The sequence below is a fragment of the Pseudarthrobacter sp. RHLT3-21 genome (assembly GCF_059383495.1).
The window spans coordinates 1-56,369 of the sequence record NZ_JBWZCI010000003.1 but is presented as its reverse complement, the minus strand read 5'-3'; the positions used below and the strand labels follow the sequence as shown (position 1 = coordinate 56,369).

Annotated in this window: 54 protein-coding genes (1 of these 54 running past the window's edge); 21 read left to right on the top strand and 33 right to left on the bottom strand. The window is 65.9% G+C overall.

The window, feature by feature from the left end:
• The 3 genes from tilS to dacB form a co-directional block, all read right to left on the bottom strand.
• Positions 1-1,066, bottom strand: the 5' portion of a protein-coding gene (gene tilS, locus AC50YA_RS04405) for a tRNA lysidine(34) synthetase TilS (protein WP_494981143.1). The gene continues 5 nt to the left of window position 1, outside the view; the window shows 1,066 of its 1,071 coding nt (coding positions 1-1,066); the start codon lies at positions 1,064-1,066; the stop codon falls past the left edge of the window.
• A gap of 114 nt (positions 1,067-1,180) precedes the next feature.
• Complete coding sequence (locus AC50YA_RS04400) at positions 1,181-2,314, bottom strand: zinc-dependent metalloprotease (protein ID WP_494981142.1); 1,134 nt, start codon at positions 2,312-2,314, stop codon at positions 1,181-1,183.
• A gap of 244 nt (positions 2,315-2,558) precedes the next feature.
• The gene (gene dacB, locus AC50YA_RS04395; protein ID WP_494981141.1) at positions 2,559-4,046 is read right to left on the bottom strand and encodes a D-alanyl-D-alanine carboxypeptidase/D-alanyl-D-alanine endopeptidase; all 1,488 of its coding nucleotides are present in this window, start codon (positions 4,044-4,046) and stop codon (positions 2,559-2,561) included.
• A 154-nt stretch (positions 4,047-4,200) separates the two neighbouring features.
• Between dacB and AC50YA_RS04390 the strand changes: the two genes are divergently transcribed.
• Together AC50YA_RS04390 and AC50YA_RS04385 are read left to right on the top strand one after the other, a co-directional pair.
• Positions 4,201-4,689, top strand: a complete 489-nt coding sequence (locus AC50YA_RS04390) for an inorganic diphosphatase (protein WP_056347687.1) — start codon at positions 4,201-4,203, stop codon at positions 4,687-4,689.
• Positions 4,690-4,901: 212 nt separating this feature from the next.
• The gene (locus AC50YA_RS04385) at positions 4,902-6,227 is read left to right on the top strand and encodes a carboxylesterase family protein (RefSeq protein ID WP_494981140.1); all 1,326 of its coding nucleotides are present in this window, start codon (positions 4,902-4,904) and stop codon (positions 6,225-6,227) included.
• Between the two features lie 76 nt (positions 6,228-6,303).
• On the opposite strand, the gene AC50YA_RS04380 is transcribed toward AC50YA_RS04385, so the two are convergent.
• Positions 6,304-8,748: a phosphoketolase family protein gene (locus AC50YA_RS04380; RefSeq protein WP_494981360.1), complete on the bottom strand. Its 2,445-nt coding sequence runs from the start codon at positions 8,746-8,748 to the stop codon at positions 6,304-6,306.
• Between the two features lie 143 nt (positions 8,749-8,891).
• Here AC50YA_RS04380 and AC50YA_RS04375 point away from each other — a divergent pair, with 143 nt between their 5' ends.
• Entirely contained in the window at positions 8,892-9,491 is a 600-nt protein-coding gene (locus AC50YA_RS04375) for a hypothetical protein (RefSeq protein ID WP_494981139.1), read from the top strand.
• Between the two features lie 102 nt (positions 9,492-9,593).
• On the opposite strand, the gene AC50YA_RS04370 is transcribed toward AC50YA_RS04375, so the two are convergent.
• Both AC50YA_RS04370 and AC50YA_RS04365 read right to left on the bottom strand, forming a co-directional pair.
• The gene (locus AC50YA_RS04370; protein ID WP_494981138.1) at positions 9,594-9,944 is read right to left on the bottom strand and encodes a DUF1761 domain-containing protein; all 351 of its coding nucleotides are present in this window, start codon (positions 9,942-9,944) and stop codon (positions 9,594-9,596) included.
• Positions 9,945-10,062: 118 nt separating this feature from the next.
• Complete coding sequence (locus tag AC50YA_RS04365) at positions 10,063-10,917, bottom strand: helix-turn-helix domain-containing protein (protein ID WP_494981137.1); 855 nt, start codon at positions 10,915-10,917, stop codon at positions 10,063-10,065.
• A gap of 185 nt (positions 10,918-11,102) precedes the next feature.
• Between AC50YA_RS04365 and AC50YA_RS04360 the strand changes: the two genes are divergently transcribed.
• Positions 11,103-11,255, top strand: coding sequence for a hypothetical protein (locus AC50YA_RS04360; RefSeq protein WP_494981136.1), 153 nt, complete (start codon positions 11,103-11,105; stop codon positions 11,253-11,255).
• 113 nt (positions 11,256-11,368) lie between these two features.
• Here the strand turns inward: AC50YA_RS04360 and AC50YA_RS04355 are convergent, their stop codons facing one another.
• The 3 genes from AC50YA_RS04355 to serS form a co-directional block, all read right to left on the bottom strand.
• Positions 11,369-12,229: an HAD family hydrolase gene (locus AC50YA_RS04355; protein WP_494981135.1), complete on the bottom strand. Its 861-nt coding sequence runs from the start codon at positions 12,227-12,229 to the stop codon at positions 11,369-11,371.
• 212 nt (positions 12,230-12,441) lie between these two features.
• Entirely contained in the window at positions 12,442-13,455 is a 1,014-nt protein-coding gene (locus AC50YA_RS04350) for a hypothetical protein (RefSeq protein ID WP_494981134.1), read from the bottom strand.
• A gap of 176 nt (positions 13,456-13,631) precedes the next feature.
• Positions 13,632-14,912, bottom strand: coding sequence for a serine--tRNA ligase (serS, locus tag AC50YA_RS04345; RefSeq protein ID WP_494981133.1), 1,281 nt, complete (start codon positions 14,910-14,912; stop codon positions 13,632-13,634).
• An 89-nt stretch (positions 14,913-15,001) separates the two neighbouring features.
• Between serS and AC50YA_RS04340 the strand changes: the two genes are divergently transcribed.
• The gene (locus AC50YA_RS04340) at positions 15,002-16,060 is read left to right on the top strand and encodes a diacylglycerol/lipid kinase family protein (protein WP_494981132.1); all 1,059 of its coding nucleotides are present in this window, start codon (positions 15,002-15,004) and stop codon (positions 16,058-16,060) included.
• Between the two features lie 12 nt (positions 16,061-16,072).
• Here the strand turns inward: AC50YA_RS04340 and AC50YA_RS04335 are convergent, their stop codons facing one another.
• The 3 genes from AC50YA_RS04335 to AC50YA_RS04325 form a co-directional block, all read right to left on the bottom strand.
• Positions 16,073-16,282, bottom strand: coding sequence for a hypothetical protein (locus tag AC50YA_RS04335; protein ID WP_494981131.1), 210 nt, complete (start codon positions 16,280-16,282; stop codon positions 16,073-16,075).
• A gap of 124 nt (positions 16,283-16,406) precedes the next feature.
• On the bottom strand, positions 16,407-17,345 hold the full coding sequence (pheA, locus tag AC50YA_RS04330; protein ID WP_494981359.1) for a prephenate dehydratase: 939 nt from the start codon (positions 17,343-17,345) through the stop codon (positions 16,407-16,409).
• A gap of 38 nt (positions 17,346-17,383) precedes the next feature.
• Complete coding sequence (locus AC50YA_RS04325) at positions 17,384-17,710, bottom strand: rhodanese-like domain-containing protein (RefSeq protein WP_494981130.1); 327 nt, start codon at positions 17,708-17,710, stop codon at positions 17,384-17,386.
• 114 nt (positions 17,711-17,824) lie between these two features.
• Here AC50YA_RS04325 and AC50YA_RS04320 point away from each other — a divergent pair, with 114 nt between their 5' ends.
• Together AC50YA_RS04320 and AC50YA_RS04315 are read left to right on the top strand one after the other, a co-directional pair.
• Positions 17,825-19,306 (top strand): amidase, encoded by a 1,482-nt coding sequence (locus AC50YA_RS04320; protein WP_494981129.1) that lies wholly within the window; start codon positions 17,825-17,827, stop codon positions 19,304-19,306.
• 83 nt (positions 19,307-19,389) lie between these two features.
• Positions 19,390-19,593, top strand: a complete 204-nt coding sequence (locus tag AC50YA_RS04315) for a hypothetical protein (RefSeq protein ID WP_494981128.1) — start codon at positions 19,390-19,392, stop codon at positions 19,591-19,593.
• A 70-nt stretch (positions 19,594-19,663) separates the two neighbouring features.
• On the opposite strand, the gene AC50YA_RS04310 is transcribed toward AC50YA_RS04315, so the two are convergent.
• The 3 genes from AC50YA_RS04310 to AC50YA_RS04300 form a co-directional block, all read right to left on the bottom strand.
• The gene (locus AC50YA_RS04310; RefSeq protein WP_494981127.1) at positions 19,664-21,184 is read right to left on the bottom strand and encodes a carboxyl transferase domain-containing protein; all 1,521 of its coding nucleotides are present in this window, start codon (positions 21,182-21,184) and stop codon (positions 19,664-19,666) included.
• Position 21,185: 1 nt separating this feature from the next.
• A complete protein-coding gene (locus AC50YA_RS04305; protein ID WP_494981126.1) occupies positions 21,186-22,403 on the bottom strand; it encodes a CaiB/BaiF CoA transferase family protein in 1,218 nt (405 codons plus the stop codon).
• Positions 22,404-22,483: 80 nt separating this feature from the next.
• A complete protein-coding gene (locus tag AC50YA_RS04300) occupies positions 22,484-23,851 on the bottom strand; it encodes an SLC13 family permease (protein WP_494981125.1) in 1,368 nt (455 codons plus the stop codon).
• Positions 23,852-23,984: 133 nt separating this feature from the next.
• On the opposite strand from AC50YA_RS04300, the gene AC50YA_RS04295 reads away from it, so the two are divergent.
• Positions 23,985-24,683, top strand: a complete 699-nt coding sequence (locus AC50YA_RS04295; RefSeq protein ID WP_494981124.1) for a FadR/GntR family transcriptional regulator — start codon at positions 23,985-23,987, stop codon at positions 24,681-24,683.
• Between the two features lie 73 nt (positions 24,684-24,756).
• On the opposite strand, the gene AC50YA_RS04290 is transcribed toward AC50YA_RS04295, so the two are convergent.
• Positions 24,757-25,362, bottom strand: coding sequence for a DUF4190 domain-containing protein (locus AC50YA_RS04290; protein ID WP_494981123.1), 606 nt, complete (start codon positions 25,360-25,362; stop codon positions 24,757-24,759).
• 78 nt (positions 25,363-25,440) lie between these two features.
• Positions 25,441-26,322, bottom strand: coding sequence for a nuclease-related domain-containing protein (locus AC50YA_RS04285; RefSeq protein ID WP_494981122.1), 882 nt, complete (start codon positions 26,320-26,322; stop codon positions 25,441-25,443).
• Positions 26,323-26,593: 271 nt separating this feature from the next.
• Here AC50YA_RS04285 and pgm point away from each other — a divergent pair, with 271 nt between their 5' ends.
• On the top strand, positions 26,594-28,264 hold the full coding sequence (gene pgm / locus AC50YA_RS04280; protein WP_494981121.1) for a phosphoglucomutase (alpha-D-glucose-1,6-bisphosphate-dependent): 1,671 nt from the start codon (positions 26,594-26,596) through the stop codon (positions 28,262-28,264).
• A 119-nt stretch (positions 28,265-28,383) separates the two neighbouring features.
• On the opposite strand, the gene AC50YA_RS04275 is transcribed toward pgm, so the two are convergent.
• A complete protein-coding gene (locus AC50YA_RS04275; protein ID WP_494981120.1) occupies positions 28,384-28,989 on the bottom strand; it encodes a malonic semialdehyde reductase in 606 nt (201 codons plus the stop codon).
• Positions 28,990-29,177: 188 nt separating this feature from the next.
• On the opposite strand from AC50YA_RS04275, the gene AC50YA_RS04270 reads away from it, so the two are divergent.
• Entirely contained in the window at positions 29,178-30,530 is a 1,353-nt protein-coding gene (locus AC50YA_RS04270; RefSeq protein WP_494981119.1) for a uracil-xanthine permease family protein, read from the top strand.
• Positions 30,531-30,586: 56 nt separating this feature from the next.
• Here AC50YA_RS04270 and AC50YA_RS04265 read toward each other — a convergent pair whose 3' ends face one another.
• From AC50YA_RS04265 to AC50YA_RS04255, 3 genes are all read right to left on the bottom strand, one after another.
• Positions 30,587-31,450 (bottom strand): SGNH/GDSL hydrolase family protein, encoded by an 864-nt coding sequence (locus AC50YA_RS04265; protein WP_494981118.1) that lies wholly within the window; start codon positions 31,448-31,450, stop codon positions 30,587-30,589.
• Positions 31,447-32,265, bottom strand: a complete 819-nt coding sequence (locus AC50YA_RS04260) for a GAF domain-containing protein (protein ID WP_494981117.1) — start codon at positions 32,263-32,265, stop codon at positions 31,447-31,449. The genes AC50YA_RS04265 and AC50YA_RS04260 overlap by 4 nt, the downstream gene beginning before the upstream one ends.
• A gap of 186 nt (positions 32,266-32,451) precedes the next feature.
• Complete coding sequence (locus AC50YA_RS04255) at positions 32,452-32,904, bottom strand: hypothetical protein (RefSeq protein WP_494981116.1); 453 nt, start codon at positions 32,902-32,904, stop codon at positions 32,452-32,454.
• 240 nt (positions 32,905-33,144) lie between these two features.
• On the opposite strand from AC50YA_RS04255, the gene AC50YA_RS04250 reads away from it, so the two are divergent.
• Positions 33,145-33,639, top strand: a complete 495-nt coding sequence (locus AC50YA_RS04250; protein WP_494981115.1) for a DUF6328 family protein — start codon at positions 33,145-33,147, stop codon at positions 33,637-33,639.
• 49 nt (positions 33,640-33,688) lie between these two features.
• A complete protein-coding gene (locus AC50YA_RS04245; RefSeq protein WP_494981114.1) occupies positions 33,689-34,351 on the top strand; it encodes a DUF6766 family protein in 663 nt (220 codons plus the stop codon).
• Between the two features lie 28 nt (positions 34,352-34,379).
• On the opposite strand, the gene AC50YA_RS04240 is transcribed toward AC50YA_RS04245, so the two are convergent.
• From AC50YA_RS04240 to AC50YA_RS04230, 3 genes are all read right to left on the bottom strand, one after another.
• Entirely contained in the window at positions 34,380-35,504 is a 1,125-nt protein-coding gene (locus tag AC50YA_RS04240; RefSeq protein WP_494981113.1) for a glycerate kinase, read from the bottom strand.
• A 72-nt stretch (positions 35,505-35,576) separates the two neighbouring features.
• The gene (locus AC50YA_RS04235; RefSeq protein WP_494981112.1) at positions 35,577-36,401 is read right to left on the bottom strand and encodes a class I SAM-dependent methyltransferase; all 825 of its coding nucleotides are present in this window, start codon (positions 36,399-36,401) and stop codon (positions 35,577-35,579) included.
• Positions 36,402-36,455: 54 nt separating this feature from the next.
• Positions 36,456-36,842, bottom strand: a complete 387-nt coding sequence (locus AC50YA_RS04230) for a DUF7793 family protein (RefSeq protein ID WP_494981111.1) — start codon at positions 36,840-36,842, stop codon at positions 36,456-36,458.
• 133 nt (positions 36,843-36,975) lie between these two features.
• Between AC50YA_RS04230 and AC50YA_RS04225 the strand changes: the two genes are divergently transcribed.
• The 3 genes from AC50YA_RS04225 to AC50YA_RS04215 all read left to right on the top strand — a co-directional run bounded on the left by AC50YA_RS04225 (position 36,976) and on the right by AC50YA_RS04215 (position 41,393).
• Positions 36,976-38,601, top strand: a complete 1,626-nt coding sequence (locus tag AC50YA_RS04225; RefSeq protein WP_494981110.1) for a sensor histidine kinase — start codon at positions 36,976-36,978, stop codon at positions 38,599-38,601.
• 20 nt (positions 38,602-38,621) lie between these two features.
• Positions 38,622-40,160, top strand: coding sequence for a putative bifunctional diguanylate cyclase/phosphodiesterase (locus AC50YA_RS04220; RefSeq protein ID WP_494981109.1), 1,539 nt, complete (start codon positions 38,622-38,624; stop codon positions 40,158-40,160).
• A gap of 288 nt (positions 40,161-40,448) precedes the next feature.
• On the top strand, positions 40,449-41,393 hold the full coding sequence (locus AC50YA_RS04215; protein WP_494981108.1) for an EAL domain-containing protein: 945 nt from the start codon (positions 40,449-40,451) through the stop codon (positions 41,391-41,393).
• Between the two features lie 40 nt (positions 41,394-41,433).
• On the opposite strand, the gene AC50YA_RS04210 is transcribed toward AC50YA_RS04215, so the two are convergent.
• From AC50YA_RS04210 to AC50YA_RS04195, 4 genes are all read right to left on the bottom strand, one after another.
• Positions 41,434-41,673, bottom strand: coding sequence for a DUF6480 family protein (locus AC50YA_RS04210; protein ID WP_494981107.1), 240 nt, complete (start codon positions 41,671-41,673; stop codon positions 41,434-41,436).
• A gap of 455 nt (positions 41,674-42,128) precedes the next feature.
• Positions 42,129-42,935: a glycerophosphodiester phosphodiesterase family protein gene (locus AC50YA_RS04205; protein WP_494981106.1), complete on the bottom strand. Its 807-nt coding sequence runs from the start codon at positions 42,933-42,935 to the stop codon at positions 42,129-42,131.
• Positions 42,936-42,962: 27 nt separating this feature from the next.
• Entirely contained in the window at positions 42,963-43,211 is a 249-nt protein-coding gene (locus AC50YA_RS04200; protein ID WP_494981105.1) for a hypothetical protein, read from the bottom strand.
• Between the two features lie 103 nt (positions 43,212-43,314).
• Positions 43,315-44,133, bottom strand: a complete 819-nt coding sequence (locus AC50YA_RS04195) for an HAD family hydrolase (protein WP_494981104.1) — start codon at positions 44,131-44,133, stop codon at positions 43,315-43,317.
• 216 nt (positions 44,134-44,349) lie between these two features.
• On the opposite strand from AC50YA_RS04195, the gene AC50YA_RS04190 reads away from it, so the two are divergent.
• Together AC50YA_RS04190 and AC50YA_RS04185 are read left to right on the top strand one after the other, a co-directional pair.
• Positions 44,350-45,534 carry an ABC transporter substrate-binding protein gene (locus AC50YA_RS04190; RefSeq protein ID WP_494981103.1) on the top strand — a complete coding sequence of 395 codons (1,185 nt, stop codon included), beginning with the start codon at positions 44,350-44,352 and terminating at the stop codon, positions 45,532-45,534.
• 176 nt (positions 45,535-45,710) lie between these two features.
• The gene (locus AC50YA_RS04185) at positions 45,711-46,088 is read left to right on the top strand and encodes a LapA family protein (protein WP_494981102.1); all 378 of its coding nucleotides are present in this window, start codon (positions 45,711-45,713) and stop codon (positions 46,086-46,088) included.
• Positions 46,089-46,110: 22 nt separating this feature from the next.
• Here the strand turns inward: AC50YA_RS04185 and AC50YA_RS04180 are convergent, their stop codons facing one another.
• Positions 46,111-47,049: a PfkB family carbohydrate kinase gene (locus AC50YA_RS04180; RefSeq protein ID WP_494981101.1), complete on the bottom strand. Its 939-nt coding sequence runs from the start codon at positions 47,047-47,049 to the stop codon at positions 46,111-46,113.
• Between the two features lie 65 nt (positions 47,050-47,114).
• Between AC50YA_RS04180 and AC50YA_RS04175 the strand changes: the two genes are divergently transcribed.
• Entirely contained in the window at positions 47,115-48,737 is a 1,623-nt protein-coding gene (locus tag AC50YA_RS04175; RefSeq protein WP_494981100.1) for a sialidase family protein, read from the top strand.
• On the opposite strand, the gene AC50YA_RS04170 is transcribed toward AC50YA_RS04175, so the two are convergent.
• The 4 genes from AC50YA_RS04170 to AC50YA_RS04155 all read right to left on the bottom strand — a co-directional run bounded on the left by AC50YA_RS04170 (position 48,692) and on the right by AC50YA_RS04155 (position 52,629).
• A complete protein-coding gene (locus AC50YA_RS04170) occupies positions 48,692-49,888 on the bottom strand; it encodes a Fic family protein (RefSeq protein WP_494981099.1) in 1,197 nt (398 codons plus the stop codon). The genes AC50YA_RS04175 and AC50YA_RS04170 overlap by 46 nt on opposite strands.
• 215 nt (positions 49,889-50,103) lie before the next feature.
• The gene (locus tag AC50YA_RS04165) at positions 50,104-50,871 is read right to left on the bottom strand and encodes a glucosamine-6-phosphate deaminase (RefSeq protein ID WP_494981098.1); all 768 of its coding nucleotides are present in this window, start codon (positions 50,869-50,871) and stop codon (positions 50,104-50,106) included.
• A 72-nt stretch (positions 50,872-50,943) separates the two neighbouring features.
• Entirely contained in the window at positions 50,944-51,669 is a 726-nt protein-coding gene (locus AC50YA_RS04160; RefSeq protein ID WP_494981358.1) for a FadR/GntR family transcriptional regulator, read from the bottom strand.
• A gap of 156 nt (positions 51,670-51,825) precedes the next feature.
• Positions 51,826-52,629, bottom strand: a complete 804-nt coding sequence (locus AC50YA_RS04155) for an alpha/beta hydrolase (RefSeq protein WP_494981357.1) — start codon at positions 52,627-52,629, stop codon at positions 51,826-51,828.
• 210 nt (positions 52,630-52,839) lie between these two features.
• On the opposite strand from AC50YA_RS04155, the gene AC50YA_RS04150 reads away from it, so the two are divergent.
• The 3 genes from AC50YA_RS04150 (at position 52,840) to AC50YA_RS04140 (ending at position 55,807) form a co-directional block, all read left to right on the top strand.
• Complete coding sequence (locus AC50YA_RS04150; protein ID WP_494981097.1) at positions 52,840-53,826, top strand: GDSL-type esterase/lipase family protein; 987 nt, start codon at positions 52,840-52,842, stop codon at positions 53,824-53,826.
• Positions 53,827-54,116: 290 nt separating this feature from the next.
• Complete coding sequence (locus AC50YA_RS04145; protein WP_494981096.1) at positions 54,117-54,767, top strand: GAF and ANTAR domain-containing protein; 651 nt, start codon at positions 54,117-54,119, stop codon at positions 54,765-54,767.
• 257 nt (positions 54,768-55,024) lie between these two features.
• Positions 55,025-55,807 (top strand): GAF and ANTAR domain-containing protein, encoded by a 783-nt coding sequence (locus AC50YA_RS04140; protein WP_494981095.1) that lies wholly within the window; start codon positions 55,025-55,027, stop codon positions 55,805-55,807.
• Positions 55,808-56,369 lie beyond the last annotated feature (562 nt).

The window sequence follows — 56,369 nt, the reverse complement described above, 5'->3', positions numbered from 1 at the left end:
CTTGGGGCGGTTTTTGAGGCCGGAATACTAGCTTCCCACAGCGGGCCGCTTCGCGGGGAACGGGGGCGCCGCCGTCGGGCCCGTCAGGGGTCCCGGGCCGCATTTCCGCCGCATCCCGCTGGGTCAGCTCGGCGAGGGAGAGCCGGTACACGCTCACCGCGCCAGGCAGCTCCACGGGACCGGCGGAACCCTGCCGCCGCAGCAGCGCTTCCGCCGCCAAAAGGCGCTGGTAGCTGGGTTGTTGGCCCCCGACGTCGGCCGCTGCCTTGGCGATGACCCGGAACCTGATGGCCGGGGAAAGTTCCCCCAGGGCCTCCTCCGGGAGGCTGATCTCCAGTCCGGACCTCTGGGCCAGGGCGGCAAATGTGCGATCTGCCACGTCCTCCAGATAGTCGGCGTCCTGCTGCAGGATGGACGCTGTCCGGGCCAGCGATGCAGCCACGCCGGGCCCGAGTTTTTCCTCCAACAGCGGCAGCACCTCCACCCGGGTCCGGGAGCGGGCAAACGACGGGTCGGAATTACTGGGATCATGCCAGGGTTCGAGGTCCTCGACGTCGCAGATCTCCAGGGTATCCGCGCGGCGCAGGCCCAGGAAGGGCCGCAGCAACAGGCCTCGGGCAGGCCGCATGCCCGCCAGCGAGCGCGTGCCGGAGCCTCGGGCAAGGCCCAGCAGGACCTGTTCGGCTTGGTCGTCCAGGGTGTGACCGAGCAGGATCGCGGCGGCTCCGTGCTCCCGGGCCGCGGCCTCCAACGCGACATGGCGGGCATCCCGGGCGGCAGCCTCCGGGCCCATCCCGGTGCTGGCGACGGTAACGGTCCGGAGGTCCACCGGGGAGAGGCCCAGTTCCTTCAGTGCCTGGACGGCGGCGGCAGCCACCCGGGCCGAGCCCTCCTGCAGCTGGTGGTCAACCACCACGGCGCCGACCGTCAGGGGGTGCCCGTCAACGTGGCCGCGTCGGGCGAAATAGGCTGCCACCGCCGCGAGGGCCATCGAATCCGGGCCACCGCTGCAGGCCACCAGCACGTGCGCCGGATAGCCGGCATCCGCCAGGGCGTTCTGGACCATTTTGCGCGCCTTGCCGACGACGGGCGCCAGCCGGCCGGGCCGTCGTCGTCCGCTTGAAGCCGTGCGGGTGTCCGGCAGTTTTGGAGCGTGCGGCAGCTTTGGGGTGTCCGGCACCTAGAGGCCCATCCGGTCAACCCACAGCTTGGGATCGTGGATTTCGGGCTCGGTGGGGAGGTTGTCGGCGGATTCCCACACGCGGTTGAAACCCTCCATGCCGACAACAGCCACGACCGCGCGGACAAACTTGGCGCCGTCGGAATACTGGCGCATCTTGGCGTCCAGGCCCAGAAGGCTGCGGATGAATTTCTCCATCACGCCTCGGTCCTTGCCACGGTCGGTGAAGCGCTGCCGGATGGTCCTGACCGAGGGGACGATGCTGGCGTCGACGGCGTCCATCACCACGTTGGCATGGCCCTCCAGCAGGCTCATCACTGCCGTCAGGTGGGACAGGGACGCCTTCTCCTCGGGGTTCTGCAGCAGGTCCAGGATGGCGCCGCGGCCGGGAGTGTTGCCCGTGGCGGTCCGGTCCTTGAGGGAACGCGCGGCGGCGGATGCACGCTCCATCAGCGAATCAACGTTGCCCAGCAGGTGCCCGCTGAGGTTGTCGATCTCGGAAAGCATGTGATGGCGGAGCCAGGGCGCGGCCGCGAACTGCACGCGGTGCGTCTGCTCGTGCAGGCAGACCCAGAGCCTGAAATCCTCCGGCGTGACGTTAAGCTCGCGCTCCACAGCCACAATGTTGGGCGCCACAAGCAGCAGCCGGCCGGCGGCCGGCGCTTTGGAACCTTCGGCGAGCGCGGCGAACGGATCGTACTGGCCCAGGACTTTGCTGGACAGGAACGCCAGGACAGCGCCGAGTTGGCTACCCGTGATGGCGCCGCTGACGCTGGCCGCCGCCGGGCTGACGTTGCCGCGGCGGCTTTCGAGCATTTTTTCCATGGCGGGTTTGAGCATCACGGCAAAGCTCTGCGTGTTGGCCTTGGCCCAGCTGGCCCGGTCCACTACCAGGACAGAGGAGTCGCGGAGGTCGCGTGCGGCTTCGAGGCCCGTGATTTCGTGGACGTGCGGGACGGAGACGTCCGCCAAGCGGCGCAGGCTGTCCACGGCTTCGCCGATTTCCGCAGAGGTGAGGGTGGGCCCTGCAGAGGCCAGCCGGGCCGCCGTGGACGCGGCCAGGTCCCAGTTGATCAGGGCCTGGGCCGGGCTGGATGATGCCGGGGCTGACGAATCACGCGCAGTGGACTCCATAGTCCCCATCACATCACAGCGGACGGCGGATGGTCCTTAAGTTCGCTCACCGGCGAAAGCCCCTGGGCTTCGGGCACCGGAGGAGCGCCAGTTACCGACCGCGTGGCAGCGGCCCTGACCCGCATGGGCTGCCCTGCCCCGCACGGACAGGGGCCCGGCACCGCTTTTGCGGGGCTGGACCGCTGTTGCCTTGGGGACCGCGGTAGCTGCCAGGACGGGTGTTTCGGAGGCCGCTCGTGCCCGGTTAGCGGCAGCCGCAGGCAGCGAGCGCCGTGGCGGCCCGGTCCAGGGCGTCCCGGTTCCCGGCCGCACCAGGCGCCAGACCGTTGCCGATGAACGAGAAGACCAGGAGCCGCCCGTCTGCGTCCACCACGTAGCCGCTGAGTGCGATCACGGAGTTCAGGGTCCCGGTCTTGGCCCGCACCAGGCCGGCACCGCGGGCAGTGGCGTTATTCACATATCGGGTGTCCAGTGTTCCGGTCAGCCCCGCGACCGGAAATCCATCCAGCGCAGCCCGCAAACGGGTATCGGTCCCGGTGGTGATGGCACGCACCACTTCCACGAACTGGCGCGCGGAGACCTGGTTGGCCAGCGCCAGCCCGGACACGTCCGCCAGCCTCATGGCGTCCGTGGGGATCCCCAGGTCCGCGAGTTGGGCGCGGACTGCCGCGGTGGCGCCGTCGTTGCTGGCGGGCTCCGCCGCAGCCGCGGCTGCCATCCGGCCCAGGACCTCCGCCAGGTAGTTGTCCGAGGTCTGCAGCATGAGGTCAACCTGTTGGCCGACCGTGGCGGACTGGACCTCGGCCAGGACCGCCGGCTCTCCTCCTGGGGGCACATCGCCCGAAGGCGCGGTGTAACGTTCGACGCCGGCCGCTACCGCCAGTCCCGCAGCGGCACCTGCCGCCTTGAGCTGCGCGGCAAACGCCTCCGCGGCGGTGATTGCTGAGTCCTGGGGGCGCGGGCCGGTGGTCACGGCCGGGTCAAAGCGCGCCGAGTTCAGCGCCAGAGGGTACAGCGGGGCCACTTCGCCCGCCGCAACGTCCCCGTCAGCCCACGCGGGGTTCAGCGTTGGGCCGTTGAACAGGGAGTCGTCCACCAGGACCTTCAGCTCGCCGGTTGTTCCATTGGCCTGGAGCGCGTTCACGGTGGCGGTGGCCAGCGTGGCCAGCCCGGCGTGGCCCATGACCTGGTTAGGCGCGGATTCCCCGACGCCCAAGAGGACGTCGCCGCCGCCGGTCAGCACCACCTGGTTGGCATCTGATCCGGTCAGAGCCCTGGTGCTGAAACGGCGGGCCGGCCCGATTGCCCGGAGGGCGGCCACCGCGGTGAGCAGCTTCATATTGGAGGCCGGGACCCGGCTCTCCGAACCACCGCGGTCAAACAGGACCTGGCCAGTGATCGCATCCTGAACCAGCCCTGTAAAGGTGCCGTCGCCGTCGGGCTTTAACAAGGCGTCCAACTGCGCGGCCACGGCGGACGGCAGGGGGACTGGCGCCGACTCCGTGAGCGGAGCCAGGCCCTGCCGGGCGGAAAGCGTGGCCGGGGGCTGCTGCCAGGCGGGCACCACGGGCGTGGCTGGCGGCGGCGGCGGGACGACGAAAGCAGGGGCGACGAGCCACGCGGCGGGGAGGGCCAGGGCAACGATCACGGCCAGGAGGAGTGCCGTGGGCCAGGCACGCAGTCCGCGCTGGACCGTGCGCCGGAACGCGCCGGGGCCCGATGTTTCCTTCATGCTGGTGCTGGTCCTCAAGTCCTGAAATTTCCCCGCAAGTTCCTGAAACCTGGGCCTCTCGCTATATCCTCAATAGTAGTCGGCGGCACCGACACTCCTTTTTGTTGTTCATCTCCTGTGCCGCGAACCCCCTGCAATTGCCGAGGAGCATTCCATGAAGCACGACGTGACCATCGAGATTCCCAAGGGATCACGAGTCAAGTACGAAGTTGACCACGAGACCGGCCGCGTCCGCCTGGACCGCGTCCTCTTCACCTCCATGCAGTACCCCACGCACTACGGGTTCTTCGAAAACACCCTGGGCGAAGACGGCGATCCGCTGGATGCACTGGTGCTCCTGCAGGACTTCGATCTGCACCCCGGCGTCATCGTTGAGTCCCGCCCCATCGGCGTTTTCAACATGACCGACGACGGCGGCGGAGACGCCAAGGTCCTCTGCGTCCCGGTTGACGCCCGCTTTGACCACATCCAGGAAATCAGCGATGTCAGCGAATTCCTGATCAAGGAAATCGAGCACTTCTTCACCCGTTACAAGGACCTGGAGCCGGGCAAGTGGGTCAAGGCTGAGGGCTGGGGCGACCGCGCCGCCGCCGAGGCCGAGCTGGAAGCTTCCATCAAGCGTTACGTGCCGGCAGCGCACTAATCCCCACCGTCTCCCTCACCTCGCTTCGCTGGGTCAGAGAACCCTGACGGCGTGGGCCCTGTTTGGTACGACGGCGGGTGCCGGGTTCGCGAGAGCCCGGCACCCGCCGTCGTTGTTTAGCGAGTTGTTGTCCAGATATAGGGGCTTCGGCAGCGTTAAAGTCCCGATATCTGGACAAAAAACTCTGACGAGATCTGTGGGATCGTTGGCCTGTGAGTTCCGAGCCTTCGTTTAATCCTCCGCGCGGACCACTCACTGGGTGGCGGGACGGTGCGGTGGTGCGCGCTACCGGCATCCCCTACGCCACCGCTGGCCGCTTTCAGCCGCCGGTGGCGGCGTCCGGCTGGACCGCCGATTTTGCCGCCACCACCCTCGCGCCGGCCTGCCCGCAGGGCCCCGTTCCGTTCCTGGACGACGTCCTGGGTACCCGCTACGGCGAACTCCCCGGAAGTGAGGACTGCCAGCGCCTCTCGATCACCGTTCCGGCCGGGCTTGCCGACGGCGAGCAGGTCCCGGTCATGGTGTGGCTGCACGGCGGTTCCTACACGTCGGGATCCGGCGACCTGGCGATCTTTGATGCCAAGTCCCTGGTGTCCGAGAACCGGGTCATTGTGGTCTCCGTGACCTACCGGCTGGGCATGTTCGGATACCTGGCCACCGGCACCGGCCGGCCCGCGAACCTCGGCCTGCTGGACCAGATGGAAGCGTTCCGGTGGGTGCAGCGCAACATCGCGGCCTTCGGCGGTGACCCGGGGCGGGTCACCGCGTTCGGGCAGTCGGCAGGCGGCGACTCCGTAGTCCACCTCATGGCCACTCCGGAGGCGCCGGCCCTGTTCCGGCGGGCCATCATCCAGAGTGCACCGCTGGGAATCACCCGCGGCCGGCACAAGATGAGCCGCGCCATGGGCATCGCGGCCGAAGCCGTCACGGAAGACACCCCGATGCTGGACGTGGTGGCCATCGAAGATCATGTGTCTCAGGTGGCCCGGAAGTACGGCCTGATGGCAGCCATGCCGTTCGGCACCCAGTACGGGCACGCCCCGCTGCCGCCGGAATCACGCGTTGAGGCCGCCTGGAACGCCACAGCCCCGGGCATCGACGTGCTGATCGGGCACACATCCGACGAGGCCCGGCTGTTCCTGCCCCGGAGTCCCGTGGTCAGCCTTCTGGGCAAGGTCCCGGTGCTGGGTGCGGCCGCCGTGCGGGCCATTAACTGGGCGGTGACGGAGGCGGTCTACGGCCGGGCAGCCCGGAAGTTTGCCCGCCGCCACGCCCGCGCCGGCGGCAAGGCCTACAGCTACGTCCTTTCCTGGGGTGCACCCGGGAACTACTACCGTGCCGCACACACCGTTGACCTGCCGCTGCTCTTCGGAAACCAACAGACCTGGGCCACTGCCGGGCTCCTCAAGGGCGCAACCTGGGACGAGATCGACGCCGTGGGCCGTGAGATGCGCCGGCTGTGGGCTGACTTTGCCCGTGGCGACGGGTTGGGTGAGACGGGCGGGATTCCCGGCGCGCTCAAGTACCGCTCGATGTAAGCCCGAGTTTTTGTCCAGCTAAAGGGCGTGCCGCCGTGGCAAAGCGGCATTATGTGGACAAAAACTCTGAAGGGTCTCAGGCGTTGAGTACCCAGTTCCGGATCTCCTCCGGGTCCTCGCCGTGCGTGCGGGTGTGTTCGCGGGCCTGGATCCGCCGGTCCTGAAGGTCCTGCCGCAGCAGCGAGTGCTTTTCGGCCAGGCCGGGTACCCGGTCAATGGCATCGATGGCCAGCTGGAAGCGGTCGATCCCGTTGAGCATGGCCATGTCGAACGGCGTTGTGGTGGTTCCCTCCTCCTTGTAGCCGCGCACGTGCAGGCCCTCCTGGTTGGTGCGGCGATAGGCCAGCCGGTGGATCAGCGCGGGATAGCCGTGGTAGGCGAAGATGATCGGTTTGTCCGGGGTAAAGATTCCGTCAAAGTCCGACGCCGGAAGGCCGTGCGGGTGCTCACTCGAGTCCTGGAGCCGCATCAGATCAACGACGTTCACCACCCGGACCTTCAGCCCCGGGACACCCCGCTTCAGGAGTTCGGCCGCGGCCACCGTTTCCACGGTGGGCACATCCCCGGCACACGCCAGAACAACGTCCGGGTCCTCCCCCGGCACCTCCGAACCCGCGAACTCCCAAATGCCCAGCCCCCGCCGGCAGTGGTGCGCCGCGTCCGCCGGGCCCAGCCACGTGGGCGATGGCTGCTTGCCGCTGACCACAATGTTCACGTAATCGGTGGATGCCAGGCAGTGCTCCATGACCGAGAGCAGCGTGTTCACGTCCGGCGGCAGGTACACCCGGATGACCTCGGCTTTTTTGTTCACGGCGTGATCGATGAAGCCGGGATCCTGGTGCGAAAAACCGTTGTGATCCTGCTGCCACACATGGGACGAGAGCAGGTAGTTCAGCGACGCTACGGGCTGGCGCCACGGGAGCTTGCGGTGGACCTTGAGCCACTTGGCGTGCTGGTTGAACATCGAATCCACGATGTGGATAAATGCCTCGTAACAGCTGAACACCCCGTGCCGGCCGGTCAGAAGGTACCCTTCCAGCCAGCCCTGGCACAGGTGCTCGCTGAGCACTTCCAGAACCCGGCCCGAACGCGCAAGGTGCTCGTCGACGTCGTCAATCCGGTACTGCCAGACCTTGTCGGTCACTTCGTAGACGGCCTGAAGCCGGTTGGATGCCGTCTCATCCGGCCCGAAGAGGCGGAAGTTCTCCATGTTCAGTGAAATGACGTCCCGCATCCACGAGCCCAGGGTGATCATGGGGCTGATCCGTTCGGTGCCCGGCTCCGTGACGTCGACGGCGTGGGCGGCATAGGCGGGCAGCTTCAGGGGTTTGCGCAGCAGTCCGCCGTTGGCGTGTGGGGTGGCGCTCATCCGGAGGTTCCCGGTGGGCGCGTTCGTGGCGACGCCGGGCCGGAGCCGGCCGTCGCCGTCGAACAGTTCCTCCGGACGGTAGGACTTCAGCCACTCCTCGAGCTGTTTCAGGTGTGCGCCATTAGTGCGGACTTCCGCCAACGGGACCTGGTGGCTCCGCCAGGTGCCCTCCACCTCGAGTCCGTCCACTATCCGCGGCCCCGTCCAGCCCTTGGGCGAGCGCAGCACGATCATGGGCCAGTGCGGCGCAGCGCCGTTTCCGGGGGCGCCGGCTGTAGCGCCGCCGTCGTGCGCTTTCCCGTCCGCCCCGCCCGCCCCGCCCGCCTTGCCCCGGCGGGAGTCCTGGATAGCGCGGATCCCGGCCAGGCAGGCGTCGACGGCGGCAGCGAAGTCCCGGTGCGCCTGCTCCGTGTTGTCCGGGTTCTGGACGGTCACGAAATACGGTTCGTGGCCGTAACCACGCAGCAACTGCTCCAGCTGTTCCTGCGGCATACGCGCCAGGATGGTGGGGTTGGCGATCTTGTAGCCGTTCAGGTGCAGGATGGGCAGGACGGCACCATCCGCGGCCGGATCCAGGAAGTTGTGCGAGTGCCAGCTCGCCGCGAGCGGCCCTGTTTCGGCCTCGCCGTCGCCGATCACGACGGCGGTGATCAGCTGGGGGTTGTCGAACACGGACCCGTAGGCGTGGGCCAGCGCGTACCCGAGTTCGCCGCCTTCGCTGATGGACCCCGGGGTCTCCGGCGCCGCGTGGCTGGGAATGCCGCCGGGGTAGGAAAACTGGCGGAAGAGTTCGGCCATTCCTGCCTCGTCAGGGCCCACCTGGCCGTAGATTTCGGAGTACGTGCCCTCGAGCCAGGCGTTCGCCACTACAGCAGGACCGCCATGGCCCGGGCCGGCAACGAAGAGCATTTCCTGCGAGTCCCGGCGGATCACGCGGTTCAGGTGTGCGTAGACAAAGTTCAGCCCGGGAGTGGTGCCCCAGTGGCCCAGGAGCCTGGACTTGGTGTGGTCCGCGGCGAGGGGTTCCCGCAGCAGCGGATTTGAGCGCAGGTAGATCTGTCCCACGGATAGGTAGTTCGCGGCCCGCCACCAACGGTCCACAAGGTCCAGTGTTTCCTGCCCCAAGTTGTCCTGCCCCATGCTGCCGGCCATGACCATCCTCACGTAGCTGCGCGCCGCCGTCGGCAGCTGAGCCTCCATCGCAACACCTATCGGTACGCGGCACAACCCTGCCCCTGGGGGACTCCTCGCCGACTTGCCTTGGGCCAACTCCTAACCGGTAGTCTGTGATCCACATGTTCACGTTGACCATCAACCAAACGGATAGCCGGCGCGACGGCGACCGCGTCCCTCAGCTGCTGAAGGACCTGCGGCATATACCCGCGCGCCTGGATTTCGATCGGTCTGTGGAGGATGAAGTCCAGGGCATTGTGGACTGCCCGCACCAGGCCGTGGAGGCTGCCCTGGTCGCCTTGCGCTGCGGCTCCTGGTACGTAGGGCTCGGCGTCGGGCCGGTCAACGAGCCGCTTCCCAACCAGATCAAGGATGCCTCCGGCCACGGCCTGATCTATGCCCGGCGCGCGGTGGACCGGCTCCGGAACAGCAAAGAACGCATCCCGGTTGCCGTGGAAGGACCGCTGGCGGACGTCGCCCACGAAGCCGAGGCAGTGCTGCGGCTTTTGGGCCATATTGTGCGGGACAGATCCGGGGCTGAATGGCGCGTCCTGGACCTCATGACGCCGGGCGTGCGCGGGCAGCAGAAGGCCGTGGCGCAGGAACTCGGCATCACCACGCAGGCCGTCAGCAAAGCAGTGGCCAGGGCCCAATGGACCGAGGAACACGCTGCCCGTCCCGCCGCCGCACGGTTGCTGGGTCTCATCCTTGAGGTGCGCTGAACGGATCTGCGCTGAACGCGGCAGCGCAACACATTTGGTTCAGCGCGCCTTTGCAGGGCCGCTACTGCATGGCGCCGATGATCGCCCCCATCGCCGTGAAGGTCACGATGTTGTAGCTGGCGTTGATGGCGAACAGCGTAGGCTGCGGCGTTCAAAGAGGTAGTTGACGCCCAACGCGGCTGCCACCCAGGCCGCGCCGGTAGCCAGCCCGGCCAAGGCACCGAAGCCGGCGCCACCGCTGCCGATAAAGGCCGCGAGCACCACCGCCATCACCGCCGCGAGCAGGAACGATCCCACAAACACCCGCACTGTTCCGTGCTTTAGCTGCTCATCCGTCACGCCGGCCTCGCGTTGCCATACTTTGGCGAAGAGCACCGAGTACCAGAGCCCTCCCACTATGAAGCTCGCCAGCGCGGCCAGCAGCACGGCCAGCCAGTTGATGTTCAGTTCCACCGCAGTCACCCCTCCCGCAGACGCCGTTCGGCGGCGCCTACGGGTGGAGCCTACGTCAGCCCTCCCCCTGTGTCTTGTAGAAAAGCCGCACCGCGCGGCGGATATGGTGGGCACCCCGTCAGCGGACCGCCGTCGGGGTTTCCAAGGGAACGAACGTGGCGTAATCGGGACCGTGTTGGCGGATGAGGCGGAGGTATTCCGACGGCGTGAATCCGCTGAAGCGCCGGAAGGTGCGGATCAGGTGCGGCTGGTCGTAGTAATCGGCCAGGCCCAAGAGCTCCGTGCCGCTTGAACTGCTGGCGGGCAGCAACGCTGCGGCATTGACGAAGCGGTAGAAACGGCACACATCGGCGTAGCTTTTAGGCGTGATTCCGCAGTCGCGGATCATGATCCGCTGCAGGGTGGACGGGCTGATGCCCAGGCGGTGGGCCAGCTCGGCAACCGGGATGTCTTCCCCGGCCAACAGCGCCACCGCCGCCCGCGTGCGATCGTCCACGCCAGCATGGAGCCGGGACGTGAGGAAACCGTCAAGCGCCTCGAAAGCAGCGGCCGGATCAGCGTCTGCCAGTCCGTCACGCAGGGCCGAAAATCCGGGCAGGAACCCGTCCGTGTCCTGCACCGAGCCCTGCAGTTGCGACGGCGGCGCGTCAGTTAACGCGGCGATGCCGTAAGGCTCCAGCACGGCCCCGATATTGAACAGCTGCGGCGGATTTTCGCTGATGAGATAGCTGCGCTGGACGCCGGAATAGAAGCCGACGGCGACCTCCGTGGCGCGCCATTCTCTGGCGCCCCGTTCCGGCACCTCGGCAAACGGGTCGATCAGGCGGTAGGGCGAGGACAGGTTGAGAATCAGGTGCGCGGATGGGCCCGGAAGGATTTTTTCGTACTTCGCAGTCGGAGCTCCGCGCACAAACCAGAAGTGGCTGACGTACGGCTGCAGCCGGGCTGGGGCAGGACACTCCTCGTAGAGCACACGAGCAGTTTACGGCCGGCGGGAGTCCAGATCCGGGAGGGCGCCGACGAACACCTCTCCGCACGAAGAATCCGAAGGCCGGTGGCTGTACTGGCAGCGGCCGTCACCGCCCTACCATGTGCTGACGACGCCGGCGACACCCGCCGTCGTCGGCTACCCCCTGGCCAGCGAGGACGATCCACTGAATGGTGAGCCGCGGACCGCAGCGCACGCTCTGCGTGCCGCGGCCGCTCATCAGGAAAGGCAGCGACGTCCTGGACATCCTGAAACTCCAAGGCAGCGCCACCCGCGACGTCCGCTTTGTCTCCGGGCCGGACCTCGGACCGGACGAGAAGTAGGCCGTACGGCTAAGCCAACCCCCTGAGGAGTTTTTGTCCAGATAATGCCCATTTGGAGGCGTTTAGGCAGCATTATCTGGACAAAAACTCTAGGCCAGGCGGCGGAAGCAGCCCTACGGCATGAGGCTGCGGAGAACGTGCGCGGCGCCGTCGTCGAACACCGAATGCGTGACCTCATCCGCGGCGGCGATGACTTCCTCCGGGGCCTGGCCCATGGCGACGCCCCGACCGGCCCAGCCCAGCATTTCTATGTCGTTGCGACCGTCACCGATAGCCACGGTGCGGTGGGGCTCAGTCCCCAACTGGCCGCGGAGCCGTTCCAGCGCACTGGCCTTGGTGACCCCGGCGGCGGCGATGTCCAGCCACGCAGTCCAGCCGACCGAGTAGGTGACGCCAGCCAGGCCGATCTCCTGGATGGTTGTGGAGAATTCTTCAGGGGTGTTTTCGGTGCTGAACACCACCAGGCGGACTGCGGTGGCCTCCAGCAGCGTCTGGAAGTCGACGCCGATCGCTTCGACGCCAAAGCTGGCGTCCTGGAAGCGTTCCGTGGACAGGAAGTTGCCGTCCTCGTCTTCCAGCGCATACTTCGCGGTGGGCAGCTTCTCCCGCAACGCCCGAAGCGCCGGGGCCGGATCGAAGGTGGCCTTGTGGATAATTTCGTAACCGTCGGCCAGGTCCGGATCCAGCCGGAGAGTCACGCCGCCGTTGCAGCAGACGGCGTAGCCGCGGTCGATGCCGATCTGCTCGATGATGGGCAGCGTGGCGTTCAGGGAGCGGCCGGTGGCGATCAGGACGTCGTGCCCTGCGGCGACCACGGCCTGGGCGGCCTCACGGACCGGGGCGGACATGTGGCCGTCGTGGTCCACCAGAGTGCCGTCCACGTCCAGGGCAATCATGAACTTGGTGGTGCTGTTTTCGTTTGCGATCCGCTGGTCATCGATGCCAGCGACTGTGGTTTCAGTCAATGTAGTCATACATCCAGTAGACCAGAGACCCCTGACACCGGCTAGGACGCAGGCCACAGCGCCCATGAACACCCGGTAAATACTCACAGGTTATCCCCGGTGTGAGTATTAACCTTCGGCACGCTGTCCGCCCGCCTGCCAGCCGTAGATTCCCCGCCGCACGCCCTAGGAATTCCTAGGCGTGTTCGCAGATCCGGACCGTGAAGGCACAGATCCGCGAACTAGGACCGGTTCCGTGGACGCAGGCCCGCGGCCAGGAGTTTGCGCCTCAGCCGGTCAGGGTTATCCACATCGGCCCAGCTCCAGCGGGCAAACCCATACCCCAGCGCACGGATCCGGTCCTCGCGGAGCTTTTCGCGGTATACAGCTTCCTCGGCGGTCAGGTCTCCACGGATCCCGGCATCCACGTACTTGGCCTTGCCGTCGAACTCACCCACAACACCGTGCTCCGGCCACCAGCAGTCGCTTCGGCCGATGAAGCCGTCGTCATCCCTCAGTTCATGCTGGAGCACGGGTTGCTCGAAGCCGAGGAATTCGAAAGCGGCCCTGCTGTAGGACTCCCCCACCGACTCCGCCAGAGGACTGGCCAGCCGCGCAACCTGCTCCGCACGGCGCCGGGCAGCCCCAAACGAATGGGCTGCGATGCCGTCGGAGATGTCCACCACGGCCAACAGGTTGGCATCCGAGGGCAGGAGGCCTTCGATATTGAGCCGTCGCGCCAGCCCGTCAGCAACCACCAGAGCCTGGCTCAGCTTGCTCGAAACCATGACATCCACTGCGGTCTGGATCAGCCCCATGCAACGGAATTCACCCTGCACCACGGGCTCCGTCGCCGTCCTCAGCCGGTACCGGAGCGGATAGGAACGCGTTTCCCGCACTTCTTTGGCTGCGGTTTCCTCACCGAGAACCAAGAGCGGGGACCGCCGCGTCCCGCTGCGTCCCGGAAGTGTCGTTGCAAGTTCGACGAACGCCGGCGTCCTAAGGGTTGGCAGGCCGCTAGCCAGGGCTGCCGTTTCCCCGCACAGCACGGCGCCCTTCACTGACCTGGCAACCGCCGTCGTCGACCAGGCGAAGCGCTCCGACGGGCGGGCACGAAGCCACTCAGACGTGGGGACGTAGAATCCGCGGCGGATCCTGACCAGCTTTCCGGCCCTGAAGTCGCGGTGGATGGAATCAGTGCCGGCCTGTGTACGCAGGATGGCGGCTGAATCAATCAGTCCGGGCATGATTTCCATGCCACTAGGCTGCCTGCACGTGGCCCGCCTGTCAGCAGGCAACGGGCCCTATGTGGACAAGCCAGGCGATGGAGGAAGCCACGGAAGCAAGACTCCTAGGCTTGTCCGCGGATCCGGACCTTCAAGGTTCAGATCCGCGAACAAGCCTAGGAATTCGGGGCCGGGCCTGGTCTGGCCTAGAGGACCGGGAAAAATTCCATGCCACCCAGGTACTTCTGCAGCGCGGCCGGGACGTTGACCGAGCCGTCGGCGTTCTGGTGATGCTCCAGGATGGCCACGATCCAGCGGGTGGTGGCAAGGGTGCCGTTCAGGGTGGCCACGGCGCGGGTGCCCTTAGCTACGCCTTCGACGTTGACCACACGCTCGCGGATGTTCAGGCGGCGGGCCTGGAACGTGGTGCAGTTCGAGGTGGACGTGAGCTCACGGTAGGCGCCCTGGGTGGGAACCCAGGCTTCGCAGTCGAACTTGCGGGCCGCGGACATGCCGAGGTCGCCGGCGGCAGTGTCAATGACGCGGTAGGGAAGCTCGCACTTGGCCAGCATCTCCTCTTCCCAGGCCAGGAGCCGTTCGTGTTCGGCAGCGGCCTTTTCCACCGTGGTGTAAACGAACATCTCCACCTTGTTGAACTGGTGCACACGGATGATGCCGCGGGTGTCCTTGCCGTGCGAGCCGGCCTCACGGCGGTAGCAGGAGCTCTGCCCGGCGAACCGGATGGGACCGGCCGTCAGGTCCAGGATCTCGTCCGCGTGGTAGCCGGCCAGGGCAACCTCGGAGGTGCCCACCAGGTAAAGGTCGTCTTCGGCGAGACGGTAGATCTCGGCGTCGTGCTTTACATCAAAACCGGTGCCCTGCATGGTTTCGGGGCGCACCAGAGTGGGCGTGATCATGGGAACGAACTCGGCCTCGATGGCCTGGTCCATGGCCATCTGCAGCAACGCCATCTCCAGGCGTGCACCCACGCCGCGCAGGAAGTAGAAGCGTGAGCCGGACACCTTCGCGCCGCGCTCCATGTCGATCGCGCCGATCAGCTCACCGATTTCCAGGTGGTCCTTCGGCTCGAAATCGGGGAATTCGCGGGGCGTGCCAACGGTTTTGACCACCACATAGTCGTCCTCGCCGCCCTCGGGGACGCCGTCCTCAATAAGGTTCGGGATGGCGCGCAGCAGTTCGTCCTGCTTGGCCTGGGCAGCTTCCGCTTCAGCCGATGCGGCCTTCACAGTGTTGGCCAGTTCCTTGACCTCGGCGAGCAGGGCCTTCTTCTCGTCGCCCTTGGCCTGCGCCACCTTCTTGCCGAAGACGTTTTGCTCGGCGCGGAGGTTTTCAAACCGGATCAGGGCGGCACGCCTGGCAGAGTCTGCGGCGATGATCGCGTCCACCACTGATTCGTCTGCGCCGCGGGCGCGCTGGCTGGCACGGAACTTGTCCGGGTTTTCGCTGAGGTCTTTTACGTCGATCACCAGACAAGAGTATCGAATCCGGCGGAACCAACGCTGCCCGGCCGGACAGGGGAATCGCGGCGCCGCGGCCGGGATACTGTTGAAGCACCATGAACGACTGGCTTCTTTACGTCCTGAGCGCGGCGGCGCTGGCTTTCGCCGTCTCCAGCTGGTGGGGCGTGCGGAAGCTCAAAGCCCTGCACATCCGCAGCGCCGTCAACGAAGAAGCACACGAGACCGGCCTCGGGCAGCAACGCGTGGCAGTCATCCTTAACCCCGTCAAGGCACGCGCCCCTGAAGCCAAGGAAGCCATTCAACGCGCCTGCCTGACAGCCGGCTGGGACGAGCCACTTTTCCTGGAGACGACCGCCGAGGACCCCGGGTACTCCCAGGCCCGGTCGGCGCTGGACTACAAGGCCGACGTCGTCCTGGTGGGCGGTGGCGACGGTACTGTGCGGGTGGTGGCTGAGTCCCTCGCACATACGGATGTGGCCATGGGTCTGATTCCGCTGGGGACGGGAAACCTCCTGGCGCGGAACGTGGATCTGGACGTCAACGACCTTCACGCCAACGTCCAGACGGCACTCTTCGGCCGGCAGCGCTACATCGATACCGCGCGGATGGGCATCGAAAACTCGCGCACCGGGCACTCTTCCGAGCACGCCTTCCTGGTGATCGCCGGGATCGGCATGGACGCCGAAATCCTCGCGGACACCAATGACGGCCTCAAGAAGGCCGTTGGCTGGCTTGCGTACACCGAGGCCGGCATGCGCCACCTGCCGGGGCGGCGAAGGAAGGTTTCAGTCGCGCTGGATGACAAGCCTGAGCAGGTCCGAAACATCCGCAGTGTGCTCTTCGCCAACTGTGGGCTGGTCCCGGGCGGGATCGACTTCATCCCGGAAGCCATGATCGACGACGGCATGCTGGACGTGGTGGTTATGAGCCCCCGCAGCGCCATCGGGTGGCTGGCCATGTACGCCAAAATCCTCTTCAAGCACAAGGGCAATTTGCCCATCATGACCATGTACCGGGCTGGCCGAATCGTCATCAAGTGCCCGGAGCCCATGCCCACACAAATCGACGGCGATACGTCCGGGTTGGCCACCAAGCTCACCGTCCGGGTGGAGCCGCGGTCCCTCCTGATCAGGGTCAAGGGCCAGCAAGCCTGAGCGGGCCTGGTCTCAGGCAGTTGCCTTCTTGACCGATTCAGCCTCTGCGGCGGCCTTCGCGGCACGCGCCTCGGACTGCTCGCGGATCATGGCCTGTTCCTCTTCGAAGCGCAGGCGGTCAGCGCGGTCTGCGTCGTCGCCGTCCCAGTCCTGATTGTCGACTGTGGGCTTAGGGTTAACGATCATGCCCTGGCCGTCATTGTCTGTGCTGCTGGTACTCATGACCTGCTCCCTTCGTTAGGGGCCATCCCCCAAGTGGATCAAGCAAGCATACGCACAGTAACTATCCCGCGGAAGTACCTTGACCTACGCTGTGGGCGAAGCCTCAGGCATCGTCAAGCCGCGCTCATTCCCCCTGCAGAATCTGCCCGACCCATTCATGCGCGGCCCGGAATGCCTCGTCAGAGGTGTGTTGCGCGACGCTGGAGCTTTGGGCGTCTGCCCGTCCATAGGAGCCCAGGAAGCGGGTGGCCGGGCTAATGCGGTGAAGCCCGGCCAAGGCGTCAGCCACACGGGCATCCGCGATGTGCCCGTCGGCGTCGATGCTGAAAAAGTAGTGGCCAAGGTACTGACCCGTAGGCCGGGATTCGATCCGGCTGAGGTTCACGCCCCTCGTGGCGAACTGGTCCAGGATTTCCATCAGCGCACCCGGGCGGTCTTCTGGAAGCGGGACTACCACCGTGGTCTTGTCCGCACCGGTCCGTTCGGGCAGTGCGCCCGGCCTGCTCACCAGGATGAATCGCGTCACTGCACCCGGGTTGTCGCCGATGTTCTCCGCCAGGACGGTCAGCCCAGGCTGCTCCTGTGCCACTATGGGCGCGCAGATCGCGGCGTCGTAGTGGGCGGCGTCGCCCAAGAGCCCCATTGCGGCCGCCGCGGTGGACGAGCCTGCAACATATTCCGCACCCGGAATATTCGCGTCCACCCAGAGACGGCACTGCGCCCACGCGTGGCCGTGGGTGGAGATCCGGCGAATATCCGCCACTTCCGCGCCTGGGCGGGCCACGAGCACAAAGCTGATGGGCACGAGGACTTCGCGGATGATCCGGAGCTCCTGCCCGCCGGCGATGGCGTCCAAGGTGGCTGTGACCCCGCCTTCCACCGAATTCTCAATGGGGACCATCGCTGCGTCCGCAAAGCCGTCGCGGACCATGTCCAGCGCCGCGTTAACGTTGGAGGCCGGGATGCGGGTCGCTTGCGCGGCATCCGGAACCTGCATCAGTGCCGCCTCGGTGAATGTGCCCTCAGGCCCGAGGAAGGTGTACGTAACGGGCGTCGCGGGCATGGATTCCTCTTGGGTGATGGACACAGATTCGGGTTGAACTACAGAACGAGGGGCTTGAGGCCGGTATCGGACACGAGCGGCTTGCCGGACTCGAGCCACTGGTCCATTCCGCCTGCCACATTGATGGCGGTATAGCCCTGCCCGGTGAGCCATTGCGCTGCACGGAAGGACCGTCCGCCCGTGCGGCAGATGACATAAACGTCCTGGTCCGGGTCCAGTTCGTCAAGCCGCGCCGGAAGCTGATCAAGAGGGATGTGCAGGGCGTCCTCGCCATGTCCGGCTACCCATTCGTAGTCTTCGCGGACGTCCAGAATCACGGCGTCCGCTGGGACGTCGTTGACGGGCACAGAATCGAAATCGCTCATGGGAGTCCTTTTTTGGAGAATCACGGGTCTCCGTCCAGCCTAGCGCCAGCCGTCCTGCCGCGCCTGCCGAAAGCCGACGCAGGTTACGCTTCTAAATGACCCGTAGGAGGATCCTTGCCCGCTGCGCAGACAACCGGTTCCGCCGCCGACATCCACCAACTGGGCGCCGTCCAACTCCGGGATGCGCTCCGCACCGGAGAGCTCTCAGCGCGGGACGCCGCAGCACATTTCCTGGCGCGGGTTGCAGAGCAGAATCCGTTGCTGGGCGCCTTTGTCACGGTCACGGCAGATCAGGCGATGGCCGATGCCGCCGCCGCCGATGCCCGGTACGTCCGGTTCCGAAAGGAATTCGGAACCGACTCCGCAGGGGACTCCGGAGCCAGTGCGGGCGGCCTACCGCTCCTGCATGGCATGCCGGTGGCGTTCAAGGACCTGACCGACGTCGCCGGTGTGGTGACCACTCACGGCAGCGCTGCGCTTGACCACAAACCGGCACCCGCCGACGGCACCCTGGCCGCAGTCCTCAAGGCCGCTGGCGTTGTCTCATTGGGTAAGACGCAGGTTCCGGAGTTCGGACTTACGGCCTACAGCGAAAACCGCATCGCCCCGCCGTCGCGCAATCCGCATGCCCCGAGCCGGAGTTCCGGCGGTTCCTCCGGGGGCAGCGCCGCCGCGGTGGCGGCGGGCCTGCTTCCGTTCGCGCCAGGGACCGACGGCGGCGGTTCGGTCCGCATCCCGGCCGCCGCCTGCGGCCTGGTGGGCCTCAAACCCGGCCGTGGCGTGGCGCCGTCGGGCGAGAGTTCAGGCGATCCGGCGCGCCTGGTGGTAGCGGGGCCCCTTGCCCGTAGTGCCGCCGACGCAGCCCTGCTGATGGATGCGCTGGCGCCGTCCGTCGGCAGCGGTTATCTCGGCACAGTGGGACACGAACCGCGCCCGCTGCGCATCGGCATGACCCTGGACAGCCCTTGGTCCGCCACCTTCCCGTTCACGCCGGAGCCGGAAGCCCTGGCGGCATTGCAGACGGGCAGCGACATGCTGGAACATGCCCGGCACGCCGTCAGCGAAGCCGCCATCCGCTACGACAACCGCTACCCGGACGCCTTCACCACAGCGTGGACCGCCGCCGTCGGAACTGCCCGGATCAGTCCGCACCGCGAAGCGCTTCTGGCCCCGCTGACCCGCACGTTCAGGCGCCGGGCCCAGCAGCGCAGCGCAGCAAAGCTCAATGAATCACTGGCGTTCCTGCGCCAATTCGAGCGCGATACCATCACGCAGTACGGCGGCTGGGACCTGATGCTGATGCCGGCTCTGGCGCAGACGCCCCGCCCCGTGGGCTGGTTTACCGGCGCCACGCACGGCGACGAACCGTGGCCGGCCGCGGAATGGCCCGGGGATGCCGACGGCGACTACCGACGGCAGTGCGAATTCGCGCCATGGTCCTCCATGGTAAACGTCTGCGGCCTGCCGGCCATCACGATTCCGGTGTACTGGACCGGCGGGCAACCGGCCCATGGCTTGCCGATGGGTATCCAACTCGTGGGACCGGCGGGATCGGAACTGCTCCTGCTCCAGGTGGCGGCCCAGCTCGGCTTCTGATGCCCGATTAAACCGCTCCGGGGGTCGACTCCGGGGCCGATCCGGAGGACGATTAAGGGGCAGTCACTATGAGGAGGTCTGTGATGTGCTATTCATCAATGGAGGAATTCGGGTGGCGTACCAAGAAGGAAGCCGACCGGAAACCCGAAGCGCGCCAGGAAACACCGCCGGACCGTCCGGAGCCGCATTACACGGCCCAGGACTTCACCTTCTGGGCCTTCCCGCGTCGCCGGAAGACCGACGAAGCCCAGGAACCGGCCGCTGAGCGCAGGCGCGAGAGAGTCTGACCTGCTGGTCAGGCCGGCTCGACGGAAGGCCCCCCGCACCGGGGGCCTTTCTGCTGACCGGGCAAGGCACCTACGCGCCGAGTTCCCGAAATTTAGTGGACCGTGCCGCCAGCAGGTCAGAAACCGGAACACCAGCCAGGGTCCCCAGCTCGTATTCGATGGCCCGGGCCATCCGGACGCAGAACTCCCTTGGCTCCAGTGACGCGTCGTCCCGTTCATCCACAATGTGGTCCACCAGACCGTTGGCGTAGAGCGCGGCCACGTTGACGCCTTGGGCGTCGGCCATCTGCGGCGCAAAATCCGTCGTGCGGTGCACAATCGCGCTGGCCCCCTCGGGCGGCAGCGGCGACAGCCAGCTGTGCTGGGCGGCGATGGTACGGTTCGCCGGGAGCAGCGCCAGCGCTCCGCCACCGGCGCCCTGCCCCAGCAGCACCGAGACCGACGGCGATTCCAACCCAATCAGTTCGTGGAGGGACCGTGCGATTTCGCCGGCCAGGCCGCCTTCTTCCGCTTCCTGCGACAGGGCTGCACCGGCGGTGTCGATGACGGTCAGCAACGGCAGGCGCAGTTCCTCGGCAAGCTTCATCCCCCGCCGCGCCTCCCGCAAGGAACCGGGACCCATTCCGGCTGCTTCCTTGCGCAGGGGGCGCGCATGGCCAAGGACGATGCACGACTGCCCTCCGAACCGGGCCAGTGCCAGCAGCAGGCCGGGGTCCTTTTCGCCCTGGCCGGTTCCGTTCAGTGGAAGGGCATCGTCGGCGCCGTACCGCAGGAGCTGGCGCAGGTCCGGGCGGCGCGGCTGCCGGGAAATGCCGATGGACGTCCACGCGTCCACGGCCGCCGGCCGCACGGCGAGAGTTGCCGGTCCAGGGACGGGCCCGGCTGTGGGACTCGTTGTGGGCTTCGCCGCGAGGATGTCCAGTGCCCGCCCCACGATCTCCGCAAGCTGTGACGGTTCCACGACGGCGTCGATCAGGCCCTTGCTGAACAGGTTCTCCGCCACCTGCACGCCTTCCGGAAAGGCCTCCCCATAAAGGGCCTCGTAGACCCGCGGGCCCAGGAAGCCCAGCAGCGCCCCCGGCTCGGCCACGTTGATGTGGCCCAGCGAGCCCCAGGAGGCCATCACTCCCCCGGTGGTGGGATGCCGAAGATAGACCAGGTAGGGCAGCCCGGCCTGGCGGTGGGCTCGCACCGCTCCCGTGATCTTGACCATGGACAGGAACGCCAGGGTCCCCTCCTGCATACGCGTGCCGCCGGAAGCGGGGCCGGCCAGCAAGGGGAGCCCTTCGGCGGTGGCCCGCTCCACGGCGGCGACGATCCGCTGGGCTGCCGCATGGCCGATCGATCCGGCCAGGAAGGAGAATTCGCTGACGATGACCGCCACGCGGTGCCCCCTGATCCGGCCGGATCCGGTGATGACCGATTCGTCCGTGCCGCTCCTTTCCCGCGCCCTTGCCAGGTCGCGGGCGTAGTCCTCGTTCGCGTCCGTCTCCCGGAGGGGCATGTCCCAGCAGACGAACGTGCCCGGATCAACAACGGCCGCCAGCAGTCCCGCCGCGTCTAGGTGCCTGACCTTTTCCGTCGTCGGCACCCTAGTTCACCCCCGCAACGGCCGCAGCCATGCCCAGCCACTCGCGGATTTTCTGCCCGTCCTCGTCCAGCAGGGGCGGCGCATCGTGTTCCGTCGGGGTGGTCTCTGCTACGTCCCCGGCTGAGAAAAATCTCAGCGGCGGCCCGGGCAGGCTGACCTTCCCAAGCACCGGATGTTCCACCTCAACCACCAGCCCCTGTGAAGCAACCTGCTCCCAGGCGTAAACCTCGTCCAGCGAGCGCACCTTCCCGGCCGGGATTCCGGCGTCGTTCAGTTTTCCGAGCAGCTCAGCGGCACCATACCCGGCAAAAACGCGTTCGACGGCGGCAATCACCGCCGTACGGTTCCGCACCCTTTCCGCGTTGCTGGCGAAGCCCGGCGCTGACGGATCGAGGCCAAAGGCCGCGGCGAAGGAGGACCACAGCTTTTCGCTGCCGACGCTGATCTGGACACTGCCGTTACGGCACGCGAACAGGCCGTAGGGGGCGATGGACGGATGGTGGTTGCCCTGGGCCTGGGGCACTTCGCCGGCGACGGTAGTGCGCGTCCCCTGAAAGGCGTGGACGCCGATGAGCGACGCCAGCAACGAGGTGCGCACGATCTGCCCGGCGCCGGTCCTGTCCCGCTCCACCAGCGCTGCGAGGACACCGAAGGCTCCGTTCATTCCGGACAGCAGGTCGGCGATGGGAACACCCACGCGCTGTGGGTCTTCCGGCCCGGATCCGGTGAGCGACATCAGCCCGGCCTCGCCCTGGAGGATCTGGTCGTAGCCGCTGCGCCGGGACTCCGGGCCGTCATGCCCGAACCCGGTGATGGAGAGGATCACCAGCCGCGGATTGAGGTCATGCATCGTGGCGGTGGAGAAACCGAGCCGGTCCATCACGCCGGGGCGGAAGTTTTCAATGACGACGTCAGCAAGTTCCAGCAGCCCGCGCAGCACCTCCTGCCCGTCAGTGCTTTTCAGGTCCAGGCTGATGGACTCCTTGTTCCGGTTGCAGGACATGAAATAGGTGGACTGCAGATCGTCCTGGGGCCCGACGAACGGCGGGCCCCAGCCGCGGGTGTCGTCACCCGTTCCGGGGTTCTCCACTTTGATGACGCGGGCACCGAGATCGGCCAGCATCATGCCGGCGTGTGGCCCTGCCAGCGCCCGGCTCAGGTCCACCACGAGGTGGCCTGACAGTGGGCCGCTCCTGCGGTCTTCGTCTGTTCTGCTCATTGCTGGATTCCTTCTGGATAAGGTTGCGTACACGATTGCTGGCGCACAGCGGCCGGTGCGGGGCTGGATGCGGGCAGCGCCTAGAGCCAGCCCGGAACCACCAGGGCCAGCCACGCGAGGAGGGGTCCGGCCACAATGATGATTCCGCTGTAGCCGAGGATCTGCTTGTAGAACCTGTCCTTGTCCACGCCTTCCGGGGCGTTGGCCAGGACCAGCGCGCCGTTGGTGGAGAACGGCGAGACGTCCACGATGGTGGCGGCGACGGCGAGCGCACAGATCACGCCGACGGCACCGATCTCGCCCGTGGAAAGGAACGGAACGGCCAGAGGGATGAGGGCAGCGAGGATGGCGGTGGAGGATGCGAAGGCGGACACAATGGCGCCGATATAGCAGATGAGGAGGGCTGCCAGCAGCGGCATGCCCATACCTGCCACGCCGTTGGAGACGAACTCGATGGTTCCGGCCTCCTCCAGCACTCCGACAAACGTGAGCATGCCGCAGATCAGGAGCACCGTTGACCAGCTGATCTTGTTGATCGCGCCCTTCTGGGCCTTCGGCGAGACCAGTGCCAGCACGATGGCGATGGTGATGGACACAAAGCCGACATCGACTTTGAAGCCCAGGGCTATAACAGCCAGGGCGAGCAGGCCGGCGATGGTCACCAGCTGGGGGATCCGCTCAGACCGCTCCTTGGTGGCTGCGACGCCGTCCCCGGCGGGGTCGCGTGGGCCGTACATGCCGGAGCCGAAGCCCTTGAACGGAACATCTGATCCTGCCTTGGCCCCCACACTGATGGACATGCGGGCTTCGGCAGCCTGCTCCACGAAGTGGGTCACCCGTGAGGACAGCAAGGCCCGACCGCCCAGGACGATGAACAGAACGAGTGCGATGACGAGGTTGAACACCAGGCTGCTAAGGAAGAGGGCGGTGGGGCTGAAATCCAGGTCGGTCTTGGCGAGGATGCCGTTGACCGTGACGCCGTAAACGGCAATCGGGGAGAATCCGCCAGCCTGCGCGCCGTGGATGACCATCATGCCCATCAGGAGGGGGCTGATCTTGTACTTCCCGGCAAAACTGAGGGCAATCGGGGCAATGATGGCGACAGCGGCGGGAGACAGCGCCCCAACCGAAGTAATGACGGCGGTGACGGCAAACATGACCCACGGAATCAGGGCCACACGGCTGCCCACCATCCTGACGGCCCCGCGGACCAGGAGGTCGATGGTGCCGTTGTTCTGGGCAATGGCGAAGAGGTACGTGACCCCGACGATGGTCAGGAACAAGCCGCCGGGAAAGTTGGCCAGGATCTCGTTGGTGGACATGCCCAGCACCACGCTGCCCAGCAGGAAGGCACCCACAAATGCAAGGGCACCCATGTTCAGGGGCAGGACAGTGGCGAGCAGGAACATCGCGGCCAGGATGATGATCGATAAGACAGGAGCGGACATCGTTGGTCCTCCTAGGAAGGAAAAGTGTGACGTGAGTAACTGGCTCACTGGACTAGCCTCCTAGACACTGGGTCTATCTGTCAATACGCCTGCCGTGTATTGTGGGGAAAACCGACGATGTAGTGAGGCCCATGTGGAGAAGACGGCACGGCTTGGCCTGGAGCGCGTGACGCGGCCCCGGCTGTACGAACAGCTGGTGGAGCAGATCCTGGCCTATATCGAGTCTGCCCGGCTGGTTCCGGGCGATCTGCTGCCGGCAGAACGCGACCTGGCCGAACGGCTGGGGGTTTCGCGGGCGACGCTGGCCCAGGCGCTGGTGGCCCTTGAAGTGCTGGGCGTCATCGACGTGCAGCACGGGACCGGCGCCGTCCTGGCGCGGCGGCCCAGTGTGGCATCAGTGATCAAGGGCCTGCGTGAACACCAGAGCCGGCTGCCCGAAATCGTGGAGGCGCGCAGCACTCTTGAGGTGAAACTGGCCGGGCTGGCCGCGGAACGGCGCACGGAGAACGATCTGGCGCAAATTGATGTCGCCCTGGAGGTCATGGCCGCCGAAATCGGTGAGGGCGAGCGCGGCGCCCACGGCGACGAGCTGTTCCATCAGGCGGTCACCGGCGCCGCCCACTCAGCGGTGCTGGCCCAGCTGATGGCGGTCATCGCCGAAATGATCCTGGAAACCCGGATCGAATCGTTGGGCCAGCCGGGCCGGCCCGAACAGTCGTTGGCCTCGCACCGGACCATTGCAGACGCCATCCGTGCACAGGACCCCACTGGTGCAGCAGCGGCCATGTTGGCCCACATAGAGTTGGTCTCAGACCTGGAGCTGCTCCGCTGATCCGTCAGGACGCCGGCGGTTGATTGCTCTGCTTCCGGGCGGGATATTTCTACCGGTGTCAGTACCCACAGGTCTAGCTGTACCCCATCGCGGAGCTGTACGACATCAGCCCGATGATGAGAAGCAGCCAGAACGCTCCGTAACCCAGCAGGCAGAGGTAGCCCAGGACCAGCCCGGCGATGGACATGCCCTTGCCAGAGGGTTCACGGCGGAGGGCCAGGTGGCCGGTGATGATTGCGGCGATCTGCGGAATCATGAACGAGCCAAGGATGACCGAGGAAATGCCGAGGACCATGCTGGCGATACTCAGGCCCTTGGGCTCCTGGACGGGCATGCCGTAGTACGCGGGTTGCCCGTACGCCGGCTGGCCATAAGGGCTGGCGCCCTGGCCGTAAGGACTTGCAGGCTGGGCATACGTCGCGCCGTATTGATCGCCGGGCTGGCTGTACGCGCCAGGTTGGTTGTACTGGCCCGGTTGGCTGTACTGGCCAGATTGACCGTACTGGCCCGCGCCGTACTGGCCTTGGCCGTACTGATCCTGGTCATACAGGGGCGGCGCCGGAATGCTCGGACCCTGCGGCGGCACAAACTGCGGCGGCTCGTAGCCTGCCGGCGAATCGCCTGGTCCCTGGGCACCGGACCCTTGCGAATCCGGGCGCGGAGTTGGCTGGTCAGTCATGGTTTTCCCCATTCGAAGTCTTCGCTTCCCAGCCTACCGCCGCCTGCATTACAGGCCTACCGCCGCCCTCATCCAGTCCTACCGCCCCCAATACGGCAGCACGTAAACAGCAAAAACCACAAAGGCAGCCAGGAACATCAACCGGGTCATTCCGCTGGCTGCGTGGTGCTGCGCCTTCGACTTCCTGGCACGTCCAGAGCCGCCGCTTCCCGCCCCACTACGCGCCCCGCGGCCGGCGCCGTAAGTGAGTTGCCGGGGTCCCGGCCGGCGGTCTTTCTGCCCGGACCGCGGCGGCCCAGCCACCGGCTGCCGTCCGGCAGCCGGCTTCACGGTCGGTGACTTCGCGGTCAGCGAATCCTGAGCCGGACCTTCCGCAGCCAGGTCCTGCGTCAGCTGCTCGCCGAGGTGCGCATAAAGGCCCACCACCGTCTGCTGGTCGAGGACCGGAGGCAGCGCCAGGACGGCAGCAACAACGCGGTCGGTCCCTGCCACGGCGACGTCGGAATTGGTGATGCCGAAGAGGTCAGGCTGCCCGGCGAGGCAGATCAGCGGGCGGACGAACCGCCGGTGGGGCGGCGCCAGCACGGACGCGACGGCGGCGCACTGCGCCAACGCCCCGTCCACGGACTGCGTCCTGGCAAAACGGCCCTGCCACAGGACCCCGGCGGAGATTGTGACCTCGCCGGTCCAGTTCTTGGCATCGACCACCACCACGCCGCCGGGACCCACCAGCACATGGTCAAGGTTGGCTTTGGGCCGCCCGGGCCAGTGGACGTCGTTCAGCAGGTACCAGCCGTGCGGAATGAGCCCGCTCAGCCGGTCCGCTACGAGCCGCTCGCCCACGGCACCGGCGTCCCACGACTTCGTGGCACGCTCGGCCAGATCGAGTTGGCGTTTCAGTCGCTGCACGCGTTCCGCAGCCAGCCTCGACTGCTCTGCCGCGCCGTCCCCTGCCGCCATGACCTGCCCCCTGATCGCTGCGTACCGATTTACTGTAGTACCGACGCTAACTGCAGTGCCCGACGGCGGCGCTCCCCGCCGTCGGGGCATTCCTTCCTGAGCTTTTCCGAAAGTAGCAGCGGCGCAGGGAGCCGGTATATAGGTACCTTTGGGGCCACTACCTGCTTTAACTACTTGCTGTCCACGGTCCGGAGGGTACTTTCCGCGTCATAGGGGGCCGGATTATGGACCGGGCGTTTTGACTGCCGCCCACGTCTGGCATGCTGGTGCCATGGCTAGCCGCGCGGGCACAGTTGCCCAACCCCAGGACCTTGTTGACATCACTGCGCTCCTCGACGCGTATTACGACATCACACCGGATCTCAGTGATCCCGGCCAGCGCGTGGCGTTCGGCACCTCCGGGCACCGCGGCTCGAGCCTCAAGGCGTCGTTCAACGAAAAACACATCATCGCGATCACACAGGCAATCGTGGAATACCGCGCCGGGCAGGGCATCACCGGCCCGCTTTTCCTGGCGAAGGACACCCACGCCCTCAGCGAGCCGGCGCAGAACTCCGCCCTCGAGGTCCTCGCCGCCAACGGCGTGCACGTGCTGATCGACGCGCGGCACGGCTACACCCCCACACCGGCGCTGAGCCACGCCATCCTCACGTACAACAACAACCGCCAGCCCGGCACTCCTGAGGCGGACGGCATTGTGGTCACGCCCAGCCACAACCCACCCGGAGACGGCGGCTTCAAGTACAACCCTCCGCACGGCGGCCCGGCCGATTCCGACGCCACGGGCTGGATCGCCAACCGCGCGAACGAACTCCTGGAAAACGACCTGCGGGGCGTGAAGCGCATCCCCGTCTCCGACGCCCTCGCTGCGGACAGCACCGGCAAGTTCGATTTCCTCAGCAGCTACGTTGACGACCTCCCGTCCGTATTGAACCTGGACGCCATCCGCGAGGCCGGCGTACGCATCGGCGCCGATCCCATGGGCGGCGCCGCAGTGGATTACTGGGGCGAGATCGGCGAGCGCCACCACCTGGACCTGACCGTGGTGAACCCCACCGTGGATCCGCAGTGGGCCTTTATGACCCTGGACTGGGACGAGAAGATCCGGATGGACTGCTCCTCGCCGTTCGCCATGGCCTCCCTGATCAACAGGATGTCCGACGGCGGCAGTTCAGCCGCGTTCGACATCGCCACCGGCAACGACGCCGACGCCGACCGGCACGGCATCGTGACACCTGTTGTTAATGGGGTGGGTGGCCTGATGAACCCGAACCACTACCTCGCCGTCGCCATCGATTACCTCTACCGCAACCGCAGCGGCTGGAACCCCAACTCGGTGGTGGGCAAGACCCTCGTCTCGTCCTCCATCATCGACCGCGTGGCGGAAAGCCTGGGCCGCAAACTGGTTGAGGTCCCTGTGGGCTTCAAGTGGTTTGTGCCGGGACTGCTGTCCGGCGAAGGCGCGTTCGGTGGCGAGGAATCTGCCGGCGCTTCGTTTAACAAGCTGGACGGCAGCGTCTGGACCACCGACAAGGACGGCATCCTGCTGGCGCTCCTGGCCTCGGAGATCACCGCGGTCACGGGCAAGTCCCCGTCCCAGCTGTACAAGGGCCTGACCGACCAGTTCGGCGCCCCGGTCTACGCGCGCATTGATGCGGCAGCCACGCGTGAGCAGAAGGCGGCACTCGGCAAGCTCTCGCCGTCGGACGTCACTGCAACGGAACTGGCCGGCGAAACCATCACCGCCAAGCTGACCGAGGCGCCCGGCAACGGCGCGTCCATCGGCGGACTCAAGGTGGTCACGGAGAACGCCTGGTTCGCCGCGCGCCCGTCCGGGACCGAGGACGTCTACAAAATCTACGCCGAGTCCTTCAAGGGCGAGGAGCACCTCAAGCAGGTCCAGGCGGAAGCCAAGGCGCTGGTGGACGGCGTCATCGGCTAATCTGCGCAAGAAAAAACGAACGCTCTCTCACTAGATGCACTAAAACGAACAACGCTCTCTCACTTTCCTCAGGAAAGTGAGAGAGCGTTGGTGCTTAGGCTGCAGAAAGTGAGAGAGCGTTAGACGGTGCGGACAACGTCCTCGTAGCTGAACTTGGGCTTCGCCGCACCCCAGGCGTCTTCGCCGGCCTGGCCGATGTTGACCACCAGGAAGCTCTTCTGGCCGCCGGCCGGGAAGAACGCGGCGTCGATGGCGCCGAAGTCGGCTCCGGTCATCGGGCCCGCGGCGAGGCCGAGGGACCGGACGGCCAGGATGAAGTAGCCGGCCTGCAGGTGCGCGTTGTTGTTGCCGGTGGACGCGGCCAGGTCCGGAGCCGCGTCGTACATGGCCTTCGGAGCGTTGTACTCGGGGAGGAAGTTGTCCCACTGCTCGGCCCAGGCGGTGTCATAGCTGAGGACGGCAACCAGCGGCGCGGAGGCGGTCTTGGCCTTGTTGCCGTTGGCCAGCGTGTCAACGAGCGTGGCGCGGGCCTCATCAGAGCGGACGTAGGTCACGCGGAGGGGCTGGGAGTTGAAAGCCGTGGGGCCGAACTTGGTGAGTTCGTAGATGGCGCGGGCCTGGTCCTCGGTCACCTCGCCGGTGAAGGAGTTGGCCGTACGGGCCTCGGCAAAAATGGCGTCAACGGCGGCCGAATCGATAACCGCTTCTTCGTGGGCAATAGTCATGGCGTACCTTTCGCTGGGCCCGCTCATCGCAAATGATGGGCCGGCGGTCTGCTTTCCATAGTTGTAACTTCAAGCACGTCCGCCTTCTTCCCTATGCGCACGTGACGTTCACCACAGCGGACCCGCGCGGTATTGTTGCACCGGAAGATCCCAGCCCCAGCGGCAACCCCCTTGAAAGGCCCCCGACCATGAGCATGCTCGGAATGAAATGGAAGCTTCACGGCACCGGCAAATCGATTAAGCCCGGCCACGTGGTTGCTCCGGATGAGCGGCTGGCCTGGCCCCTGACCATCGGCGTGGGCATGCAGCACGTCGTGGCCATGTTCGGAGCCACCTTCCTGGTTCCCATCATCACCGGGATGCCGCCGGCCACCACCCTCTTCTTCTCCGGCATCGGCACGCTGCTGTTCCTGGTCATCACCAAGGGGCGCGTGCCCAGCTACCTCGGCTCCAGCTTCGCGTTCATCGCGCCCATCATGGCGTCCCAGCAGCAATTCGGCGTGCCCGGCGCGCTGGGCGGAGTGGTGCTCGCTGGCGTCGCGCTGGCCCTGATCGGTGCGATTGTGCAGAAGTTCGGCGCGGGTTGGATCAACCGGCTGATGCCGCCCATCGTCACCGGCGCCATTGTGGCGCTGATCGGCCTGAACCTTGCCCCCGCGGCGAAGATGAACTTCGACGCCGCCCCGGTCACCGCCGTCGTCACGCTGGCCACCATCATCCTGGTGAGCGTTCTTTTCCGCGGAATCGTCGGCCGGCTCAGCATCCTCGTCGGCGTGGTGGTGGGCTACCTCGTGGCCATGCTGCGCGGCGAAGTGAGCTACGAAAAAATGGAAGCGGCCGCCTGGATCGGCCTGCCGCACTTCCAGACCCCCGAGTTCCATGTGGGCGTGCTTGGCCTCTTTGTTCCCGTGGTGCTGGTCCTCGTAGCCGAGAACATCGGGCACGTGAAGTCCGTGGCGGCCATGACCGGCCAGAACCTCGACGGCGTCTCCGGCCGCGCACTGATGGCGGACGGTGCCGCCACGGTCCTCGCCGGCCTGGGTGGCGGCTCCGGCACCACCACGTACGCGGAGAACATCGGCGTTATGGCGGCCACCAAGGTGTATTCGACGGCGGCGTACTGGGTTGCCGGCGTCTTTGCCATTGTGCTGAGCTTCTCGCCGAAATTCGGCGAACTGATTGCCACGGTCCCGCCGGGCGTGCTGGGCGGCGCCGCCACCATGCTGTACGGCATGATCGGCATCCTGGGCGTGAAGATCTGGGTGCAGAACAAGGTGAACTTCTCCAACCCAGTGAACCTGACCACGGCCGCCGTCGCGCTGATCATCGGCATCGCCGATTACACCTGGACCATCGGGGACCTGACGTTCACCGGCATCGCCCTCGGCTCAGCCGCGGCCCTGGTGATTTACCACGGCATGAAAGCCATCGCGAAGGCGCGCGGCTCGGTGGCGGAACCGGAAACGGAGCAGGCGGGCCTGCCACCGGCTGCAAAGGCGGCCATCAACGCCGCAGCGAAACGCATGCCGAAGAAGCGTTGACCCTTCCCGCGGGTGCGTCAGGCTGTTGACTCGGACTGCTGCGTCAGGCGGCTGCGTCAGGCTGCGTGACTGCCGCTGATGAAGGGTCCGGGCGGGGTTCCGAGGCCGAAAACCGGCCGCGGCTCGGGACGCTTGGCCGTCAGCTCCGCTTCTGGCGGGTGCCTCAGCTGCCGGATCACCCACGGAACGAGATATTCCCGTGCCCAGATGAGGTCCTCGGTCCTGGCTTCCGTCCAGCTGTGGGGCAGCGGTGGCTTAGGCTCCAACGGCTCCAGTGTGTGCGGGACGCCCAGCGCCTTCAGCACGGCCGCGGCGATGGTGTGGTGGCCCAGCGGTGAAAAGTGCAGCCGGTCCCGATCCCACATGCCGGCGTTCGACAGTTCGCGCAGGAACCACAAGTCAACCATGACCGCGTCGTGGCGGGCGGCCACCGTGTGAAGGTTCTCATTGAAGATGGCCACTTTGCCGCGGATCTGGCTGAAGACCGGCGTCGCACCCCAGTCCGGCCCGGCAAAGAGGACCACGGTGGCGCCGGACCGGGCCAGTTGCTCCACGCCGTCGTCGATCTTTTCTGCGAGCCGGTCAGGATCGCTGCGCCGGAAAACAATATCGTTACCGCCGGCTGAGAGCGTGACCAGATCAGGTTTCAGGGCCAGCGCAGGGGCAAGCTGGTGGTCGAAGATCTGCTGCACCAGCAGGCCACGGACGGCTAAGTTGGCGTAGGCGAAATCAGTCTGGTTCGCGCTGAGCTCTTCGGCCACACGGTCCGCCCAGCCGCGCAGGCCACCCTCGCTGCGCGGCTCGGGATCCCCGATCCCCTCGGTAAAGGAGTCACCCAACGCAACCAGCCGGTGCCACGGGTGGGGCGCCGGTTCCACAGAAGCGTTCTTGGCTGCAATGTCCTGCTTCCAGACGTTCATGGCGTGCTCCCTGTTTTGTAGGGTCCCTGGTGGAGGGCGGGTGTTTCAACCTCAGCGAGTCCCCGGAAGCCGGCATTGTCCCGGCCGCGTCGTTCCGGGTCCGGACGCGAGTCAGCCACAATTTTCAGGGCTGTCTCGCGAAGCCCCTGGTTGGTATGCCGTGCGACGGTCCGGAGGTACTGCAGGGCGGCCTCATGGCCGAGCCCGTAGTCGGACTTCAGGATGCTGACTGCCAGATCCATCAGCACCATGGAGCTTTGGGCCATCGCCAGTTGCGCGCCGGCTTCGGCCCGCTCCGCGACACGGACCACCATCCGGAGGGAACGGGCCACCTGCCGCGCGTACCGGCGCGTCCTGATGATGTCCTCGCTGGTGAAGGCATGGGGACTGGACGCGTAGAGGCTCAGCGCTGCACTCCAGCCGGCCGTGGCCACAATCGGCATGGACAGCAGCGCCCCGACGCCGTGGTCCGCGGCCGCACTGGCGTAGCCTGGCCACCGCCGGTCGCGGGCGACGTCGGCCACATGCACAAAGTCGCCTGCGCGGAGGGCTTCCAGCACAGGTCCGTCCGCAAATGAGCACTGTTCTTCGTCCGCGGCGCGGGCCGCAGCACTGCCGGCGGCGGCAGTCCGGGCCGATCCGGGGCGGAAAAACGTGACGGCCCAGCTGATAGCGCGGAGGTCGCCGTCGATGTCGCGCATGAACTCTCGGGTGACCGCAGCAAGGAAGTCTTCAACATCCGTGCTTTCGAACACCACATCCTGGGGGTCGGGAAGCGATTCCCAGCCCGGCTCCCTTGTTGTCTCCGCGGCCATGTTCCACGCCTAGGTTTGAAACGCGTGGCCCACTGCAAAACCTGTTTCTAGGATACGTCCGCGGCCCGCACCACGGGGCGCGTCCAGCCACACAAAAACCGCAGTCCTGGCATAGAACAGTGCTTACCCGGAGTCGAAAGTTTCCTCGTCGTCGTCCTTCGGTGGCTTGCCGTTGGGGAGGTCGTTTCAGCTGCCGTCCGGCAGGCCGGCGGCATCCTGTCCGGATTCCGACGAGAAGGGTTCCGATCCCTGCGAATCGGCGTTGGCCCCGTTGATCTCCGCCTCGGCGGAGGGCACGTCGGCCTCGCGCGGGATCGGCGGTTCGCCCGGCTCGAAACCGGGATCATTGGTGTCACTTTCGGCGTGGTGCTGGTCATCGGTGCCGCCGAAGCGGCCGGCACCCGGCTCGCCGGCACTGTCCTTGTCCTCCTCATCGAAGTGGCTGAGATTGGGCGCGCCTGTAGAAAATGTTTCGCCGTCAGGGCTGTCCTGGTTCAGGCCGGCGGCATCAAGATCCTCTTCCTCACGGGGCTGGGCGAACTGTTTGTTGTCCGCGCCGCCCGCCTCCTGTTCCGCCGTCGGCGTGCCGTAACCGCCCATTTCCTCGTCCGGTTCCGTGCGCTGGTTGTCCTGACTCATGGTTCCTCCTGTTGTGGATGTGGATGAATCTGACGTGCAAACTTCGTTGCAGGCCCTTGCCGCCGGTCACGGGCAGCACTGCTCCGGAGATGCACGAGGCTCTCTTCGAAGCTATCCCGCCCGGCAGAGCAAGTCCACCGCCCGGAACAAATAAATCAGTAAACTTACCAAACGTTGATCTAGGCGCAACTTCGGCCTAGCTTTGGTGCACGGGGCTATGCCCCGGGAGCGAGGAGAAGCATGTCTGATGTGGAGGACTTCACCGGAAGCACCGGACGGAATGAGACCCGCGAAGAGCAGCTGGACCGCAACTGGGCCGAGTTGCTGCAAGAACTCAGGGTGCTGCAGACCGGAGTCCAGATCCTTGCCGGCTTCCTCCTAACGCTCCCGTTCCAGCAGCGGTTCGAGGGCCTGGACGATTTCCAGGTGGGCCTCTATCTCGTCAACGTGGTGATCGCGACGCTGACCACCGCCTTTATCCTCCTTCCCGTCAGCGTCCACCGCCGGCTCTTCCGCCAACGCCTCAAGGAAACCTTGGTCTCCAGCGCTGACACCATTACCAAGATCGCACTGGCCGGCGTGGGGATGCTCAGCGTCGGGACAGCCACCCTGGTCTTTGATGTGACGGCCGGCCGCACCGCCGGCCTGACCGCCGGCGGAATCCTGCTGGCGGTCCTCCTGGTGCTGCTGATCTACGTCCCGCTGCGGCTCAACAGGCGCGCAGCGGAACGGTAACAGGCCACCAAACCAGCAAGTCGCAAGGGATCCAACCGAAGGAGTGCACATGCGCAAGTGGGCCAAGGAACACGGGCTTTTGCTCGCCAACGCCGGACTCTTCCTGGCGTTCTTCGTTGGCATGATCCTCTCCGGGGCGGCGGCGTACAGCGAGGACCAGGCGGCCCACGGGCAGCCGGCAGTCACGGTTCTGGAGTACCTGTCCACGGGCGATCTTGTCGAAGCCACGTTTGAAAACTGGGAATCCGAGTTTCTGCAGATGGCCATGTACGTGATCCTGACCGTCTTCCTTTTCCAGAAGGGCTCCTCCGAATCCAAGCCGCTGGGAAAGACTGCACCGCAGGACGAGGATCCGCGTGATGCCACCATCAAGGACTCCACGCCGTGGCCGGTGAAGCGCGGCGGCCTGGTCCTGAAGCTCTATGAACACTCGCTGTCCATCCTCCTGCTGCTGCTGTTTGTTGCCTCCTTCAGCCTGCACGCCGCCGGCGGCGCGGCGGCCTACAGCGAGGAGCAACAAAGCCACGGCCAGCCCGCCGTCACCATGCTGCAGTATTTGGCCACCAGCCGGTTCTGGTTCGAGTCCTTCCAGAACTGGCAAAGTGAATTCCTCGCCGTGGCCGTCCTGGTGGGTGCCTCGGTCTACCTCCGCGAGAAGGGTTCACCGGAGTCTAAGCCGGTGGCCGAGCCGCACTACGAGACCGGAGCCTGAGCAGAAGTGCGCTCCTGACGCCTTGGCTTCAGGCGCCTTCCAGAACCTGGCTGGTGGCCCAGGCCAGGTATTTTGCGGCGTTGGCGACGGCGTCTTCGGGGCTGGACGCCACATCCAGCAGCTGCGCGGCGGCCACCACGCCGTGCCCGGCCAGGTCCTCGGGCGTGACCAGGATCCGCCCCGCCACCACGATCACCGGGATCCCGCGCTCCCGGGCCGCGTCGGCGAGCGCGATGGGTGCCTTGCCGGTCAAAGACTGCGAGTCCAGGGAGCCCTCACCGGTGATCACCAGGTCCGCATTGTCCAGTTGGCCCGCGAGGCCGGTGAGCCCCGCCACGAGCGCGAACCCGCCTTCCAGCCGGGCGTTGGTGAAGGCAAGGAACGACGCCGGGAAGCCGCCCGCCGCCCCCGCCCCCGGGATGTTGACGTCCCGGCCAGTGGCCTCCCGGAGCACGGACGCCCAGTTGCGGAGACCAGCGTCGAGCTGTTCCGTTGCCTCGTCGTCGGCGCCCTTCTGGGCGCCGAAGACGTGGGCCGCGCCGGTGGCGCCGTACAGCAGGTTCTGGACGTCCACGGCGATCCTGAACGAGACGGCGGACAGGCGGGGGTCCAGTCCGGAGATATCGAGGGCTGCAACATCGGCGAGTGATCCGCCGCCCAACGGGACCACATTGCCGGCGGCGTCCAGCGGCTTGAGGCCGAGCGCACGCAGGGCGCCGCTGCCGCCGTCGGTCATGGCCGATCCGCCCAGGCCCAGCACAATCTCGGTTGCTCCGGCGTCGAGTGCCGCGGCGATCAGCTGCCCGCAGCCGTAACTGTGCGCCCGCAGGGCGTTGGCCGGGGTGGGTTCCATCTGGGCAAGACCGGAGGCCTGCGCCGTCTCGATGACGGCGGTAGCACCGCCGTCGGCCTTCTTCCGGAAGGCCCAGGCGGCCCCCACCGGGGCAAGGATGGGACCCACAACGGCGTTGAGCCGCTCCTCGTAGCCGGCCGAAACGGCGGCCTCCAGGGTTCCCTCACCGCCGTCGGCGATCGGAAACTGGTTGGCTACAGCGTCCGGGTAGACGCGCAGCGCACCTTCGGCCATGGCGGCGGCGGCCTCCGCGGCGGTGAGCGAGCCCTTGAACTTGTCCGGAGCGATGAGAATGCGCATGCCGTCCATCATGCCAGCCTCGCGCGGGAAAGCGCTTGCCCAATCCGCCATGCGGACAGCCCGGGACGCCCTCTACCGGCTGGCGTCGGGAAGTTTGGCCTTGAGCACCGCAAAGTAGCCCGGTACGCGGCTGTTCCCCGCAGCGTCCATCAGCGGATTGGTCTCGATCGTGGTGGCCCCGTCCTCCACTAACGTCCACCGGTCCTTCGGCATCACGCGGGCCAGGTCCTCCGCTCCGAAGTGGCCCGGCATGGGCAGTTTCCGGATAGCCAGCTCCAGCGGGGCCGGGATGCTTCGCAGCGACGCACCCAAGTGCGCGACGTACTCCACCGGGTTGCCCTGGAAATTCGTCTCCGCCAGGAAGACTGTGCCGCGTGTGCCCACGAGCCGCCTCAGATTTTCCATCAGCGCGGCCTGATCGACCGGGGCCAGGACGTGCAGCACGCCGCGGACAAAGACGTTGGCATCCGTAGACCCCACCAGATCACCGCCGGCTCCTGGCTCGGTCATGTCACGCACCAGGTAGCTGACACCCACAACGCCGGCCGATTCGTCGTGGGCGCGGGCCACCGCGTGCGCAGACACATCGACGCCCAGGACCTGCGGTGAAATCGCCGTCAGAGCGCGGCTGAAGGCACCATGTCCGCAGCCCACATCCACCACGGGCAGGCTGGGATCGAAGTGCCGCTGCAGGACGTCCCGGTAGCCCAGCAGCTCGTGGTCCGTGCCGGAATCCCACAGCACGTCACTCCGGGCTCCCGTGCTGGCGATTCCGGCCCAATACCTGTCCCAGGCCACGGTCCTGTTCTTGGGCGCAGACCACGACAGCCTGATCAGTTTGGGTAGGATCAGGTACTTCCGCAGTGCGGAGAGCACCTGTTTCGCTGGGGATGACATTGTACAAATATAGGACGCCCAACACGCTGCGGCGGTTTCACCGGGCTGGTCCCTTCAGGCTGTGGCCGCGGACTCCTTCAGCAGCCAGGCCATGGCGTCGTCGCGGGACGTAAAGAACCGGGTGGGGCAGGGCAGTTTGTTGATGCCCAGGATGAAGTTGGCCAGTACTCTGTCAACCGGCGACGCCCCCAGCAGCGCAATGCGGGAGGCCTGGCAGGGGCGGCCAAAAACGGCACGGGCTCCCCGGCTGACCTGGGCCGTGGTGGCCATGTCCACCAGCATTGGAAGGCGGCGGGACCCGCACAGTTCGTTGACGTTCCGCATGGCTGCCTCGGCGTCGGATTCCGCGATGGACACACCCCGCGCCCACTTCAGCTGGACAACACCCTGTTCGTCCAGCGTCAGGTCCGCTTTGGTCTCTTCTGCAGGCTGACTCGTCACGATTACCTTCCGCGCATTCTTATGGGAGCAGGTGTGCTCCGTCACCCTACAATGTACTCAGTCAGGACCAAACGTGTGATCACTCAGGATTGAAGGGGGCAGGTTGCCAGCGGACACACCACATGTCGCGACCGTGCCATATCTGGCTGTGGTTGGGGACCCCGACGCCGGGCGCCGGGAATTCACGACGGCGGCACTGGAGGCGGCGGGCTTCACGGTCAACGCTGTGGACAATGCCGCCAGCCTATTGGCCCTCCTGGACGAGTACGAGCCCTCCGTGCTTATCCTGGACAGTTCACTCTCCGACGTCGACGCTACCGCCCCTGTGTTGTTCCTCGTGGATCTCGACAGTCCGGCAGAGATCAAGTCAGTGGAGCATGCCGGCATACGGGACAGCATCGCCAAACCGCCTGCTGCCAAGGAGCTCGTCCACCGCGCCACGGCCCTGATCAACCTGGTCTCCCGCCGGAATGAAGCGCGGCAGGAAGCGGAGACGTTACGCGAAAGGCTGCGGCAGGTATCCGCGGCGGTCCGCGGAACCAACCATCCGCAACAGATCGCCGACTTTGTGGTCAGGGGGTTCGGTGAGACTTTCGGCGCGGACCGGGTCTGGCTGACCACGTTCGACGACGACAGGGTGCCGCCCATCACCGCCCAGTGGCACCGGCCCGGCCTGGCTCCCCTGCCTGAAGGATTGTTCACAGACGAGGACCCGGTGCGCAGGACGGCTGACGTTCTGTGGGCGCGGGCTGAGGCCCTCACGGCGGACGGAGCGTTCGCGCCGCTCGGCACCGGCGACGTCCGGCTGCCGTCCGAACTCGCGAAACTGCGCGCCGCCGCGTCGGTGGCCGTCCCGATGGGGGACGGAAGTTCTTCGCTGGGAATTATCTGGATTGCCCTGCTGGACTCCCCCAGGGAATGGTCGCGGGCTGAGCTGGCACTGATCCAGCACGTGGCGGGCAATACCGCCCACGGCCTGATCCAAAGCCATCTGATCACCAGCCAGCAGCAGGTGGTCAAGCAGCTCCAGCAGCTGGACAAAGCCAAGACCGACTTCCTGGCCACCGTCAACCATGAGCTCCGCACGCCGCTGACATCGATCATGGCGTACCTGGACATGATCCAGGAGAACACGTCCGATCCGGTGTCCAGCGAGGTCCACCAGATGCTGGACATCGTGGTCAGGAACACCGAACGGCTGCGGTTGCTGATCGAAGACATGCTAAGCGTCTCCCGCAACGGGCATGAGCAAAGCCCGCTGCACCTGACCCCTGTCCGGCTGGCGCGGACGCTTGAGATCGTCACCGCTGCGCTGAGGCCGCTCGCAAAAGTGCAGAACGTCACCATTGCCACGGCACTGGCCTCGGAGGACCTGGAAATCCTGGCAGATGAAGTGCAGCTGCAGCAGGTTTTCACGAATCTGGTCTCCAACGCCATCAAGTTCACCCCCGGCGGAGGACAGATCGACGTGGCCAGCCTGACGCGGGCCGACGCAGACGGCACCCGCTGGGCGACGGTCCGCGTCTCGGACACCGGGATGGGGATCTCCAGTGACGAGATAGCCCACATCTTCACCCGTTTTTACCGCGCCTCGAACGCGATGTCCGGGGCAGTTCCGGGCACCGGGCTTGGACTCGCCATCACGCAGGACATCGTCCAGCGCCACGGCGGCCGCATTGACGTAACCTCGGAGCTGGGTGTTGGCACCACTGTCACCGTGAACCTCCCCCTTGGAGCCCACGGGTCCAAGGAAACCTGACCCCGGAAAGGAGGCGCCAGATGTTCGCTGACGATGACCCCAGGCTCTCCCAGCTGCTCGATGGCATCGTCCGGCTTGCCTCCGGAGACCTCCAGTCGCGGATAGAAGTATCGCCGGCCCGGGACGAGCTCGACGCCATCATCATGGGCACCAACCTCCTGGCCGAGGACCTGCAGATCATTTACGAAGAGCTGGAGCAGCGTGTTGAGGTCCGCACGCAACTGCTGCACGAAGCCCACCGCGAGATGAAACTGATGGCCATGCAGGATCCCCTCACGGGCCTCGCCAACCGCTCGGCACTTCTGGCCGCGCTGAAGTCCGCCCAGGACAACGACGGCGGTGCCCTCAGCCAGCCCGTCATCCTGCTCCTTGACCTTGACGCCTTCAAATCCATCAACGACACCCTCGGCCACAGTGCCGGGGATCAGGTGCTGATCACCGTGGCCCAGCGCATCCGCGGCGCGGTCCGGGCCAGCGACGTTGTTGCCCGCCTGGGCGGGGACGAGTTCGCCATCGTTATGCCGGACACGGGCGCCGACCAGGCCGCCGTCGTAGGCCAGCGCATCCTGGCAGCCATCAAGGAACCCATCGACCTGCCCGACCGGACCGTCCGCTGCGGGGCGAGCGTAGGACTCAGCGTCGGGGCGGCCGGCCGGAAGGCCGAGGACCTGCTGATGGAGGCCGATGTGGCCATGTATGCCTCCAAAGCCGAGGGCCAGAACCGGCTCCACGTCTTCGAACCCGGGCTCCTGCTCATCCGCAGGCTCCGCAGCCAACTGCTGGAGGATCTCCGGGCCGCCATCAAGGGCGAGGGCATGGTGCTGCACTACCAGCCCGTGGTTGAGCTGGGCACCGGGCAGATTGAAGGGGTGGAAGCCCTCATCCGCTGGGACCATCCCACGCGCGGGCGCATCATGCCCGACGAATTCATCCCGCTGGCAGAAGATGCCGGGCTGATCTCGGAGCTGGGCCTGTGGGTGCTCAGCACGGCTGTAGGCCAGCTGCGCCGCTGGATTGATGCCGAACTTGTGGACAGCCGGTTTTCTGTCCGGATCAACATCTCAGCAACGGATCTGCAGAGCCTGCAGTTCATCGAGGACGTCCGCGCCGTACTCAAGCAGACGGGTGTCCGCCCCGAGCAGGTTGTCCTGGAGCTGACAGAGGCGGCCATCGTCAGGGGCAACGATCTGGACCGATATTCCCTGGGCGGGCTGCGCGGTCTGGGCGTAGGAATCGAGATCGACGACTTCGGTACCGGATATTCCTCCATCAGCTACCTGCGCCGGCTCCCGGTGGACCGGGTCAAGGTGGACCGGTCCCTGATCGAGGGCCTGGGAACAGACCCCAGCCAGCCGGCCCTGGTGGCTGCAGTCCTACAGTTAGTGCGCGCCTGCGGGCTCGAAGCCGTGTGGGAAGGCGTGGAAACAGCAGAACAGGCCGAGCACCTCAGGAACCTCGGGTGCCTCAGCGCACAGGGCTATTTCTTCAGTAAGCCTGTCCCGCCCGAACAGATTCCTGCGCTGCTGACCCAAACTTCATCCCAAAGTAATAGAAGTTGATCGCTTAAGGGCTGCGCTTTTGGATCATCCCGATATACGATCAAGTAGCGGTATCCGATTCTTCGAGGCCAGGAAGATCGGCATTAATCAGAAGTAGCGAATTCCGAAGGCATCTGGAAATTTGAAAATAACGGGGCCAAGGAGCCATTACTTCGTCATCTGGGGGCGTTGCTAATGCCGGTTCGGGTACAAGCTTGGGGAGTTATTGCTGCGGTTTTGGCGGATTCCAATCCTGCCGGGGCGGCAATACGTCAGCGCCTTAGCGACCGCTTGGGGGAGAACCCCGGCATGCCGGAACGGGCCCTGCTGGAGTATCTTCTGGAACGCCGGCAACAGGACACCACAGGCACGGAAACCGCCGACACAGCCCGCTTCCCGCAGCCTCTCAGCGCCATGCCGCCGCAGATTTCCGAACGGTTGGATTCGCTGCGCAGCCTGTCACGGATCAGTGCGCTGCTGGAAAACCAGATGCTGATGACCGCGTTCCAACCGATCTACGGCCTGGAATCCAAGGGCGTTGTGGGCGTCGAGGCGTTGTCGCGCTTTGTCAGCGACGACGGCGCGAGCGCGGAACTCTGGTTCGCCGAGGCAGCCGCCGTTGGATTGGGTGCCAACCTGGAATTCTCGGCCCTCGCGTCCGCAGCCACCGCTGCCGCGAAACTCCCCGCGCACGTCTACGTGGCCCTCAACATCTCCCCCACATCATGCCTGGATCCCCGCCTGCCCGAATTATTTGACCACATCGAGCTGCCAATAGACCGCATTGTGCTCGAATTGACGGACGAAATTCCGGACGAGGAATACTCGCATTTCGTTTCCGCAATTACGCCGCTCCGGGAACGCGGGCTGCGCATTGCAATCGATGATTCACACCCCACCGCGGGTGCCCTGAGCCGGATGCTCCATCTGCGGCCTGACTTCATCAAGCTGGGCAGGAACGTGATCAGCGGCGTGGACACGGATACTTCCCAGCACGCCCTGGCCGCGTGCCTGGTGGACTTCGCGGAGCAGATCGGCAGTATTCTGGTGGCCGAAGGTGTTGAAACCGCCGAGGAACTCAAGGTCCTCACCGAGTTGGGCTTCAGCGCCGGCCAGGGCTTCCTGCTGGGCCGGCCCTCAGTGCGGCCGAAGGACTGGGCGGCGTGGAATACGCCGCTTGACCCTGATGGGCTCCGTCACCTCGCCGCAGCCGATCACGGTACCCACCGGCCAGGCGGCAGTGAGCTGCACTGAATTGCACTGGGCCCTGCTCGACTCCAGGGTTGCAGGCGGGCTATTCGCTGTGGCCCTGGTCGCCGCTCATCTGATCCTCTGCGGGCGGCGTTTCGCCCGGAGGCACGCCCCCGCCAGGCTCCAGGCCGGTGATGTTTCCTTCTGCGGGGTCAGGATTGGCTGAGGCTGCAGAGTCTTTCCCTGACTGGTTGGGCTCTTGCTGCGACCGGTCCGACTCTGCAGGATCCGATCCTGGCTGATCAGGGTTCGCTGGGTCATTCTCCGGATGGTAACTGCTCATGGCGACCGTTCCTTTCCGTGAATCGGCTGCGGCTCCATACCCCAGCTCTGGACTAATTGTAAGCATGCTGATAATTCTGAATAGGTAATGTTCCGGCGGACTTCCGAGAGGCTGCCGGCTCCCACGCCACGAAGGAGCAGTCACATGGGCATTGGCGACAGCATCGGCAAAGCGGCGGAAAACGCCATGGAAGACCTGGCCGGCGGCGGCCACACCAACGGGAGGCATGGAAGTCCCGGAACCTACGGACCCCAACAGTGACGTGGAAGTACACTCATCCATCAGTGAGGGCTCCAACGCCATGGCGGCCGAAAAGGAAAAGGCCCCGGGCCTGAAGCCCTCCCCGGCCGGCTTGCCAGACGGCGACCCGGACGGAGCACGCGCCGACCCCGGTAAGGGGTGAGAAAGACCGTCCTGTGACTTGGGGCCCAGCTGAGCGCTGCCACAGGTCCTGCTCAGCTGCCGGGCCACTCGCCGCGTTCCTGCAGAACCTGCTTCAGCAGATCCGCGCGGTCCGTCACGATCCCGTCCACTCCGAGGTCCAACAGGCGGTGCATCTCGGTGGGATCGTTGATGGTCCACACATGGACCACCAGGCGCAGGGCGTGCGCCCGCCGGACATAGGCCGGCGTCACCACCCGGATCACCCCGTACCGGACCGGAACCTGCAGCGCCTGGACATCCCGCAACGGAGCCCGCAGTGCAAAGCGGAGCCACGCGGCCGGAAGCACCGGGCCCAGCAATACAAACAGCGCGTTCGTCACCATCCCTGCCGACGACGCCACCGGACGGCTGAGCAGTTTCAGCACCGCCCGGCGTCGGCGGTCTGAAAAACTGGCCACGAGGACCCGGTCATGCGCACCGTGCCGTTCGATGCCGGCGGCCAGGCTTTGCACGGAGTTCCAGTCTTTGACGTCCAGGTTCAGCCGGGCAGCCGGGAAGGCCGCCAGCAGGTCATCGAACAGTGGCACGGGTTCGCGCCCGCCGATCCGCGCGGCGGAAACCTCGGCGGCGGTCAGCTCGGAAATCCGGCCACGGCGATCGGTGACCCGGTCCAGGGTGTCGTCGTGGAAGAGCAGCAGCACGCCGTCGGAGGTGGTGTGCACATCCGTCTCGAGGTACCGGTAGCCAAGTCCGGCGGCGGCCCGGAACGCGGCCATCGAGTTTTCCAGCCCCTCCCGGGAGAATCCGCGGTGGGCCATGGCGATGGGACGCGGGGGACGGCCAGCACCGCCGGAAGCATCAAAAAACGGCTCAGTCACGTTTGTGAGCGTACCGGAGCCGGCGGGCTACGTGTCCTGCGGCACAATCTCCACACCGTCGCTGCAGTGCAGCAGCGTGCGGCCATGGCCGTTGTCTAGATCCACCCACACAGCGGTGTGGTCCCAGGTGATGGCATCCACGAACCCGCCGGTTTCGTACCCCGGGCTGAGGCGGACACGCACGCGGTCGCCCTCTTTCAGTGCCTTCCAGTGCGAAGCCGGCTCTGCCGGGCGCAACGGCGCTTCGGCCGCGCGTTGGTTGCCGTTCCTTGCCATGACTCCCCCTTTAGCTGCGGATGGGTATCCACCGCTCACGTTAGGGGTCAAATGTGAACGCAAGGTGAGCGGAAGCTGTGAATTCCTGGTCCAGGAGCCAGGGTCAGTGCAGCTCTATCCCCAGCGCCGCGAGCCTGGCCTCGAGAACCTGGGCCACGCCGTCGTCGTCAAAGTGGGGCGCCTGCTGCCCGGCGGCGCTGATGGCGTCCGGATGGCCGCTGGCCATGGCGTACCCGTGGCCTGCCCAGCGCAGCATCTCGACGTCATTGGGCATGTCCCCGAACGCCACAACGTCGGCTGCGTCAATGGACAGTGCTTTGGCGTATTCGGCCAGGGTAACGGCTTTGTTGACGCCGGGGAGGGACAGTTCCAGCATCGCCACGGTCGGCGCGGAGTGCGTGGCGGACGCCAGATGGGCGACGGCGGGGCGCACGGCTGCCAGGAAGTCGTCCGCGGTGCCATCCCTGACAATCGCCAGGAACTTCACGACGGCGTCGTCCGGGGTCAGCGTTTCGGCCAGCGGGGCGGGGGTAAATTCGGCCAGCAGCTCGCTGGAACCGTTTTCGATGAAACCGGGCTCAAGGTGGAATCCGGTCAGCGTTTCCGCGGCGAAGAGCGCGGCGGGGCGCAGTTCCTTGATGATCCGCCGCAGTTCCAGCACCGCATCGATGCCCAGCGCCCGGGCGGAAACCAGCCGGTCCGCTTCGAGGTCCCACACCACGGCGCCGTTGGAACAGATGACCGTGCCGGTGTGGCCCAGCTGTTCCTCCAGCGGGTGGAGCCAGCGCGGCGGACGGCCGGTGACAAAAACGAGCTCGATGCCGGCGTCCCGGCAGGCGTGGAAGGCCCGGACGGTGCGGTCACTGATCTTTCCGTCGTGCCCAAGAATTGTTCCGTCAATATCACTTGCTACCAGCCGCATCCTGCCAGTCTACGTGGGGCAGGGGGCTTCCCGGGCCGGGCCGCTTGGTCCCTGACGGCCGGCCCGTTGGAGTCTCCGGGCGACGTTTTTTGACGCCGCACTACGTTCTGTTGAGCCTGTGCGTCGTTGCGTGAACGTCCGTGTCCGTCGCCGTTGTGGGGCGTGGGGGCCGTCCGTAATCTCATCTTCAACATCTCCGCAAGCAAAGGAAATACCGTGACAACTCCCCCGGATAACTCTCCTCCAAACCAACCGGCCGCCACCCGCGTCGTGGCCGGCCAGACTTCCGCTCCGAAGCGTCCACTCGGCCTGAAGATCGGCATCGTGGCCGGCGTTCTGGCCCTCGTCGGCGGCGGCGTGGCCGTGGCATCGGCGGTTTCCGGCAACAACGCCGCCACCTCCGCGGCGTCCTCCGCCGCCCCGGCCGCCAACCCGGCGGTAGAGCTCAAGCTCGGCTATTTCGGGAACGTGACGCACGCACCCGCCTTGGTGGGTGTCAGCCAGAGCTACATCGCCAAGGAACTGGGCGAAACCAAGCTCAGCACGCAGGTCTTCAACGCCGGGCCCGCCGCGATCGAAGCCCTGAACGCCGGCGCCATCGACGCCACCTACATCGGCCCGAACCCCGCCATCAACTCGTACGTCAAGAGCGGCGGGGAGTCCATCAGCATCATCGCCGGAGCGGCCGCAGGTGGCGCGCAGCTGGTGGTCAAGCCGGAAATCAACTCCGCCGCGGACCTGTTGGGCAAGACGCTCGCGTCGCCTCAGCTCGGCGGCACGCAGGACGTGGCGCTCCGTGCCTGGCTCGCCGCCCAGGGCTACAAAACCAACGTTGACGGCAGCGGCGACGTGTCCATCAACCCCACCGAAAACGCCCAGACGCTGAAACTGTTCCAGGACGGAAAGCTCGACGGCGCGTGGCTGCCTGAGCCCTGGGCCTCCCGCCTGGTGCTGACCGCCGGCGCCAAGGTCCTGGTTGACGAAAAGGACCTCTGGGACGGCTCACGCTCCGGCAAGGCTGGCGAGTTCCCCACCACCATCCTGATCGTGAACAAGAAGTTCGCCGCCGATCACCCGGACACCGTGGAGGCCCTGCTCAAGGGCCACGCCAAATCTGTCGACTGGCTGAACAGCGCGGCTGCAGGCGAAAAGGCCAGCGTCATCAACGCTGCCCTCAAGGAAGCGGCTGGCGCCGAACTCAAGGCCGACGTAATCGAGCGGTCCCTGAAGAACATCGTCTTCACCGTGGATCCGCTCGCCGGAACCTACCCCAAGCTGCTCAAGGACGGCGTGGAAGCCGGCACCACCAAGCAGGCGGACATCAACGGCATCTTTGATCTGACAGCCCTCAACGAGGTCACCGGGGAGAAGACCTCGGCTGCGGGACTTGGTAAAGAGTAGCCCCAGGCGCCGTCGGCCCAGTCCGCATCATGCAACCCACTCATCCGCCCGGAACTGTACTTAATTCCGGGCGGATGGGCGGGTTTCCGCGTCTCGACTGCCCTTTAATGGGCGACTAACATTCGGATGCTCACCGCATCCCGCCAAAATGGCCCGCGTGGAGAGACAATGACGGTATGAGCTCAGAAGAACCGCTGCCACCCACCGTTGTACCGCCGACGCCAGAGTCCGAGCCCACGGTTCAGCGCAGCGAGCCCGCGCCTGCGCCTGCGCCTGCGCGTAAGACTGCTTCCCCACGCGTCACCCGCGCCGCAGTCATTTGGAGTGCCGTGGCGGTCAGCCTCGCGGTGCTGGTGCTGCTGATCATCTTCTTCATCCAGAACCAGGACATGGTCTCCGTCAAGTTCCTTGGCTGGGAGGGCCGTCTTGCCCAGGGCGTGGCGTTCTTCATCGCAGCCGTGGGAGGCGGCATACTCGTGGCGATCGCGGGCGGCGCGCGCATCCTGCAACTCCGCCGTACTGAACGACGGCGGCGCAGGGTTACGAATCTTTAGCAGCCGAGCTGCTCCCCTGCCCTTACTCCGCCGGAACCGCGTTCAGTTCGGCACGCGTGGGCGGGTTGGCGCCCGGGCGGGAAACAGTGACGGCCGCCGCGCGCGCAGCGTGGGCCAGCAGCTCAGCCAGTCCCTCGGCCGGAAGCTCGCGAAGGTCCTTCCGGTTCTGCGCACCGTCCAGGCCCCGGTCCACGATTCCGGAGAGCAGCGCGGCCATAAAGGAATCGCCGGCACCCACGGTGTCGGCCACTTCCACGCGAGGCGCGTCAATCGCGGCTTCACCGGCGGCCGTTATCCCCCACGGTCCGGCCGCTCCCCGCGTGACTATCACCAGGGCCGGCCCCTCGGAACCGCCCAACGACAGCCAGCGGCGCGCTGATTCCAGCACGTCCACACTCGGGTACAGCCACTCCAGGTCCTCGTCCGAGGCCTTGACCACGTCCGCGAGGGCGACAAATTTCTCCGCCTGCGTCCGCGCATAATCCACGTCGGTGATGATGCTGGGCCGGCAGTTGGGATCGAAGCTGATCGTCGCGGCCGGGTGGGCGTGCTCGACGGCGGCGAGCACCGCTGCGGCGCCCGGCGCCAGCATCGTGGCGATGGAGCCGGTGTGCAGCAGGGTGGTTCCCTGCAGCATAAAGGCGAGGCGCTCCGCCAGGCCGGGAAGCTCCCAGGCGAGGTCGAACGCGTAGGTGGCGGCGCCGTCGTCGTCAATTACGGCGGTGGCCACGCTGGTGGGCAACTCATCGGGGCCCAGCGGCAGCATGACGGAGCTGGAGCGCAAGTGCGCCGCCAACGAATCCCCGTAGGCGTCGCGGCCATAGCGGCCGATGAACTGCACGGCATGGTCAAGGCGGGCCAGGCCCACCGCGACATTAAGGGGACTGCCGCCCACGTGGGCTTCGATTCCGGAGGCGCGCTGGACGACGTCAACAAGGCCTTCGCCTATAACAGTGAGCATGGTCATACTCTGCCAGACATGCGCCCGCCTACACAGGCGCATGACGCGTCCCGTACCATGGAGGTATGACATCCCATGTCCTCCAGCCAATGATGGCTGCCATACCGGACGTCGAACACGTCCTGGCGTTCCGCGGCACCGGCGGCTACCGGCAATACAGGATCCCCGCCCTCGCCGTCTCGCGGCAGGGCACCCTACTGGCCGCCTACGACGGCCGCCCCAACCTCGATGACCTGCCCAACCCGATCGACCTCCTGCTCCGGCGCAGCACGGACAACGGCCGAACGTGGGGAGAACAGCAGGTCGTGAGGACGGGCGGCGGCCTCAACGGCTACGGCGATCCGAGCCTGCTGGTGGACGTGGAGACCGGCCGGATGTTCCTGTTCCACGCCGCCGGAACGCACTCCGGATTCTTCGAAGCGGCCGCAGGGCTCGAGCCCGATGACGATGTCCAGCACTGCGACCTCAGCTTCTCGGACGACGACGGCCTGACCTGGCAGCACCGCAGGATCACCGCCCAGCTCAAGCTGCGCCCGCCGGCTCACCCCGACGAGCCGGACATCACCGGAATCTTCGCCGCGGCCGGGCAAGGCATCCAGATCCACACTGGTCCTCACCGCGGCCGGCTGGTTCAGCAGTTTGTGGTCCTGGCCGGCGGCGAGATTATGGCCGCCTCCGCGTACAGCGACGACCACGGCGGCACCTGGACGCTCGGGGAGCTCATCGGCGCCCGGACGCACGGCTACGCCCCCAACGAAAACAAGGTCGCCGCCCTCCAGGACGGCCGGCTTCTGCTGCACAGTCGCGGCACACCGCGCCGCCTCGCCGCAATATCGGACGACGGCGAGGCCACCTGGGGTGCCCTGCGCCCCGTGGAGGACCTCCCGGACCCGGGTGACAATGGCTCGCTGGTCCGCTTCGACGTCCTGCCGTCCCTTACTTCCCACGCCGACGCCTCTACGGACTCGTGGCTTCTGGCAACCAATAACCAGGACACCGCATTGCGGCGGAACACGGTGATCAGTCTGTCCACCGACAACGGCCTCAGCTGGCACGCGAAGCTGGTCCTGTGCCCGGGAAGCTCGGCCTACTCGACGGCCGCCCGGCTCCCCGACGGCAACATCGGCGTCCTCTATGAGCGCCAGGGCTACCGGGAAATCGTGTTCGCCTCGGTGCCCGCGGGGCAACTCACCGTGCAGCTCAGGGACGGCACCGCCGCGGTCGAGAGCGTCCCGCCCGGGTCCAACGTCGATGCGAGCGCGCCGGACGACGACCCCGGCCTGGTGTTCGACATGGAACTGGGCTCCATCACACCCGGCCGTCCGAAGGTCTGGCAAAACGCGGGCGAGTTCCACGTCATGCAGTCCGGCGGCGAGGGCTGGGGCGTCCACACGTGGAAGGAGATCGGCCAGGGATATACGGCCGAGGCGGCGCAGGTGATCGGGACCAGGGAGGCGCATGACCTCAACTACGGACCCATCATTTCATCAGGTCGGTTACTGCGGGACAACAGCCAACATCAAGTGCAGCTCAATGAGAGCGCTTCTCAAATGTGTCCGCTAATGGTTCCGTTGCGGGCAGGGGCTGGACTCCAAATCGGGCAGCGCTCGGTCGGCTCAGAGTGTGTCCGTTCACCGTCCGACTATCGGCGCCGCTTTGCTCGGGCGGCGAACTCGTCAAGGATCTGAACGACGTCCTTCGCCAGCCAAATTCGGTTTCGTCGTCCGTCTGTGATTTGGGTCAGAATGTTGGCGTCAACGAGGCGGTCGATAGCGACCTGAGCGTTGACGGTCGAGATGCCAAGCTGAGCTGCGGCTGCGGCTGCGCCAATCACGGGTTGGCGAAGGAGAACGTCCACGAGCCGGTGGGCTGCCGAGTCTCGTCTCGCGCTGATACGCCCGCGCCATTCGACCTGCACGATTTCCAGGTCGTCGACGAGGATACGGCCGTTGTGCACCGCCGCGAAGGACGCCTCGGCGATTGAACGAACAATCGGGGCGATGTCTCCGGACCGGTACGCACCCAGGGAATCAAAGTATTGGCTGGTGTTGTGGAGCAAACCTGCGGAGACAGGAACGGCAACGTTTCGAGTGAGCTGTCCTCCGCGCAGCATCGACTGGATGAGGGCGCGACCGACCCTTCCGTTGCCATCGGGGAACGGGTGGATTGTCTCGAATTGGGCGTGAGCGATCGCGGTGTGAACGAGCACGGGAAGGTCGACGCGATTGGCGAAGGCGACGAGGTCGTCCATGAGCGCGGGGACCCGGTCCTGATGGGGAGGGACAAACTGTGCGGTGTGCGGTCCGAGGCTCCCGCCACCGATCCAGACCTGCTGGTCACGCCAATGGCCGACGATGTCGGGATTGCTTTGCTCGAGCAGTGCGCGATGCATTTCCAGGATGGCGTGGCCGTCGATGGACTCGGGCAGGGAAAGGGCTGCTTGCATGGCTCGGACGTTGCCGACGATGAGCTGCGCATTCTTCGAGGCGTGCTCACCGAGCTCCGCCAAGGCGATCTGCCGTGCGCCGCTCGTGAGGTTCTCGATTTCCGAGCTGGAGGCGCTCTCGGTGCGCAGGAGAATGGACGCGAATGGTGCCGCGATTTGGCCTACTTCCGCATCGAAGCGGGCCAGTTCGCTCGCAGCCTCTTCAGTCAGCGCGTGCAGCTCGCTGTCAAGCGAGATTGTCTGATCGGCGATGAATGCGGGCACCGCCGCCAAGTACGGACCCGCGGCCAGACGCTTCTGCGTTCGTGAGCCATACTCGTCATGGACGCTGTGCCAGTGCCGTTCTTCATAGCCAAGCGACGGCCAGGAGGATTTCTGCTCAAACGTAGACATGGATAGAGCTTACCAATGCTTATTCGTTTATCCATTGTTATGGCTTCTCGTTATTCTGCGTCTATTCCAAACGCCCGGCTCCCGGATCTTGCGAAAAGCACCTTCCAAAGCTGGCGAGACCTCGGCGACCAGAGAAGCGAAAAGGGGCAATGTCCGCTGAGATCCGACTTGCGAGCGTGCTCCGCAGTATGAATTGCCAGGCGAATAACCCAGCCCTAGACGCTGGCGGCCGCCCCGGATACGCGCACGGTCACCTGCCCGCTCCCCTGGGCCAGCTGCGACGCCGCGGCTTCGTCAGCCACCACCGTCACGTGCGGGTGCAGCTGCAGGACCGACCCCGGGCAATCAGCGGTGACGGGCCCGTTCAGGGCGGCAGCCAGTATGCCGGCTTTGTCCGCGCCGTTGACCACCAGCAGGAGGTGTCGGGCTTCGAGGATGGTGCCCAGGCCCTGCGTGATGCAACGGAGCGGCACTTCCTCCGGCGTACTGAAGTAGCGGGCGTTGGCCTCGCGGGTGCGTTCCGTGAGGACTTCCACGCGGGTCCGCGAGTCCAGGGCGGAGCCAGGCTCGTTGAAGGCCAGGTGGCCGTTGTGGCCGATACCGATGATCTGCACATCGATGCCGCCGGCGCCGGCAATGGCGGCGTCGTAGTCAACGGCGGCGGCCTCGGGGTCCGCGGCGCTTCCGTCCGGCACGGCGACGTTGGCAGGATCCAGATGCAGCCGTTCAGTCACTTCGCGCCGGACAACTTCGGCGTAGCTTTCGGGATGTGCGGAGGGCAGGCCTACGTACTCGTCGAGGGCGAAGGCGCGGACGGAGGACATGTCCAGCCGGTGGTTGGCGAGCGCCGCGTAGATGGGCAGCGGCGATCCGCCCGTGGCCACGCCCAGGACGGCGTCGGGCTTGCTGCGGATGACGGCAGCGAGGATCCCGGCGGCGACAGAACCGGTGGCTGAGGCGGTAGGCACAACGAAAATTTCCACGACAAAGGCACTCTCTACGAAAACGGCAGGGTTAAGTCCGCCCGGGGCGCGGGCGGCGAAGGAAAAAACAGGCTAGGCGGCCGCGACGTCCTTGAGTTTCAGGCGGATGCCGTCAAAATGACGCTGCAGGCGTTCGGATGCAAGGGCTTTGTCCTTGTTGGCCACGGCCTCGAAGATGTCCCAGTGGTCCTGGATCTGCTCCTCGAGGTTGACCGGGCCGGTACCGAGGGCCAGATGGATCTTGCGGTAAACCTGCCAGAACACATCCATGAGGTTGATCAGTAGCTCATTGTTAAGCGGGGCATACAGCCGGCGGTGGAATTCGGCGTCGTGCTCGTACAGGGGCTCATCGTTGCGCGCCGCGTTCTCCATGGCTTCCATGGTGGCGCGCAGGTCAGCCAGATGCTCGTCGGTGAGCAGGTCAATAGCCGTACCGATCAGCCCGGATTCGAGAGCCTGGCGAACATCGATGAGCTCCATGGCCTCTTCGCCCTTGTGGCGGAGCGACAGCCGGCCACGAAAGGTCAGGCCGGACACCAGGGCGCTGAAGTTGTTGGGCGCCACGAACATGCCGAAGCCATGCCGGATCTCGATCACGCCCAGGGCCTGCAGCACTTTCAGGGATTCGCGGACGGTGTTGCGGCCCACGCCCAGTTCCGCGGAGAGCTCACTTTCGGTGGGCAGTGCGTCGCCGACGTCCAGGCCGCGATCCAGAATAAGGTCCATGATCCGTGTCTGCAGGGCGTGCGAACGGAGCTGCGCGCTGAAACGTGCGGGCGATACTTCTTGCGATGCGATGGCCACGTGGGTCTCCTCCTTGCCGCGCTTAGGGGGTCGCGACTTGTCCTACATCTCAAGGGTACAGGAGATGGGACGTCCAATGTCTAGAAATGACGAACCTATTTTGAGCAGTTCTAACCCGGGGGGACCCAATCTAACTCAGGAGCGCCGAATCTAACCCAAAAGCGACCGGACAAGCTCGCGGCACGCCCGGTAACCAGGCGTTTTGGGATCGATAAGCGCGTAATGGTCCCCGGGAACCCTGATCAGCCGGGTCTCCATGTGGGCGGTGGTTCCGGCGTTGACATAGGACTCGGACTGCCCCAGCGGCACGGTGGTGTCCTCCGATCCATGGACAGCGACGATCGGCACGGCCAGCGGAAGGGCGGTCATGGGGTCAGCGTATCTGTAGCGGTGCGGATATTTCGACGACGACCCGCCCAGCAGGTTGCTCACCGCACCGTTGCTGAGGTTCAGCTTCTCTGCCTCGGCCAGGTTGAGCAGGCCGGACTGGCTGACCACGCCGGTGAGGTGCACCGCCGTCGCATCATTCCGACGAGGCACCTGGCGATCAGCATCCGGCATTCCCAGTTGGGCAAGCTTGCCCCGGCCGGCAGCCCAGGCAGCCAGGTGCCCGCCGGCTGAATGGCCCAGCGCCACCACCGGGCCAATGTTCAGGGCATGTTTAGCCGCGAGGTCCTGCAGCTTGTCTATTCCGGCGAGCACGTCAATGAAGGTGTTTGGCCAGCCGCCGCCGTTTCCGGCCCGGCGGTATTCAAGGTTCCAGGCGGCCATGCCATGGGCGGCCAGGTCGCGGGCGATCGGCTCACCCAGCTCTGCGCCGTACTGCGAGCGCCAGTAGCCGCCATGGATCACCACCACCACGCCGCGGTGCTCACCGCCGGACGGCAGTTCGGGCAGGAATAGCTCACCCCATTGGCTGGCGTCCTCGCCGTAGTGGTACTTGTGCCGGTTCACTGCATCCCCCTTGGCGCCGCCACCGGCGGCACCGTCCCGCTCGGCGCCGGGCGAACACGCGGTGCCGAGAGTTCCAACGGCCGCCGCAGCCGCCGCGCCAACCAGCGTGCGGAAGACAAACGTCCGACGCCGCAGATCAGCCATGTGCCGAGCCTACAGCGTGATGCGGGTAGCCCCGGCGTCGCGCAAGAAACCGGTAGATTTGTGCCCGTGGATTCCATCAACGCGCACTGGACCGGGGCCTTCCAGGTCAACACCGACACCGACGGCTGGCAGCACTTCCGGCGGCTCGATCCGGCCCTGCTGGTATCCCCGGCCACCGACGGACTCGAGGACCGGGCCACCATGGGCGCCGGCATCCGGGCAAGCTGGACGGCGTCGTTAGGAACGGTGGTCCTGGAATCGGAAGGCACAGCTGACAGTTCCCCGTTTGACGTTCTGGTGGATGGGACGCTCGCCCACCGGGTCACCGCTGCTGGCCCGGTGAGTTACGAGCTCGCCTTGGGAACCCTCAATCCGGGGACATCGGTCCAGCTATGGCTCCCCCAGTTTGGGACGGTCAGGATCCGGGAAGCGTCGCTGCGGGGAGAAGGCGTGGAATCGGTGACGGAGTCCGGCAAACGCTGGCTGACCTGCGGCAGTTCGCTGACGCATTGCCAGCAGGCTGACGGCCCGTCGGAAACCTGGCCTGCCCTGGTGGCGACCCGGTTTGGCTGGGAGCTCACCTCGCTTGGATTCGCCGGCGAGTGCCAGCTGGATCCCGCTGCAGAGTCAACACTGCAGCAGCTGCCCGCTGATTTCATCTCACTCTGCCTGGGCATCAACTCCTATAACGCAGCCGTCTTTTCAGAACGCAGCTACGCCAGCCAGGTCCTGGGTTTCCTGGCGAACATCCGCAAAGCCCATCCCCTGGCACCGATCGCCGTCATCACGCCCATGCTGTCGCTGCCGCGCGAGGAGCTGCCCAACGCCGTCGGGATGACCTTGAGGGACTACCGGGACGCAACAGCCGCCGTCGTGCGTGTCATGCGGGAACGCGGCGACCTCGGGATCCACTGCCTGGACGGCGCCGCCGTCTTCACTCCCGACGAAGCCGCCGAACTGATGCCGGATACGCTCCATCCCGACAACACGGGCTACCGGCTGATGGCCGGACGGCTGGGTCCACTGCTGGCCGCACTGGCGAACAACCGCTGACTCCATCTTCTGCGGGCGCTCCGCGGCGCTCCGGCTGCTAACACTTCGCCGGGACCGAACGCGGCCACTCTGTAAGAGCATAGTGTCGGTAGTAGGAGATTTCGGGGTGGCGCATAGGTCCGGGGTTGAATGTACGGGCCGCGCGCGAAGAGAGCGCACAGCCGCCAGCCGGGTCGTGTGATCGCGGCGATCCTTGGAATTGAGGCCGCGTGGCCGAGAATGATGCCCTGCCGACGGCGGAGCAATTATAGGACCTGCTTCTTGAGAGCCCGGGTTTCACAGAATTCCTCTTGGGACTGACAGCAATTTCCGCGTCCTTGCTGGGTGGGGAAACACCCCTGCTGTGTGCCATCACGGTGGAACGGGAGACCGGGCCCGCGACGGTAGCGAGCAGCACGGAGACGGCCCGGACCGTGGACGAACGCCAGTACGTTTTGGACAATGGTGCCTGCCTGACGGCGTTGCGGGAACAGCGCACAGTCCTTATCCGTGATCTTCAGGCCGACGAGAGTTGGGCCTGGTATGCCGGGGCGGTCGCAGACGAAGGCATCCGGACAATTCTGGCGGTCCCCATCCCCACCGACAACGGTTCCCGCTCGGCCCTGAACTGCTATTCAACCCAGCTCAATACGTTTGACCCGGACACGGTGACCGCCGTTGAGGAGCACGCTGCGTCGCTTTCCCGGATCCTGCGGCTGGCAATCCGTGTGCACCCTTCGGACCCATACCCGGAGCATTTGAGGTCGGCGCTGCGGTCCCGGGCCGTTGTGGACTCGGCCGTGGCCCTGATCATGGTGCAGAACCGCTGCAGCCATGAAACCGCCGTCAAACTCCTGCACCTTGCCTCCCGCAGCAACAACCGCCGGCTGCATGACATCGCCGAGGACATCCTGCACCACGCATCAGAGATCCCCGTCGTCACAGGAGGCGGGGAGAAATGATGGACGACGGCGGATTGGGCACCCCCCCAGTCTGCCTTCGAGGCGGACCAGCGCAAGTTTGCGGCCGCACAGTTCCAGAGCGGGAATATCAGCCTCCCGGGCCTATGGACCTACTATTACGGGATCGGCGGAAACGTCGATCAGCTCTGCGTGGACGCCTATCTTCACGAGCTAATGGAATTGGCCCCACTGCAGATGGACCTCATCCAGACCGCCATCAAGGAGATCACGGCGGACGGACCGTGAAGGAAGTGCACATGTCCCAGGACTTTGATATCCGAGAACCCCAATCCGGCAACGTTGGACGTGCCGGCGCCGGCCTGCACGAGTTTGTGCTGCACCTTCAGGACCTCGTTCTGGCAAGCTCCGACGTCCATGAATTCCTCACGGACACGGCCTCGATTTTCGCCATGCAACTGTCGCAGCCCGGGAACCACCTTTCCTGCGGGATCACGGTGCTCCGGCAGAAGCGGCCGGTCGCTTTGGCAAGCAGCGATACCCGCGCCCGGAACCTGGACGACCTGCAAAGCAGCATCGGCGACGGACCCTGCCTGACAGCCCTTCGGACAGAATCCGTGGTCCATGTCATGAACCTGGACGCCGATGTCCGTTGGCCGAAATACAACCAGGCTGCCCGCCAGATGGGCATCGGCTCCATCCTGGCGGTCCCGATGCAACTGCAGGCTCCTTCGCAGGCGGTGGTAAACCTCTACTCCCCCAACGCGAACGGCTTCCCCTGTCACGGAATTGATGCGGCTGCTGGGCTTACGGGCATCGCCGCCAAGGCGCTGGACCTTGCCTTGAACATCGCACAGTTGCGCGACGCCCGTGACGACCTCTCCTCGGCCCTGAAGTCGCGCACGGTCATTGACACGGCCATTGGGGTCATCATGGCGCAGAGCCGATGCAGCCGCGATGCGGCATTCCAGATATTGGTAAAGGCGTCCAGTCACCGCAATATCAAGTTAAAGGACGTGGCCGCCGGCATCATTTCTGGAATTGCCGGCGAACGGGTATTTCTTACCACTTACGATGAATAGCCGAACAGCCGGAATTCGTGCAGGTCCGGGTGCGCAGCCCACCACACACGTTAGGCTTTTCCTCAAGCGCTGAACGGTTACAAACAGGCTCATCCGGCCCGCCGGAGGCCGGTCACGCAGAATGGCCGGAGGCAAGAAACATGATCAAGAAGTATCCCCTGGATGAACTTTCCACTGCCTTAGGCAGGATTATGGGGCTGCTCCTCACGGAAGAAAAAGTGGACCACGCCGTCCAGCATCTTTCCCGCGCCGTAAGGGATTCCATCCCGGGGACTCTTGGGGCAGGCGTTTCAATTCTTGATCCCCATGCCCGCCCGGTCAGTTCCGGATCTACCGACAGCGTCGTGGAACGTGCCGACGCCCTTCAGTACGAATTGGTCCAGGGGCCCTGCCTGACAGCGTGGGCTGTGCAAGAGAGCATCCTCATCCATGACGTTGCAACTGAAGCCCGCTGCCCTACGTGTCAGGCTGGAACGGTACCAGGGGCTCATAGCAAGTCCGTTTAATCGCGTGGGGCGAGAGCCAGGAATCCAGTAATCATGTCCAGTCCAGTTTTGAGTGC

What these genes read in the sequence shown, in the direction of transcription:
- AC50YA_RS04255 (WP_494981116.1), bottom strand. Translation starts at nt 32,904, where the DNA reads ATGAGTCAGGACAACCAGCGCACGGAACCGGACGAGGAAATGGGCGGT.
- AC50YA_RS04140 (WP_494981095.1), top strand. Translation starts at nt 55,025, where the DNA reads ATGTCCCAGGACTTTGATATCCGAGAACCCCAATCCGGCAACGTTGGA.
- AC50YA_RS04185 (WP_494981102.1), top strand. Translation starts at nt 45,711, where the DNA reads ATGAGCTCAGAAGAACCGCTGCCACCCACCGTTGTACCGCCGACGCCA.
- AC50YA_RS04245 (WP_494981114.1), top strand. Translation starts at nt 33,689, where the DNA reads ATGCGCAAGTGGGCCAAGGAACACGGGCTTTTGCTCGCCAACGCCGGA.
- AC50YA_RS04335 (WP_494981131.1), bottom strand. Translation starts at nt 16,282, where the DNA reads ATGAGTACCAGCAGCACAGACAATGACGGCCAGGGCATGATCGTTAAC.
- AC50YA_RS04390 (WP_056347687.1), top strand. Translation starts at nt 4,201, where the DNA reads ATGAAGCACGACGTGACCATCGAGATTCCCAAGGGATCACGAGTCAAG.
- AC50YA_RS04325 (WP_494981130.1), bottom strand. Translation starts at nt 17,710, where the DNA reads ATGAGCGATTTCGATTCTGTGCCCGTCAACGACGTCCCAGCGGACGCC.
- AC50YA_RS04200 (WP_494981105.1), bottom strand. Translation starts at nt 43,211, where the DNA reads ATGGCAAGGAACGGCAACCAACGCGCGGCCGAAGCGCCGTTGCGCCCG.
- AC50YA_RS04400 (WP_494981142.1), bottom strand. Translation starts at nt 2,314, where the DNA reads ATGGAGTCCACTGCGCGTGATTCGTCAGCCCCGGCATCATCCAGCCCG.
- AC50YA_RS04375 (WP_494981139.1), top strand. Translation starts at nt 8,892, where the DNA reads ATGTTCACGTTGACCATCAACCAAACGGATAGCCGGCGCGACGGCGAC.
- dacB (WP_494981141.1), bottom strand. Translation starts at nt 4,046, where the DNA reads ATGAAGGAAACATCGGGCCCCGGCGCGTTCCGGCGCACGGTCCAGCGC.
- AC50YA_RS04305 (WP_494981126.1), bottom strand. Translation starts at nt 22,403, where the DNA reads ATGAGCAGAACAGACGAAGACCGCAGGAGCGGCCCACTGTCAGGCCAC.
- AC50YA_RS04275 (WP_494981120.1), bottom strand. Translation starts at nt 28,989, where the DNA reads ATGACTATTGCCCACGAAGAAGCGGTTATCGATTCGGCCGCCGTTGAC.
- AC50YA_RS04195 (WP_494981104.1), bottom strand. Translation starts at nt 44,133, where the DNA reads ATGCGGCTGGTAGCAAGTGATATTGACGGAACAATTCTTGGGCACGAC.
- AC50YA_RS04270 (WP_494981119.1), top strand. Translation starts at nt 29,178, where the DNA reads ATGAGCATGCTCGGAATGAAATGGAAGCTTCACGGCACCGGCAAATCG.
- AC50YA_RS04220 (WP_494981109.1), top strand. Translation starts at nt 38,622, where the DNA reads ATGTTCGCTGACGATGACCCCAGGCTCTCCCAGCTGCTCGATGGCATC.
- pheA (WP_494981359.1), bottom strand. Translation starts at nt 17,345, where the DNA reads ATGCCCGCGACGCCCGTTACGTACACCTTCCTCGGGCCTGAGGGCACA.
- AC50YA_RS04175 (WP_494981100.1), top strand. Translation starts at nt 47,115, where the DNA reads ATGACATCCCATGTCCTCCAGCCAATGATGGCTGCCATACCGGACGTC.
- AC50YA_RS04210 (WP_494981107.1), bottom strand. Translation starts at nt 41,673, where the DNA reads ATGAGCAGTTACCATCCGGAGAATGACCCAGCGAACCCTGATCAGCCA.
- AC50YA_RS04235 (WP_494981112.1), bottom strand. Translation starts at nt 36,401, where the DNA reads ATGTCATCCCCAGCGAAACAGGTGCTCTCCGCACTGCGGAAGTACCTG.
- AC50YA_RS04315 (WP_494981128.1), top strand. Translation starts at nt 19,390, where the DNA reads ATGTGCTATTCATCAATGGAGGAATTCGGGTGGCGTACCAAGAAGGAA.
- AC50YA_RS04340 (WP_494981132.1), top strand. Translation starts at nt 15,002, where the DNA reads ATGAACGACTGGCTTCTTTACGTCCTGAGCGCGGCGGCGCTGGCTTTC.
- AC50YA_RS04180 (WP_494981101.1), bottom strand. Translation starts at nt 47,049, where the DNA reads ATGCTCACTGTTATAGGCGAAGGCCTTGTTGACGTCGTCCAGCGCGCC.
- AC50YA_RS04260 (WP_494981117.1), bottom strand. Translation starts at nt 32,265, where the DNA reads ATGGCCGCGGAGACAACAAGGGAGCCGGGCTGGGAATCGCTTCCCGAC.
- AC50YA_RS04350 (WP_494981134.1), bottom strand. Translation starts at nt 13,455, where the DNA reads ATGGAAATCATGCCCGGACTGATTGATTCAGCCGCCATCCTGCGTACA.
- AC50YA_RS04355 (WP_494981135.1), bottom strand. Translation starts at nt 12,229, where the DNA reads ATGACTACATTGACTGAAACCACAGTCGCTGGCATCGATGACCAGCGG.
- AC50YA_RS04380 (WP_494981360.1), bottom strand. Translation starts at nt 8,748, where the DNA reads ATGGCCGGCAGCATGGGGCAGGACAACTTGGGGCAGGAAACACTGGAC.
- AC50YA_RS04240 (WP_494981113.1), bottom strand. Translation starts at nt 35,504, where the DNA reads ATGCGCATTCTCATCGCTCCGGACAAGTTCAAGGGCTCGCTCACCGCC.
- AC50YA_RS04170 (WP_494981099.1), bottom strand. Translation starts at nt 49,888, where the DNA reads ATGTCTACGTTTGAGCAGAAATCCTCCTGGCCGTCGCTTGGCTATGAA.
- AC50YA_RS04215 (WP_494981108.1), top strand. Translation starts at nt 40,449, where the DNA reads ATGCCGGAACGGGCCCTGCTGGAGTATCTTCTGGAACGCCGGCAACAG.
- AC50YA_RS04250 (WP_494981115.1), top strand. Translation starts at nt 33,145, where the DNA reads ATGTCTGATGTGGAGGACTTCACCGGAAGCACCGGACGGAATGAGACC.
- AC50YA_RS04300 (WP_494981125.1), bottom strand. Translation starts at nt 23,851, where the DNA reads ATGTCCGCTCCTGTCTTATCGATCATCATCCTGGCCGCGATGTTCCTG.
- AC50YA_RS04360 (WP_494981136.1), top strand. Translation starts at nt 11,103, where the DNA reads ATGGTGAGCCGCGGACCGCAGCGCACGCTCTGCGTGCCGCGGCCGCTC.
- pgm (WP_494981121.1), top strand. Translation starts at nt 26,594, where the DNA reads ATGGCTAGCCGCGCGGGCACAGTTGCCCAACCCCAGGACCTTGTTGAC.
- AC50YA_RS04285 (WP_494981122.1), bottom strand. Translation starts at nt 26,322, where the DNA reads ATGGCGGCAGGGGACGGCGCGGCAGAGCAGTCGAGGCTGGCTGCGGAA.
- AC50YA_RS04290 (WP_494981123.1), bottom strand. Translation starts at nt 25,362, where the DNA reads ATGACTGACCAGCCAACTCCGCGCCCGGATTCGCAAGGGTCCGGTGCC.
- AC50YA_RS04265 (WP_494981118.1), bottom strand. Translation starts at nt 31,450, where the DNA reads ATGAACGTCTGGAAGCAGGACATTGCAGCCAAGAACGCTTCTGTGGAA.